This is a genomic window from Cyanobacterium sp. T60_A2020_053, assembly GCA_015272165.1.
In the GTDB taxonomy this organism is placed as follows: domain Bacteria; phylum Cyanobacteriota; class Cyanobacteriia; order Cyanobacteriales; family Cyanobacteriaceae; genus Cyanobacterium.
Map to the genome: position 1 here is coordinate 1 of JACYMF010000088.1, position 57,035 is coordinate 57,035.

Annotated in this window: 62 protein-coding genes, 1 tRNA gene and 2 pseudogenes (1 of these 65 running past the window's edge); 28 read left to right on the plus strand and 37 right to left on the minus strand. The window is 36.1% G+C overall.

The genetic code is table 11. The features are described from left to right. Positions 1–84: 84 nt before the first annotated feature. From IGQ45_12130 to metH, 11 genes are all read right to left on the minus strand, one after another. The gene (locus IGQ45_12130) at positions 85–318 is read right to left on the minus strand and encodes a BrnT family toxin (protein MBF2057933.1); all 234 of its coding nucleotides are present in this window, start codon (positions 316–318) and stop codon (positions 85–87) included. Between the two features lie 3 nt (positions 319–321). Beyond that, complete coding sequence (locus IGQ45_12135; protein MBF2057934.1) at positions 322–546, minus strand: type II toxin-antitoxin system HicB family antitoxin; 225 nt, start codon at positions 544–546, stop codon at positions 322–324. 1 nt (position 547) lies between these two features. Further along, complete coding sequence (locus tag IGQ45_12140; GenBank protein ID MBF2057935.1) at positions 548–784, minus strand: type II toxin-antitoxin system HicA family toxin; 237 nt, start codon at positions 782–784, stop codon at positions 548–550. 182 nt (positions 785–966) lie between these two features. Next, complete coding sequence (locus IGQ45_12145) at positions 967–1,236, minus strand: BrnA antitoxin family protein (protein ID MBF2057936.1); 270 nt, start codon at positions 1,234–1,236, stop codon at positions 967–969. Continuing rightward, entirely contained in the window at positions 1,199–1,474 is a 276-nt protein-coding gene (locus tag IGQ45_12150) for a BrnT family toxin (protein ID MBF2057937.1), read from the minus strand. Before IGQ45_12150 ends, IGQ45_12145 begins: the two co-directional genes overlap by 38 nt. A 92-nt stretch (positions 1,475–1,566) precedes the next feature. Beyond that, positions 1,567–1,755, minus strand: coding sequence for a BrnA antitoxin family protein (locus tag IGQ45_12155; protein ID MBF2057938.1), 189 nt, complete (start codon positions 1,753–1,755; stop codon positions 1,567–1,569). Between the two features lie 2 nt (positions 1,756–1,757). Further along, positions 1,758–2,045 (minus strand): BrnT family toxin, encoded by a 288-nt coding sequence (locus tag IGQ45_12160; GenBank protein MBF2057939.1) that lies wholly within the window; start codon positions 2,043–2,045, stop codon positions 1,758–1,760. Between the two features lie 113 nt (positions 2,046–2,158). Next, positions 2,159–2,344 carry a hypothetical protein gene (locus tag IGQ45_12165; protein ID MBF2057940.1) on the minus strand — a complete coding sequence of 62 codons (186 nt, stop codon included), beginning with the start codon at positions 2,342–2,344 and terminating at the stop codon, positions 2,159–2,161. 18 nt (positions 2,345–2,362) lie between these two features. Beyond that, a complete protein-coding gene (locus IGQ45_12170) occupies positions 2,363–3,862 on the minus strand; it encodes a hypothetical protein (GenBank protein ID MBF2057941.1) in 1,500 nt (499 codons plus the stop codon). Between the two features lie 3 nt (positions 3,863–3,865). Then, positions 3,866–5,983 (minus strand): N-6 DNA methylase, encoded by a 2,118-nt coding sequence (locus IGQ45_12175; GenBank protein MBF2057942.1) that lies wholly within the window; start codon positions 5,981–5,983, stop codon positions 3,866–3,868. Positions 5,984–6,041: 58 nt separating this feature from the next. Beyond that, positions 6,042–9,593, minus strand: coding sequence for a methionine synthase (gene metH, locus IGQ45_12180; GenBank protein MBF2057943.1), 3,552 nt, complete (start codon positions 9,591–9,593; stop codon positions 6,042–6,044). Between the two features lie 126 nt (positions 9,594–9,719). Here metH and IGQ45_12185 point away from each other — a divergent pair, with 126 nt between their 5' ends. The 3 genes from IGQ45_12185 to IGQ45_12195 all read left to right on the plus strand — a co-directional run bounded on the left by IGQ45_12185 (position 9,720) and on the right by IGQ45_12195 (position 11,013). Then, a complete protein-coding gene (locus IGQ45_12185; GenBank protein MBF2057944.1) occupies positions 9,720–10,019 on the plus strand; it encodes a BrnT family toxin in 300 nt (99 codons plus the stop codon). After that, the gene (locus IGQ45_12190) at positions 10,016–10,219 is read left to right on the plus strand and encodes a hypothetical protein (GenBank protein MBF2057945.1); all 204 of its coding nucleotides are present in this window, start codon (positions 10,016–10,018) and stop codon (positions 10,217–10,219) included. Before IGQ45_12185 ends, IGQ45_12190 begins: the two co-directional genes overlap by 4 nt. A 398-nt stretch (positions 10,220–10,617) precedes the next feature. Further along, positions 10,618–11,013, plus strand: a complete 396-nt coding sequence (locus IGQ45_12195; GenBank protein ID MBF2057946.1) for a hypothetical protein — start codon at positions 10,618–10,620, stop codon at positions 11,011–11,013. Positions 11,014–11,148: 135 nt separating this feature from the next. Here IGQ45_12195 and IGQ45_12200 read toward each other — a convergent pair whose 3' ends face one another. Together IGQ45_12200 and IGQ45_12205 are read right to left on the minus strand one after the other, a co-directional pair. After that, the gene (locus tag IGQ45_12200) at positions 11,149–11,370 is read right to left on the minus strand and encodes a type II toxin-antitoxin system HicA family toxin (GenBank protein ID MBF2057947.1); all 222 of its coding nucleotides are present in this window, start codon (positions 11,368–11,370) and stop codon (positions 11,149–11,151) included. Then, positions 11,363–11,593, minus strand: coding sequence for a type II toxin-antitoxin system HicB family antitoxin (locus tag IGQ45_12205; GenBank protein ID MBF2057948.1), 231 nt, complete (start codon positions 11,591–11,593; stop codon positions 11,363–11,365). Before IGQ45_12205 ends, IGQ45_12200 begins: the two co-directional genes overlap by 8 nt. A gap of 148 nt (positions 11,594–11,741) precedes the next feature. On the opposite strand from IGQ45_12205, the gene IGQ45_12210 reads away from it, so the two are divergent. Continuing rightward, positions 11,742–11,972 carry a hypothetical protein gene (locus IGQ45_12210; GenBank protein MBF2057949.1) on the plus strand — a complete coding sequence of 77 codons (231 nt, stop codon included), beginning with the start codon at positions 11,742–11,744 and terminating at the stop codon, positions 11,970–11,972. 153 nt (positions 11,973–12,125) lie between these two features. Here IGQ45_12210 and IGQ45_12215 read toward each other — a convergent pair whose 3' ends face one another. Further along, the gene (locus IGQ45_12215) at positions 12,126–13,343 is read right to left on the minus strand and encodes a PDZ domain-containing protein (protein ID MBF2057950.1); all 1,218 of its coding nucleotides are present in this window, start codon (positions 13,341–13,343) and stop codon (positions 12,126–12,128) included. Between the two features lie 221 nt (positions 13,344–13,564). Next, positions 13,565–15,130: a sodium:proton antiporter gene (locus IGQ45_12220; protein MBF2057951.1), complete on the minus strand. Its 1,566-nt coding sequence runs from the start codon at positions 15,128–15,130 to the stop codon at positions 13,565–13,567. 187 nt (positions 15,131–15,317) lie between these two features. On the opposite strand from IGQ45_12220, the gene chlG reads away from it, so the two are divergent. After that, positions 15,318–16,310, plus strand: a complete 993-nt coding sequence (chlG, locus tag IGQ45_12225) for a chlorophyll synthase ChlG (protein ID MBF2057952.1) — start codon at positions 15,318–15,320, stop codon at positions 16,308–16,310. Positions 16,311–16,713: 403 nt separating this feature from the next. Here the strand turns inward: chlG and IGQ45_12230 are convergent, their stop codons facing one another. From IGQ45_12230 to maf, 3 genes are read right to left on the minus strand one after another with little or no spacing between them, the layout of a single operon-like run. Continuing rightward, entirely contained in the window at positions 16,714–17,655 is a 942-nt protein-coding gene (locus IGQ45_12230) for an ABC transporter ATP-binding protein (protein MBF2057953.1), read from the minus strand. A gap of 28 nt (positions 17,656–17,683) precedes the next feature. Next, positions 17,684–18,010, minus strand: a complete 327-nt coding sequence (locus IGQ45_12235) for a hypothetical protein (protein ID MBF2057954.1) — start codon at positions 18,008–18,010, stop codon at positions 17,684–17,686. 54 nt (positions 18,011–18,064) lie between these two features. Next, positions 18,065–18,649, minus strand: coding sequence for a septum formation inhibitor Maf (gene maf / locus IGQ45_12240; protein ID MBF2057955.1), 585 nt, complete (start codon positions 18,647–18,649; stop codon positions 18,065–18,067). A gap of 91 nt (positions 18,650–18,740) precedes the next feature. On the opposite strand from maf, the gene IGQ45_12245 reads away from it, so the two are divergent. The 6 genes from IGQ45_12245 (at position 18,741) to IGQ45_12270 (ending at position 22,574) form a co-directional block, all read left to right on the plus strand. Further along, complete coding sequence (locus IGQ45_12245) at positions 18,741–19,064, plus strand: thioredoxin (protein MBF2057956.1); 324 nt, start codon at positions 18,741–18,743, stop codon at positions 19,062–19,064. Positions 19,065–19,163: 99 nt separating this feature from the next. Then, entirely contained in the window at positions 19,164–19,955 is a 792-nt protein-coding gene (locus tag IGQ45_12250; GenBank protein MBF2057957.1) for a site-specific DNA-methyltransferase, read from the plus strand. A gap of 12 nt (positions 19,956–19,967) precedes the next feature. Continuing rightward, the gene (locus IGQ45_12255) at positions 19,968–20,549 is read left to right on the plus strand and encodes an HNH endonuclease (GenBank protein ID MBF2057958.1); all 582 of its coding nucleotides are present in this window, start codon (positions 19,968–19,970) and stop codon (positions 20,547–20,549) included. A 128-nt stretch (positions 20,550–20,677) separates the two neighbouring features. Further along, positions 20,678–20,926 carry a DUF433 domain-containing protein gene (locus IGQ45_12260; GenBank protein ID MBF2057959.1) on the plus strand — a complete coding sequence of 83 codons (249 nt, stop codon included), beginning with the start codon at positions 20,678–20,680 and terminating at the stop codon, positions 20,924–20,926. Continuing rightward, a complete protein-coding gene (locus IGQ45_12265; protein MBF2057960.1) occupies positions 20,923–21,291 on the plus strand; it encodes a DUF5615 family PIN-like protein in 369 nt (122 codons plus the stop codon). The genes IGQ45_12260 and IGQ45_12265 overlap by 4 nt, the downstream gene beginning before the upstream one ends. A 110-nt stretch (positions 21,292–21,401) precedes the next feature. Then, complete coding sequence (locus IGQ45_12270) at positions 21,402–22,574, plus strand: LL-diaminopimelate aminotransferase (GenBank protein ID MBF2057961.1); 1,173 nt, start codon at positions 21,402–21,404, stop codon at positions 22,572–22,574. Positions 22,575–22,652: 78 nt separating this feature from the next. On the opposite strand, the gene IGQ45_12275 is transcribed toward IGQ45_12270, so the two are convergent. Further along, positions 22,653–23,123: a hypothetical protein gene (locus tag IGQ45_12275; GenBank protein MBF2057962.1), complete on the minus strand. Its 471-nt coding sequence runs from the start codon at positions 23,121–23,123 to the stop codon at positions 22,653–22,655. 267 nt (positions 23,124–23,390) lie between these two features. Here IGQ45_12275 and IGQ45_12280 point away from each other — a divergent pair, with 267 nt between their 5' ends. The 8 genes from IGQ45_12280 (at position 23,391) to IGQ45_12315 (ending at position 29,085) form a co-directional block, all read left to right on the plus strand. Beyond that, entirely contained in the window at positions 23,391–24,617 is a 1,227-nt protein-coding gene (locus IGQ45_12280) for an NAD(P)/FAD-dependent oxidoreductase (GenBank protein MBF2057963.1), read from the plus strand. A 69-nt stretch (positions 24,618–24,686) separates the two neighbouring features. After that, entirely contained in the window at positions 24,687–24,836 is a 150-nt protein-coding gene (locus tag IGQ45_12285; GenBank protein ID MBF2057964.1) for a hypothetical protein, read from the plus strand. Between the two features lie 372 nt (positions 24,837–25,208). Then, positions 25,209–26,324 (plus strand): glycosyltransferase family 4 protein, encoded by a 1,116-nt coding sequence (locus IGQ45_12290; protein MBF2057965.1) that lies wholly within the window; start codon positions 25,209–25,211, stop codon positions 26,322–26,324. Positions 26,325–26,405: 81 nt separating this feature from the next. Beyond that, a tRNA-Leu gene (locus tag IGQ45_12295) sits at positions 26,406–26,487 on the plus strand. Between the two features lie 529 nt (positions 26,488–27,016). After that, positions 27,017–27,340, plus strand: a complete 324-nt coding sequence (locus IGQ45_12300; GenBank protein ID MBF2057966.1) for a DUF3155 domain-containing protein — start codon at positions 27,017–27,019, stop codon at positions 27,338–27,340. Between the two features lie 134 nt (positions 27,341–27,474). Further along, positions 27,475–27,864 (plus strand): hypothetical protein, encoded by a 390-nt coding sequence (locus IGQ45_12305; protein ID MBF2057967.1) that lies wholly within the window; start codon positions 27,475–27,477, stop codon positions 27,862–27,864. Positions 27,865–27,920: 56 nt separating this feature from the next. Further along, a complete protein-coding gene (locus IGQ45_12310) occupies positions 27,921–28,325 on the plus strand; it encodes a YeeE/YedE family protein (GenBank protein ID MBF2057968.1) in 405 nt (134 codons plus the stop codon). 253 nt (positions 28,326–28,578) lie between these two features. After that, the gene (locus IGQ45_12315; protein ID MBF2057969.1) at positions 28,579–29,085 is read left to right on the plus strand and encodes a hypothetical protein; all 507 of its coding nucleotides are present in this window, start codon (positions 28,579–28,581) and stop codon (positions 29,083–29,085) included. 222 nt (positions 29,086–29,307) lie between these two features. On the opposite strand, the gene IGQ45_12320 is transcribed toward IGQ45_12315, so the two are convergent. Then, on the minus strand, positions 29,308–30,195 hold the full coding sequence (locus IGQ45_12320) for a mechanosensitive ion channel family protein (protein ID MBF2057970.1): 888 nt from the start codon (positions 30,193–30,195) through the stop codon (positions 29,308–29,310). A gap of 545 nt (positions 30,196–30,740) precedes the next feature. Between IGQ45_12320 and ureC (IGQ45_12325) the strand changes: the two are divergent. From ureC (IGQ45_12325) to IGQ45_12335, 3 genes and pseudogenes are all read left to right on the plus strand, one after another. Next, positions 30,741–31,211: pseudogene (gene ureC / locus IGQ45_12325) on the plus strand (urease subunit alpha). A 178-nt stretch (positions 31,212–31,389) separates the two neighbouring features. Beyond that, positions 31,390–32,628: pseudogene (gene ureC / locus IGQ45_12330) on the plus strand (urease subunit alpha). 277 nt (positions 32,629–32,905) lie between these two features. Then, a complete protein-coding gene (locus IGQ45_12335) occupies positions 32,906–34,081 on the plus strand; it encodes a TRC40/GET3/ArsA family transport-energizing ATPase (GenBank protein ID MBF2057971.1) in 1,176 nt (391 codons plus the stop codon). A gap of 156 nt (positions 34,082–34,237) precedes the next feature. Here IGQ45_12335 and IGQ45_12340 read toward each other — a convergent pair whose 3' ends face one another. Next, positions 34,238–34,795, minus strand: a complete 558-nt coding sequence (locus IGQ45_12340) for a thioredoxin family protein (GenBank protein ID MBF2057972.1) — start codon at positions 34,793–34,795, stop codon at positions 34,238–34,240. 51 nt (positions 34,796–34,846) lie between these two features. Between IGQ45_12340 and IGQ45_12345 the strand changes: the two genes are divergently transcribed. Both IGQ45_12345 and IGQ45_12350 read left to right on the plus strand, forming a co-directional pair. Then, complete coding sequence (locus IGQ45_12345; GenBank protein ID MBF2057973.1) at positions 34,847–35,251, plus strand: 4Fe-4S binding protein; 405 nt, start codon at positions 34,847–34,849, stop codon at positions 35,249–35,251. Positions 35,252–35,471: 220 nt separating this feature from the next. Further along, the gene (locus tag IGQ45_12350; protein ID MBF2057974.1) at positions 35,472–35,714 is read left to right on the plus strand and encodes a DUF4327 family protein; all 243 of its coding nucleotides are present in this window, start codon (positions 35,472–35,474) and stop codon (positions 35,712–35,714) included. Positions 35,715–35,789: 75 nt separating this feature from the next. On the opposite strand, the gene IGQ45_12355 is transcribed toward IGQ45_12350, so the two are convergent. From IGQ45_12355 to IGQ45_12375, 5 genes are all read right to left on the minus strand, one after another. Beyond that, a complete protein-coding gene (locus IGQ45_12355) occupies positions 35,790–36,011 on the minus strand; it encodes a hypothetical protein (protein MBF2057975.1) in 222 nt (73 codons plus the stop codon). A gap of 948 nt (positions 36,012–36,959) precedes the next feature. Then, entirely contained in the window at positions 36,960–37,724 is a 765-nt protein-coding gene (locus tag IGQ45_12360) for an alpha/beta hydrolase (protein MBF2057976.1), read from the minus strand. 93 nt (positions 37,725–37,817) lie between these two features. Then, a complete protein-coding gene (locus IGQ45_12365; protein ID MBF2057977.1) occupies positions 37,818–38,951 on the minus strand; it encodes a glycosyltransferase in 1,134 nt (377 codons plus the stop codon). A gap of 35 nt (positions 38,952–38,986) precedes the next feature. Beyond that, positions 38,987–39,688, minus strand: a complete 702-nt coding sequence (mtnC, locus tag IGQ45_12370; protein MBF2057978.1) for an acireductone synthase — start codon at positions 39,686–39,688, stop codon at positions 38,987–38,989. A gap of 290 nt (positions 39,689–39,978) precedes the next feature. Further along, positions 39,979–41,172 (minus strand): FAD-dependent monooxygenase, encoded by a 1,194-nt coding sequence (locus tag IGQ45_12375; GenBank protein MBF2057979.1) that lies wholly within the window; start codon positions 41,170–41,172, stop codon positions 39,979–39,981. 382 nt (positions 41,173–41,554) lie between these two features. Here IGQ45_12375 and IGQ45_12380 point away from each other — a divergent pair, with 382 nt between their 5' ends. From IGQ45_12380 to lptC, 3 genes are all read left to right on the plus strand, one after another. Further along, a complete protein-coding gene (locus IGQ45_12380; GenBank protein MBF2057980.1) occupies positions 41,555–42,376 on the plus strand; it encodes a DUF1350 family protein in 822 nt (273 codons plus the stop codon). A gap of 120 nt (positions 42,377–42,496) precedes the next feature. Next, positions 42,497–42,694, plus strand: coding sequence for a type II toxin-antitoxin system HicB family antitoxin (locus tag IGQ45_12385; protein ID MBF2057981.1), 198 nt, complete (start codon positions 42,497–42,499; stop codon positions 42,692–42,694). A gap of 266 nt (positions 42,695–42,960) precedes the next feature. Continuing rightward, positions 42,961–44,076: an LPS export ABC transporter periplasmic protein LptC gene (gene lptC, locus IGQ45_12390; protein MBF2057982.1), complete on the plus strand. Its 1,116-nt coding sequence runs from the start codon at positions 42,961–42,963 to the stop codon at positions 44,074–44,076. A 17-nt stretch (positions 44,077–44,093) separates the two neighbouring features. Here the strand turns inward: lptC and IGQ45_12395 are convergent, their stop codons facing one another. From IGQ45_12395 to IGQ45_12415, 5 genes are all read right to left on the minus strand, one after another. After that, entirely contained in the window at positions 44,094–44,450 is a 357-nt protein-coding gene (locus IGQ45_12395) for a hypothetical protein (protein MBF2057983.1), read from the minus strand. A gap of 172 nt (positions 44,451–44,622) precedes the next feature. Further along, complete coding sequence (locus IGQ45_12400) at positions 44,623–45,402, minus strand: RNA polymerase sigma factor SigF (protein MBF2057984.1); 780 nt, start codon at positions 45,400–45,402, stop codon at positions 44,623–44,625. Positions 45,403–45,870: 468 nt separating this feature from the next. Next, the gene (locus tag IGQ45_12405; GenBank protein ID MBF2057985.1) at positions 45,871–46,695 is read right to left on the minus strand and encodes a pentapeptide repeat-containing protein; all 825 of its coding nucleotides are present in this window, start codon (positions 46,693–46,695) and stop codon (positions 45,871–45,873) included. A 5-nt stretch (positions 46,696–46,700) separates the two neighbouring features. Further along, the gene (locus tag IGQ45_12410) at positions 46,701–47,924 is read right to left on the minus strand and encodes a hypothetical protein (protein ID MBF2057986.1); all 1,224 of its coding nucleotides are present in this window, start codon (positions 47,922–47,924) and stop codon (positions 46,701–46,703) included. Between the two features lie 655 nt (positions 47,925–48,579). Next, on the minus strand, positions 48,580–49,866 hold the full coding sequence (locus tag IGQ45_12415; protein MBF2057987.1) for an insulinase family protein: 1,287 nt from the start codon (positions 49,864–49,866) through the stop codon (positions 48,580–48,582). A gap of 363 nt (positions 49,867–50,229) precedes the next feature. On the opposite strand from IGQ45_12415, the gene IGQ45_12420 reads away from it, so the two are divergent. Further along, a complete protein-coding gene (locus tag IGQ45_12420) occupies positions 50,230–51,288 on the plus strand; it encodes a WD40 repeat domain-containing protein (GenBank protein ID MBF2057988.1) in 1,059 nt (352 codons plus the stop codon). Positions 51,289–51,400: 112 nt separating this feature from the next. Here the strand turns inward: IGQ45_12420 and rpsJ are convergent, their stop codons facing one another. From rpsJ to IGQ45_12450, 6 genes are all read right to left on the minus strand, one after another. Continuing rightward, positions 51,401–51,718: a 30S ribosomal protein S10 gene (rpsJ, locus tag IGQ45_12425; GenBank protein MBF2057989.1), complete on the minus strand. Its 318-nt coding sequence runs from the start codon at positions 51,716–51,718 to the stop codon at positions 51,401–51,403. Positions 51,719–51,816: 98 nt separating this feature from the next. Then, positions 51,817–53,046, minus strand: coding sequence for an elongation factor Tu (gene tuf / locus IGQ45_12430; protein ID MBF2057990.1), 1,230 nt, complete (start codon positions 53,044–53,046; stop codon positions 51,817–51,819). A 32-nt stretch (positions 53,047–53,078) separates the two neighbouring features. Beyond that, positions 53,079–55,154, minus strand: coding sequence for an elongation factor G (fusA, locus tag IGQ45_12435; protein ID MBF2057991.1), 2,076 nt, complete (start codon positions 55,152–55,154; stop codon positions 53,079–53,081). 97 nt (positions 55,155–55,251) lie between these two features. Further along, the gene (rpsG, locus tag IGQ45_12440) at positions 55,252–55,722 is read right to left on the minus strand and encodes a 30S ribosomal protein S7 (protein MBF2057992.1); all 471 of its coding nucleotides are present in this window, start codon (positions 55,720–55,722) and stop codon (positions 55,252–55,254) included. Positions 55,723–55,754: 32 nt separating this feature from the next. Beyond that, positions 55,755–56,129 carry a 30S ribosomal protein S12 gene (locus IGQ45_12445; GenBank protein MBF2057993.1) on the minus strand — a complete coding sequence of 125 codons (375 nt, stop codon included), beginning with the start codon at positions 56,127–56,129 and terminating at the stop codon, positions 55,755–55,757. A gap of 337 nt (positions 56,130–56,466) precedes the next feature. Further along, a protein-coding gene (locus tag IGQ45_12450; protein MBF2057994.1) for a hypothetical protein crosses the window boundary here: on the minus strand, positions 56,467–57,035 show its 3' portion. The gene runs 37 nt beyond the window's last position; only the last 569 of its 606 coding nucleotides appear in the window; its start codon lies off the right edge, out of view; its stop codon occupies positions 56,467–56,469.

Consider the following 57,035-nt stretch of genomic DNA (forward strand, 5'->3'; position numbering starts at 1 on the left):
CGATTTTTTTGTTGGTTCGTTTACATCCCCCGTTGATTTCAGTGGGTATTTTTTTTGTTGAGAAATTCAACGGGGGTCTTTCACTCACATTTCAAGATAACTTGTATGAGTTTTGCCGATACCAAATGGCCCATTTATCCAAATTATCATAATTTTTTCCAAATTAGTGTGAGTAATAAATCTTTGTTCACCATAATTGAATCGATTATCTTCTATCGTAACCGTGTCATAATCAAATATCCTTTGAGCGTCTATAAAATCTATCCTATGTTTTGCAATATTTATTGAATGTTTATTCTCATCCCAGTGAACGATGATCGATCACTGTTGAAAAGATGAAGCTACAGGAATTGTCTCCCCATGTTTAAGATAACTTTCCTTCACTCCTTGCCACGCAATTTCTAATTCATGGATGGCAATATAGGGAGTATCACCAAAAGCAGAAACATTGGGCATTTCTACAAAATAAGCCACCCAATCGCCCTCCTCATCTTGAAAAAGGGTAATGGTAAAACGATCAAAATCATTTTTTTTTGCTTGTGACATCTTACTTTTCCTCCGATTCTAAATTGAGAAACTGTTTTACTTGATAGGCTTTTGCTTTGCCATTTTTAGCTGGTTGAATAGATAAACGTGCTTTTTTGGTAGAATACCAAATGCGATGACTTCCTGTTTGATGATCAAAGATCCAATCATATAGGCTTAATAAGGTTTCAAATTCATCAAAACTTAACCCTTTAGGATTATTTTTGGCTTTGTCTAATAATTTTTGTTTTCTACTCATAAATAATATCAGGTTCGCTTAAACAGTTACAATTAAATGTTTGCCAAAAACTTTAAATACAAACTTTCTTTTATAAGTGATTATCCGAACTTGATATAATACTAAATTTTTCAGGTCAGCAAAGCGCCCACCACCATCAATTAAGCACTAAAATACTTCGCCACGGGATGATAACAGACGGGTTAATTATTTTTAATATATTCCTTTAATACCTTATTAATTTCAGTTTGATGATCAACTTCATTTTGTTTATACCAATTCACAATTTCAGCATCAAGAAAAAGAGTTAAAGACTGTTTTTTAGAGAATTTTAAACCACGCCTAACGACAGCATTTTTCGCCATTTCTGGGGTAATTTCAGGGCAATCAGAAAAATCAATATCCTCATCAGTCATCGATTCTAGTTTTTTCCAATCAGTCATAGATTTCATTGAAGTAAATTTGTTGCTCATTTTTAGTTGCCTTTCGTGCTGATATAATTCTAATTTTATTACTTATCTCTGTGTAAACAACCACAATGGTTTTACCATTTAATAAGCCAATGGCAATAAATCTTTGTTCACCATAATTAAATCGATCGTCTTCTATTGTAACCGTATCATAATCAAATATTTTTTGAGCATCGATAAAATCTATACCATGTTTACTAATATTTGTTTGACGTTTATTTTCATCCCATTCAAATTTCATCTTCAATTATATTTATTTTTGATGTAGGGTGGGCATTGCCCACCAAAATTCTACGCACTAAAATACTTCGCTAGAGGATGATAACAGAGGCATTAATGATTTTTAATATATTCTCTCAATAAATGATTAATTTCTGTTTGATGATCAACCTCATTTTGTTTGTACCAATTGACAATTTCATCATCAAGACAAAGGGTTAAGGATTGTTTTTTTGATCTTTTTTTAAGACGATCGAAATAAGGATTTTTAACTCCTTGAGAAAAATCATAATTATCTCTCATAATTAATACCTTCTATATTGTTTTTGTTCTAATTTATTGGCTTTTCTAGCAGAAATAATACGAATAATTGTGTCATTTTCACGATAGCAGTGACAGACTATTAAAAGACGGGAATAATCACTAACTCCTAACAAAATAAACCTATCTTCTTGTTGTGAATGATCAGGATCATAAATGACGATCGCACTCTCATCATAAAAAGCTGATTTAGCTTCCTCAAAAGAAACTCCATGTTTTTTGATATTAGTTTGAGCTTTCATCTCATCCCAAGTAAATTCTAACTCATCCATTTTTGTTATCAATAAGTAACTTTACTATAAATTATTGTAGGGTGGGCAATGCCCACCAAAAACGAATCTAAGCACTAAAATATTTAGCTACAGGATGATAACAGACGATCGCACTATCTTTCGTGATCTTTAAGGGTAAAAGAGCAGTTATATAATTTATCTTGAGCGCCATTAAAATAAGGAGGATCGACAAATATTAAATTGATCGATTCATCTTCGATATATTCATTTAATACTGTGATAGCATCTCCTAAAATAATTTTTGTTTTTTCATTTTGAAATGTGGATGTTAAATTCATAATAAATTAACTTTTTTGCTAAAAATTTATTCTGACTTCTTTATCATTAGCAATATCATCTATGGCTTGATTTAAAATATTTTTTAATTGCTTTGCTGTTTTATCTAATTCGTAAATTCCTGCTTCATTATTATAAAAATTATCTTTTTCCAAAAAATTCTCTAAATTAAAATTTTCAGTATCATAATCAATTAAAGAATTATGATAAAGTTTGGTGATTTCTTTTTGTTTTTCTACAGGAAAATTAGGAAATGGTATTATATCCCAATATTTCTGAGCTAAACTACCTCCATTTCCACCAACAGCATATAAATCAATTAGACCTTTATTTCTTAAATAATCTAAAAAGCATTTTATAAATATTCCTTTATTAATATCATGTACTTTTTGTTGAATAGTTATTCCATGAATATTCGTAATAGTCCTCTCTTTTTCTTCAATAATGACGATCGAACGTCCTTTTTCAAATCCTTCAGCACCAAATATTAAATCGCCTTTTTGTAAAGTTTTTAACGAGTTAGGATTTCCTAAATATTCTATTTTTTCTACCGTACCATACTTTGATAAAAATTTTGGCAACATTAATGTATAAAAATTGAAATATTTTTGTGATGAATAGATACTTTCACCAATATTAGAAATCTGTAAATTTTGTCCTCTGGAAAGGGTAAAACCTAAGCTATAAATATTTTGAAAACCATGTTGATAATTTTCAATATTAAAAACTACCGATTTAAAATATTCTCCATATAATTTAGTATCTAATCTACCAACTTTTTGTAATTTTTCAATCGTGAGTAATTCAAACTCAAATATATTAGATTTTTGATTTTCCATTAATTCTTTTTCTATAAATTTTAAAATAGTTTCATGCCTTTTTTTTATCAATTTCTCTTTATTGATAATAGCTTGAACTAATATTTCTATAAATAAAATAGTATTTTCTACATTAGTGTTAGGCAAAGGAATTTTACAATCTAAAAATATTGTTTTAGCATGACGAATTGTTACACCTTTTGGCACTATAAAATCTAATTGTTCTTTAAATATTTTATGTTTTAAAAAAGCAAATAAATAAAACTTATGTTCTTTGATGGGAAGTCTGTAGATAGCACTCGAAATCATAAAGTTTGGATAATCCTCATCTAAAATGACAGTTTCTCCGATATTACTATCTTTAGAAATTAGTAAATCTCCTGCTTTTAAATTCATATTTACAAATACGTTAGGCATTATTGGCAATGCTGTTTCATTATTTATATCAGGAACAAAAGAATTTGCCTGTAAAGCCTTTGTTCTTATGAAATAATGAGTTGATTGACTAATATAATTTAACGAACCAATTTCAAAGCCTAAATCTTTTCTTTGTAATTCTCTACATAAAAAATCTTTAACAAATAAACAGTTTTGATTGGGAATTACTAACTGCATATATTGAGAACAAGATAAGGTATAGTTTTTTTTGACTATATCTTCAAATGATATTGATTCTGGAATTTTTATATAAGTATTATTCATAGTTTATTTTGTTTGTGTAAAAATATCTTGTAAGGTTTTTTCTTGAGTTATACACCATTTCTTAAAATAAGTGATTGTCAAGCTGAAATCTTCATCTAATAAGGCTCTACCATCTTTATCAATTTCTATTTCAAAATTGTCATAATTGACTCTATAAATAGGAGAAAAAAACTTAACTCTCTTACTGGTTTTAACTTCATACCCTACTTTTTCAATACTCTTAAAAAATATTTGGTAGTTTTGTTGTTTAAGTTTGGTTAATTCTTTTTCTGAAGGTTTATAAGCAACAATGACAGTCGTATTTACACCAGTTTCAGCAAAAACATTCGCAGGTAAATCGAAAATAGCAACGATACGCATTTTTTTCATTAACCATTCACGAGCAATTTTATGACTATCAATACTAGCAATAGAATTAGAAAGCACGATTCCTAATCTGCCATTTTCCTTAAGAATACGATAGGCATTTTCCAGAAAAATTACTCCCAAATCAATTTTTCCTTTACCACCATATAAATTCCAGAGTTCATAACATTGGATCATTTCTAAATCTTTATCATCTTTTGGAGTAAAAGCTCGATCGTCTCCAAAAGGAGGATTTGTTAAAACAACATCAAATTTCTTCAGACAATTATCATCTGGTCTTTGTTCCCAATTTCCTTCTTGATTCATGCTAGGAACTAAATCTAATAAATCACCTTTTTGGTCAAATTTAGTAAGTAATGAACCGTAACCTGCTTTTGCTTTGATTTTAGCGTTTCCATCACCGTTTAACAGCATATTAAGAGTAGCTAACATCACCATTTGATCATCAATATCCATTCCAAAAATATTGTTATCATCCAATTTACTATTGGAATTTACATAAGCTACTGACAAAAAATCAGCAATACCAACAGTGGGATCAATAACAGTTTCCCCGTTACGAGGATTAACAATGTTAACAAGAAAATCAATTAAAGGTAAAGGAGTTACAAACTGAGCATTTTGATCTTTTGAAAAAGGAGTTGCAAACTTGTAAAAAACCAATTGATAAAGATCTGTTTTGTGAGAACGAACAAAAGAATAATCTTGAAATTGAGAAACAACTTCGATTAAAACTTTAATATGATTTTCATTTTTAATATTAAGAGGATTTTCTTGTAAAATTCTATAGTATTCTCCTTTGGCATCATCTCTTAAATTAGTTATTCTTTTAATAAATTCTTGTAATTTTTTATCTGCTAAAGAATTAAAATTTTTTTCTTCATCTGTAATATAAAAATCTAAAAAATGGTTGGGATTTTTTTCATTTCGTTTTTCATCATAAATTTTTAAAGAAAGAATTTGAATCAAAATTTCAAAACCTTTTTGATTCACCATACCAACTTTATCCATTGTTCGTAATATGGTTGACATAGTGTTATTGATTTGAATAGAATGTACTCCTGAAATAGTATCTAAATCAATAATTCCTCTTTGAGAACGATCAATTGTTGTTGGTTGTGTCCATTCTAAAACCTCAGCAAAATTAGGAAGATTTATATAAGGATCAGGTAAATGTAACGCTAAATCTTTTGTACCACTTTTTTCCCCTTTACTATTAAATTCCTCACTATACCTTAAAAATTTACTATTATGTTTTCTAAAAAGATATAATCTTTCGGTATCGTATAAAATACCTAAACAAAAATCTCTCTCACTTTCCTTCAAATAGGCTTTTAGCTGTTTATCCCAAACTTCCGCAATATTTTTATTATCTTCTTTTTTAAATTCAATGGTTACAATTAAATGTTTTCTCAACCATTCTAAGCTATCTTTATCGCCCTTCACATGATAATCTTCGTATTTTTCAAACCAAGTCACATCATCAAAAATAGCTGCATCGATTTTTAATGGAGCAGAATTTTTATTCCCTTTTGGAAATTGAATTTCAGTTCCTATAAAATCTTTATTATACAAACCAGAATGAACAAGAGAAAATAAAAATTGCCATTTATAATACTCCTCATTTTTATCTCCATTTTTTTTACGAAAATTCGTTTCCTTGTGATAAGTTAGATGTATAGGTAAGAAACACTTAAAAAGTGTTACGTTACCATATTTTTGATCAAATTCTAGTTTTTTTTCTGTAAAATTCATAGTTATTTTTTATATTAAAGAAGTGGAAAAAGTGAGCAAAAAGCCCACCACCGTCAACCTAAGTGCTAAAATATTTAGCCACAGGATGATAACAAATCAGCGCACTTGTGGACTGTTCGGGGTATATTTGTTCTGATTCATCCATAAACATCCCAATGCGTTTCGTATCCAATAAATCCAACTGCACATATTGATCTAACATATTGGGACAAGCTGGATAACCAAAACTATACCGTGAGCCTTGATAGTGTTGCTTAAACATATCTCTGATATTATCAGGTTCTAAATCTCCAAAACCCAACTCACGGCGAATCCTTCCATGACACCATTCGGCGAGCGCCTCTGCCGTTTGCACTGCCATGCCGTGATAATACAAATAATTGGTATAGTCATCACTAGCAAAGAGTTTTTGGGCGTATTCCGTGGCAATTTCTCCCACTGTTACCGCTTGGAGAGGGAAAACATCGATTATGCCTGACTCTTTAGAGGCGAAAAAGTCGGCAATACATAACCTTTTACCAGACTTTTGGCGCGGAAATTCAAATTTGGCAATTTCTTCTTTTGCTTCGGGATTTTCTGGGTTGTAAATATATAAAGTATTACCTTCCGATTGGCAGGGAAAATAACCATAAATTACGGTAGGATGTAATAAATTTTCTGCTTTAACTTTCGTTTTCCATTGCTCTAAAACAGGATAAACTTTTTCTTGCAAAAATTGATCATATTCTTCCCTTGGTTGCCCTTGTGGTTTACGGAATTGCCATTGCCCTGCAAACAATGCTTGTAAGTCTAAATACCAAAAAATTTCATCTAAATCAAATTGATCTGCATTGATAATTTTTGTTCCCCAAAATGGCGGAGTTGGACGAGCAATATTAGGGTCAACTGCTTCACTTCTTTTGGTATCAATTACTGTAATTTCTGGTTGAGACTTATCCTGTTTTTCTTCTTTTTGAACTTCTCCCGATTCATCAAAATTACGTCCTTTAAATAACTGATTTTCTTCGCTAAATTCTCCTAAAAATCCCTCTAAATTATCCCACTGATGACTATTTTTAGAAGGCATTAATTTATCCATAAAATGCAAATCAGCAAAGGCATCTTTACCATAAACTACTTTCCCTTTATAGGTTTTTTGACAGTCTTCATAAACAAATTTGGGCGTTAAAGCAGCGCCCCCCAAAATAACCGGCACCGTTATGCCTTCTTCATTAAAAGTCTGTAAATTATCTTTCATAAAGGCAGTGGATTTCACTAACAAACCACTCATGGCAATACAATCAGCGTTACATTCTCGGTAGGCTTTAATAATGTTTTCTACGGGTTGTTTAATACCAATATTAACCACTTTATAGCCATTATTAGACAGAATAATATCTACTAAATTTTTACCAATATCGTGAACATCTCCTTTCACCGTAGCGATTAAAAATGTGCCTTTGCCATTACTATTTGTATCTGCTTTATCCATGAATGGTTCAAGAAAAGCAACTGCTGATTTCATAGTTTGAGCAGATTGCAATACAAAGGGTAATTGCATTTGCCCATTGCCAAATAATTCTCCCACAACTTTCATGCCGTCTAGTAAATAAACGTTGATAATATCTAAAGGAGGATATTTTTGTAAAGCCAAATTTAAAGCATCTTCTAAGCCGATTCTTTCCCCTTCGATAATATGTTGTTTCAGTCTTTCTTCAATGGGTAAATCTGCGACATTTTTCTTATTACTTTTGGTGGTTTTACCTTCAAATAAAGTGGTTAATTTTCCTAAAGGATCATAGGTGCAAATATCCCCATCAAATTCTCTTTTATCGTAAATTAAATCAGTACAAATTTTTATGGCTTCTTCATCAATTTTTGCCAATGGTAAAATTTTACTAGCGGAAACGATAGCGCCATCCATCCCAACCTGCATCGCTTCATGGAGAAACACCGAGTTTAACACTTGGCGCGCGGCGGGATTTAAACCAAAGGAAATGTTAGAAACCCCCAACATAAAATGACAGTAGGGCAATTCTTCCCTAATTCTTTTAATAGATTCGATGGTGGCTTTGCCGTTTTCCCTGTCTTCTTCGATACCTGTGGAAATGGGTAAGGCGAGGGTATCAAAAAAGATTTCGGGCGCTGGAATACCAAATTTAATGGCATCTTTGTAGGCGCGTAAAGCAATTTCGACTTTTTTATCGGCGGTGCGCGCCATGCCTTCTTCATCGATTGTACCAATTACTACCCCAGCGCCGTATTGTTTCGCTAATTCCAATACTTTGAAAAATCTTTCTTCCCCGTCTTCGTAGTTGGTGGAGTTGAGGATACATTTACCCCCAGCGACTTTTAACCCGGCTTCCATTTTTTGCCATTCGGTGGAGTCTAACATCAAGGGTAAGGTAGTGTTATTGACTAAACGGGAAGCCAATTCGTGCATATCTTTTTCGCCGTCGCGCCCGACATAATCCACGTTAACATCGAGAATGTGGGCGCCCTCCTTCACTTGCTCTTTTGCTAAGGAGATTAAACCATCCCAGTCTTCAGCATTCAGCAGATCACGGCATTTTTTCGAGCCACTGGCATTTAATCTTTCTCCAACAATTAGGAATGAATTATCTTGTTGATAGGGTTGGGTGGTGTAAATAGAAGCGGCGCAAGGTTCATAATGATATTGTCTTTCTTTTGGTTGTAATGTACTAGCAATTTCTGCAAGAGCTTTGATGTGATCGTAACGGGTTCCACAACACCCGCCGATAATTTGTACTCCTAAGTCTTCGATAAAGTGCATTAATGCCATGCGCAATTCAATGGGTGTTAGGCGGTAGTGCGCTTGTCCACCTACGTTTTCGGGTAGTCCTGCGTTGGGAATACAGGAAACTACAAAGGGGGAGTTTTCGCTCAAATATTTGATGTGGGGTTTCATCAAATCTGGTCCAGTGGCGCAGTTTAAGCCCATAATATCGATAGGGTAGCGCTCTAGGATGGCAAGGGCAGCGTTAATTTCTGTGCCCACTAACATTGTTCCCATGGTCTCCATGGTAATTGATACCATAAGGGGAAGTCGATCTCCTTTTTCGGTGAATACTTCTTCAATGGCGTTTAAAACGGCTTTGATTTGCAAAACGTCTTGACAGGTTTCTACTAAGAGTAAGTCAACGCCACCATCGTATAAGCCTTGTATTTGGGTGATGTAGGCGTTTTTTAGGCTATCATAATCAATATGTCCTAATGTTGGTAATTTTGTACCCGGTCCTATACTTCCTGCGACAAAACGGGGTTTTTCGGGAGTAGAATATTCGTCTGCTAATCTTTTCGCCAGTTGGGCGGCGGTTTTGTTGAGGTAATAGGATTGCTCGGCGAGGTCATATTCTGCTAAAACTAGGGGAGTGCCTCCAAAAGTGTCGGTTTCGATAACATCTGCCCCTGCTTCTAAAAAGCCTCTGTGTACTGTTTCTACGGCTTCTGGTTTTGTATGTACTAAATATTCGTTACATCCTTCGTATTCTGCACCGCCAAAGTCGTCTGCGGTTAAATTCTGTACTTGCAAGTTTGTACCCATAGCACCATCAAATACTAGCACGGGGCGGAGGGCGCTGTGGAGTCTTTCTAAAAATCGGCTTTTCATAGATAATTGAGATTATGAGAAGTTCTATAAGTTATGTATATTAACTACTTTAGCTTATTTGAGAGCGATGATAGGTTAAAATGACTATTTGTTATCCCTTTAATTTTTAAATACTTTGACAAAAAATTGAAATATAATTTCGACTGGAATCCCGATAAAGAAAAACAAAATATACGCAAACACGGTATGAATTTTCGTAAAGCCTCCAGTATTTTTCAAGATTCTTCCCAATTATCAATTTATGATGAAGAACATAGCGATTATGAAGATCGATGGATTACCATAGGATTAGATGATAGTGGTGTTTTACGAGTCGTAGTTCATACTTTTGAACAGGTGGACAAGTTAAACTGTAATATTCGGATTATTTCAGCTCGAAAAGCAACAAATCACGAAAGAAAACAATATCAAAATAGGATTTTATGAAACAAGAATATGATTTTTCTAATGCAGAACAAGGTAAATTTTATCACTCTAATAGTAAGTTTAATTTACCCATTTATTTAGATTCTGATGTGGAAGAATTTATCACTAATTTAGCTGATAAAAAAAATCTGGATATTTCTGTGTTAGTCAATGAATGGTTAAGAAATAATATCAGCTTTGTCAAAACCATTGATATTTGAAAGTTTATAAATGTCTTTGATCAACAACATTTATTTTACTACTAGTTTTTTACTTAAAACTTCACAGAACTTAACATGAATTATAAAATAAATAATTTGCTAATTTCTCAGGAGGAGTTATCTTATTCATCTGGAATACAAACAGAAGATATTTACTTAATCATAAAAAGATTATCTCCCCTCAAAGTAATAATATCCAATAAAACTGTAAAAAATTTTGAAAAAAAATATTAATCATAAAAGTTATTTTTCCATTATTCTGGATAGCTTTGTTGTTTATTTTTGTTCCGATATTATTGCAAGAATATTCTCATCCACTTGTTTGGCTAATAGGCTGCATTTTTTTATTATTATTATTTCCAGTTAGTACTGTTTATATTTATGGTAGTAAAAGTCTTTTGGATAATTTAAAAATTACAATAAAAACAATATCTAAATATCAACACTTTTATAAACTCTATATTCAAGTACAAAATTTTAATACTTTAGTTGACACCATTAATGCTATCAATATATCTGAGGATTCAGGAGGTTCTAACAAATTACAAGATAAAGATAAAGTTTATTCAATCTTAAAAACTCTCAGGGCAGATTTAATCCTAGCCTTAAATATTGAAAGGAACTTTAGTAATAATCCGCATTTCAGTTTCAATGAGTTTGAAATAAACAACCTTGAAACATCTTTATTTAATATACAAGAAGAATGTAATAAGTATGGAAAAACATTGAGTCAAGCCATACAAATATCTATCAATGTTGCTGAGGAAATGCAAAAATTAAATAGCTACAAGTAATAATTAAAAGTAAGTTATGATCAAAGTAAATATTTAAGGAAGGATAAATTTATGCTCCCAATTAATTTTTGTCCTGTCAGTAAATACTAGCACGGGGCAGAGGGCGCCCTCCACCGTTTTTTATATACTAAAAAATTATGACTCAAACTCTTTTCTTGGTATCTGAGATTGACGAATAATAGATTGAAGTGTGCCTATTTTAATGGTGTCATGATTGGGTATTGGTACGGTAATAGTACCATTTTCTATCATTTTCTGCATAATAATATGACTGCCTTTCTGACGTATTTGCTGAAATTCATGTTTTGCTAAAATTTGACAAACTTCCTTCCTTGAAAGTATCCGCAATTTACCCAACAGCAACCTCCAAACTGGTTATATACACTTCATTATGTCGTCTTTTTTCTATTTCTTGAGCCGATGCAGTTTCAAAGAATAATTCCAGCGCTTCTTTTAGATTATTTCTGGCTTCTTCAATAGTATCACCTTGACTAGCAATATCCAATTCAGGGCAAAGGGAGACATATCCATCCCCCTCTTTTTCGATAATTGCTGTTAGTTGTTGATATTTTATTGTCATTTCAGTAATCGGATATTTTTATTAAATACTAGCACGGGGCGGAGGGCGCCCTCCACCGTTTTTGATAGTTAGCGTTAATTAATGGTTGCCATAGCTGATAAAAGATTTCTCATTTACAATTAGATTGGGGTTACATAGTAGATGAAAAATGAACGCAACTCAAATTCGTGGTAAATTAAAAGAATATATAGATAAATTATCTCCAGAAAAATTAACAATAGTAGCGGATTTTTTCCAAAATTTAGATAGTCAAGAAGCTGTTGATGCCACTGAAGAATTAATAAATATTCCCGACTTTAAATCTACTTTTGAAAAGGCAAATCAAGAAATAAAAGAGGGTAAAGTTAAAAATTGGTGTCATATTAGGAATGATGTATAAGGTTCAATTATCTTTCACTGCTGAAAAGTTTTATGTAAATTAAATGAGTCTTAGCTTAGAATGAATTGCCCCAATGTTTGGCAGTCGATTTATAATCTTAGACATCAAAATTGGTTCTGGTTTTTGGGGAAGCTATTGAAATAACTATATCCATTATCCATTGTTATGAAGTAAATCCAGCGCCCTCCGGTATTGCAAATCATCATCGGTGGCAATCTGAAAAAAGGTGAGGGGCGCTGAAGGGGATACCACAACATCAGGAGTAATACCCAATTTATTAATATCTTTGTGGTTAGGAGTTTCATATTTAGCCACTGTTACCGCCAATCCAGCGCCGTCAGGGAGTTTAAACAGAGATTGAATTAAACCCTTACCGTAGGTTTTTTCTCCTACCAATAAAGCGCGCCCATTATCTTGCAAAGCGCCCGCCAAAATTTCACTAGCGCTAGCTGTGCCACCATTAACTAAAACAACCAAAGGCTTATCTGTTAAAGGCTGTCCGAAGGCATCGTAACTACCCATTGTGCCTTGACGATTGACAGTATATACAATGGTACTAGGTTTTAACCACAACCGAGCGATTTCTACCCCTGCTTGTAGTAATCCTCCCGGATTGTTACGCAAATCTAAAATATAACCCTTTACCCCGTCTCTTTCCATCAAGGCGATACTATGCGCAATATCTTGGGTAGCATTACCGCTAAATTGATTTAAACGGAGATAACCTACCAAAAAATTAGGGTCTGTGTTATCTAATTTAGCAATTACTGAACTTAATGACAAACGATCTCTTTTTAAACGATATTCTTTAATCTTTTGCTCATTTTGGGGCTTAATTATTAATAATACTTCTGTACCAATTTCTCCTCGAATTAAATTAGCGGCTTCATCTAAACTTAAACCATCGGTTTGAATGCCATCGATACTGACTACCTCATCACGGGGGGCAATTCCGGCGGTTTCGGCGGGGGAATTGGGTAGAGGGGTGACGACTTGGATATGTTTAGTTTCAGGATTGATACTAATTTGTAAACCTACCCCTGATAATTCCCCAGATGTGGTAATTTGTAGATCATGATAGCGATCTGGTGGTAATAAACGGGTATAAGGATCATCTAAAGTTGCTAACATTTCCCTGATAGCTGTGTAGGTTTCTTCTCGATTGTGTAATGGTTGCCGTAAAAATTTTTGTCTTAAATTCCACCAATTTTGACCATTAAAAGTGCTATCTACATAAGATTCATTAACTAAGCGCCAACATTGCAAAATTAATTTTTCTTCTTCGCTAAAGGCATAAGCGCCCTCCACCCCTAGCCATCCCCACGATAGGATATAGATAATTAAAATTAGGCTGGTAATAATTTTTTTCATAATTATGATTCAATAGTCTTTGATTGAACGAGCAAAAATTTATCGGTGTTGACTTTTTTAGCATATCGCAATTATTGACTCTCTTACTTTGAGTATGATAAATTGTTGGTTGAGATAGGGAAAAGGGAAGAGGGAAGAAAGGGAGGCAGAGGAGGAAAAGGAAGCAGAGGGAGAAAGGGAAGCAGAGGGAGAAGGGGCGAAAATTAATTATTCATTATTCATTATTCATCTCGTAGGGAAAGTAATTTTTCATCAAGTTGTTGTAAATAGTCGAGGGCGCTATCTTCTGTTAATATCCCCTTGCGTAAAGCATCGGTAATAGCACTTTTTTCCGCTATGTATAAACGGCGCAATAAACCGTCTAAATATAAATTTTCTAGGGTGCTATTCTGGTGTGACGGGCGCTGGTTATAATATTCTCTTAATTTATTTTCCGCATCGGCAATTTTTACTTGATAACCAGAAAAAATTTCTTCATAAAGAGATTTAGATAAGCTACCCGAATCTAGTAAATTTTTCAATTCTTTTTGGGCAGATTTGGCAGTAATTAAGTTTAGTTGTAGTTGTTCTATTTTTTGTTTAATTATGGAAGGAGTAGATATTTTTAACTTTTTCACAAACCAAGATAAACTTAGACCTTGACCAAGTAACGATAATAAAACAGTGCTAAAAACAATAGTAACTAATTCATTTTTTAGGGGTAATGTAGAGGGAAGACTGATGGCTAATGCCATTGATAATGAGCCTTTCACGTTACCCCAAATTAGTATATGTTGCCACTTTAAGGGTAAGGGGCGGTCAAAAAATTTGAGTAAATAACTAAGAGGATAAATAGCAAAAACTCTACCTATTTGATAAGCAATAATTGCTAAAATTGCGAGAGGAAAAGTTTGAATTACTGTACTTAAATCAATACTGATTCCTAATACTAAAAAAAGAAAAGTATTAACCCCAAATCCTGCATATTCCCAAAAATTTAACAGAGTTACTCTAGTACCAGCGGAAGTTTTACTAAAACCCAAATTACCCACCACTAAACCAGTAATCACTACAGAAATAGCGCCCGACACCTCTAATAATTGCCCGATTTGAAATGAACCCAAAGAGACGGCAACGGTTAATAATATGCTACTGAGGGCATCATCTAACTGCTGAAATAAACCCACACAAAGATACCCTAACCCTAAACCCAGCGCCCCTCCCCCCACAAATGCCACGAAGGTTTGCATCAGCGCCCCTCCCCACGAAAATGAACCTTCTAGTAATATGGTTGTAATAATATTGATTAAAACAAGGGCAACACCATCATTAAATAAACTCTCATTTTCCACGATATTAGCCAAGGGAGAAGGCACTACCACGCTTTTAAAAGCGGCAATTACTGACACGGTATCGGTAATGCTTAAAATTACACTAATAGCCGCCGCCGTTAACCAAGGAAAATCAAAAAAATTCCGTAAGAGTAGAGTGGTGATGAGGGCGCTGATTAATACTCCGGGCCCAGCTAATAAAGCGATGGGTTTAACGGTATCGCGCAAACGACTAATTTCGGTGTTGATAGCTGCTTCAAAAATCAGAATTGGCAAAAACAGATTGAGAATGACATCAGCATTGAGAGAAATGGAACGAGGTAAGGTTTCAGGGGTGATGAATAACCCAGCTACTACTAAGCCGATGACATAGGGAATTTTTAATTTGCGAGTAACTAAAGCGACAACGGTTGCCACCAATAGCAATAATATTAGACTGCTGACAAGGTTTGTAAAGTTATCACTATTCACGGCAATTAATTTGAAAAGGGCAAAGTTAAAAGGGCAAAGGGCAAAGGTTTTAAAAGGGCAGAGGGAGAAAGGGAGACAGGAAGAAAAGTTAGAATTTAGAATTTAGAAAACAAATACTTCTACATTGTTCATTATTAATTATTCATTAATTAATGGCTAAACTAGATGATTAAGAAATAATATAAATAAAATTATGACTGATTCTGAATCAAAAGATTATTCTCAAGTTAATTTGGATCGAGATGATAAAGGCGCAAAAGCTAGACAAATGCTGGGGATGAAGGGCGCTGGAAAGGCTAGTAATATTTGGCAAATTCGTCTTCAGTTGATGAAACCCATTACTTGGATTCCCTTGATTTGGGGCGTGGTATGTGGCGCTGCTTCTTCTGGGGGATACGTCTGGGGAGTGGAAGATTTCCTCATGGCGTTAACCTGTATGTTGATGTCTGGTCCTCTTTTAGCTGGTTATACTCAAACCATTAATGATTTTTATGATCGAGACATTGACGCTATTAATGAGCCTTATCGCCCTATTCCTTCGGGCGCTATTACTATTCCCCAAGTTGTTACCCAAATTCTGGTGCTATTACTTTTAGGAATTGGTGTTGCCTACGGTTTGGATGTGTGGGCTGGTCATGATTTCCCTATTTTAACTTGTTTGGCTCTGGGTGGTTCATTTGTATCATACATTTATTCAGCGCCCCCCCTCAAGTTGAAAAAAAATGGTTGGTTAGGCAATTACGCTCTTGGTTCTAGTTATATCGCATTACCTTGGTGGGCTGGTCATGCTTTATTTGGGGAGTTAAATTGGACTATCGTAGTCTTAACCCTCATTTACAGTATGGCTGGATTAGGTATCGCTGTGGTTAATGACTTCAAAAGTGTGGAAGGAGATGCAAAATTAGGTTTAAATTCCTTACCTGTTATGTTTGGGGTGACGGGCGCTGCTTGGATTTGTGTCATCATGATTGATGTCTTTCAAGCCGGAATGGGTTTATATTTGGTTAGCATCCATAAAAATCTTTACGCTACCATTTTATTCCTCTTGATTATCCCTCAAATTACTTTCCAAGATATGTATTTTTTGCGCAATCCCCTTGAGAATGATGTTAAATATCAAGCCAGTGCGCAACCTTTCCTTGTGTTAGGAATGTTAGTTTTGGGTTTAGCCATCGGTAATTCTTAACCTCGAAAAAAGGGAAAAGGGCAAGGGGCAAAGGTTTAAAGGTGAGTAGGTTTCAGGCTTCAGGTTGCAGGTTTCAGGTGTAATTTTCAAACAGCTTCTAATCAGTAGGTAAGCAAAATTAATTGTGATTTTTATTTTTCTCAAAGCTGATAACAAGAGGTTTAAACCCCTTGCCTATATACAATTAATTTTGCATGAGAACTTACCCGATACCTGACACCTCCCTTAACGTAACATTTGAATCAGTGCGTAACGTCAGTTATTGAACGTGATTCCGTTGGTTCCGTGTAATTCATTACACGGTGGGTAAATTACGAAGATATAATCTTGCATAACAGATTACCCGAACATGATATTACTCCCCTCTCCTGTGGGCGAGGGGTTGGGGTGAGGGCAAACCAGCTTATTCTTCATTAGTAGTCAGTTGTAAAAATACATCCTCTAAAGAAGGTTTGAGGCGCTTCATTTCGTATATCTCTAAACCTTCATTCACCAACAAACGGGCAATATCCTTAGCGCTATCGTCATTATGGGTAAGTTGTATGGTCAATAATTGACGGTTTTCTTGATTCGTCAAGGGTTGCACATTGTGAGATTGAATATCTTTAATTTGGTCTAGTTGCGGTAAAAGATGGTTGATTTCTCCCACTAATTCGATTTCATAATGGCATTCACCCTGCAAATGTTGCAAAAGTTTTTCGGGGGTATCTGTGGCGACGATTTTCCCTTGATTAATAATAGTTACTAAGTCACAAGTCATACTAACTTCAGGCAAAATATGACTAGACAGAATAATGGTTCTTTCTCCTGCTAAACTTCTAATTAAACGGCGCACTTCAATGATTTGACGAGGGTCTAAACCTACCGTAGGTTCATCTAAGATAATAACAGGTGGATCATGGACAATGGCTTGGGCAATTCCTACCCTTTGACGATAACCTTTGGATAGCTTACGGATGATAACTTGGGCTTTATCCTCTATTTGGCAACACTCTAGGGCTTTTTGTACCTGTGACGGGCGCTGTTTTTTGGCTACTCCTTTGATTTTAGCTACAAACAACAAAAAATCTTTTACCGTCATTTCAGGGTAAAGGGGAGGATTTTCGGGTAGATAACCAATATTTTTTCTCACCGCCATGGGTTGACTATGCACTTCATAACCGGCGATGGTGGCTTTTCCTGCGGTGGCAGGAAGATAACCGCTTAAAATTCTCATGGTAGTGGTTTTTCCAGCACCGTTAGGTCCTAAAAACCCTAAAATTGTTCCTTTTTCCACTCGAAAAGAAACATCTTTAATGGCTTGATTTGTGCCGTAATTTTTACTTAATCCTTCGACTTCAATCATGGTTAATATTACTGACTATATCAGGTTTTTATATTTCTTGAATTAAAGAAAAAATTTGTTGTAAACTTTGTAAATTTTGTAAAATGGTGTCGTGCGCTTTTTCTACTTCTTGAAAGTGAAGATTGTTAATTTCTTGATGATGACGATGGTTAAGAATATTTTGGTCTAATTCATGTTCAATCTCATTATTAAGTAAATCAATTACACTTCTAATTTGAGGATCAGAATTAGAATTATCACCATCAGTAATACTGGTAATAATTTCTATTTTCAGCGCCCCTCCCAAAACCAGCGCCCGTGCCTGTTCAATTTCACCGGCGGTAATTAATGCTTTAACCTCGTCAATTTTGCTCATAGAAATTTTAAAAAATTATATCCTCAAATAGCTTAACTCAAAGACAGGAAAAAATTACCAAAAATCCGTGACCCGATAATTTAATTCTCCTAACATAGTGCGTAATAGGGGTAAACTCAAACCGATAACGTTGCTATGACAACCGATAATTTTATCTATTAAAAATCCTCCCCTTCCTTCTAAGGCGAAACTTCCAGCACACTTCAACGGCTCACCAGTGGCTACATAAGCCTTAATTGTCTCATCGTCCACATTGGCAAAATATACTTCAGTAATACCACAACGAGTAATTATTTGATTAGACTTAACCTCAATTAAAGCATGACCCGTATAAAGTTTGCCCACCTGAGAACTCATTTGGCGCCAACGCTGGATGGCATCGGCAGGAGTTTCTGGTTTGCCATAAATTTCGCCGTTTACCGCTAACACGGAATCACACCCTAAGATTAATCCTTCTCGATGATTTTTGGCAACGGTTTGGGCTTTATTTTGGGCTAAAGTATTAACCAAATTTTGCGGATTCAATAAATTAACCAGAGATTCATCATAGTTACTTACTTCCACGAGGGGATTAATCCCAATCATTTGTAATAGTTTGAGGCGCGCTGGGGATGCTGAAGCTAAAATAAATTTGGTCATATTGAAAACTGTATTTTCCTTTACACTCAAGCCATAACGGCTTAAACTAAGTAATAAATGGTTTATTTTTATGGTAATTATTAATTAGTTTATGAGTAAAGTTATCGAATTGCAAGATGCACAATTTACCACTGAGGTAATGGAATATCAGGATACAGTTCTAGCATACTTTTGGGCTTCTTGGTGTGGTCCATGTCGTTTAGTTTCCCCTTCCATTACTTGGATAGCTGACAACTATCAAGATCGTCTCAAAGTGGTAAAGTTAGAAATTGATGCTAGTCCTGAAAGTGTTGCAAATTGTCAGGTTGAGGGAGTTCCAGCTTTAAGAGTATTTCGCAACGGAGAAATTATTGCTAGTTTGGAGGGCGCTGTCGGCAAACAAAAATTACAAGAATTTGTCGAAGCGGTTATTTAAAATTGTATTCATAATGAGTAATTGGGGGTAAGAAATCAAACCCAAAAATTTCACTCTAATTCCCCCAATTATGCTAAAAATTAAGTGCTGACCAAACTAATGAATATCACAACTGCAGAAACAAAAGTTTGTTTTACCCATAAAAATATATCCTTAATTCAAGGTAGTAGTCTTGACGAAAATTTATTTTCTGAAGAATTTATCGATTTAATCGTTACTTCCCCTCCCTATAACGTTGGCATCGAATACAATTCCAACAATGATGAATTATCCTATCAAGATTACTTAGAATTTTCTGAAAAATGGATGTCGAATTGCTATCGATGGAGTCATCCAGAAGCAAGATTTTTGCTTAATATACCACTAGACAAAAATAAAGGCGGACATCGTAGTGTTGGTGCAGACTTAACGACTATAGCTCAAAAAGTGGGTTGGTTATACCACTCTACTATTATTTGGAATGAAGGAAATATATCACGAAGAACCGCTTGGGGATCGTGGCAATCGGCCTCCGCACCTTATGTAATAGCACCTGTTGAATTAATTGTAGTTTTATATAAAAATAAATGGAAAAAAACAAAAGGTACAAAAAAAAGTGATATTAGCAAAGAAGAATTTATGCAATGGACTAATGGATTATGGGTTTTCAATGGCGAAAGTAAAAAAAGGATTGGACATCCAGCGCCCTTCCCCAAACAATTACCCTATCGTGCCATAAAATTATTTAGTTATCAAGATGATCTAGTTTTTGACCCTTTTACCGGTAGTGGCACAACGTTAATTGTTGCAGAAAATACCAAAAGGAAAAGCGTTGGAGTAGAAATAGATACTCATTACTATGAGTTAGCCAAAGAAAGAATTTTAAGAGAAGTCGGTTCATTGCCAATATAACAATATTAAATTATGTCCAAAGATACACAAGCTGATATTGTCATGGAATATTTTACCAATCATCCTCAAAAAGATATTCCTCATCCCGAAGTGGTTGATTGGGCAGTTCAACAATACGAAAAAAGAACCGGCAAAAAATTTAGAGACCCAGATCGCCAAATCAGAAAATTTCATCAAGAAGGGTTATTAATCAAGGTCAAAAAAGGTGTTTATCGTTATGATCCTGATCTCGTCAAAATAAGAGAATTAGAAGATTTTAGCGAATCGCAAAAACAGGCAATTTTGCAGAGAGACAATTATCGCTGTGTCATTTGTGGTAAAGGTAAAAATGAAGGAATAGAGTTGCACGTTGATCATATTAAACCAAAAGATAACGGCGGAAGAGCTACCATCGAAAATGGTCAAACTTTGTGTTCAGTACATAACTTTAGAAAGAAAAATTATCAGCAAACAGAAACAGGGAAAAAAATGTTTATACGATTATACGATCTTGCTCAATCTATTGAAGACAGAGAAACCATGAATTTTTGTGAGGAAATTCTCGAAGTCTTTGAGAAAAATAATATTAATGGTCATATAGAATGGAAGAAATGATAAAATTTTTAAGTAAATAATACTAATTTCCAGTTTTTGCATAAATCAATGCAAAAATTAAGATTGTATAAGTTATTGACTTTAAAAATTTCTGTTGCCTTTTCGCTTTTTCAACACTAAAATGAATTATGAAACATCAAGAGTTATTTAAAAGAATATCCATAAATCCTCAATTTTGTTTTGGAAAACCGTGCATTAAAGGACATCGTATTTGGGTTTCTTTGATTTTAGATTTTTTAGCAACCGGGATGACTGTTAATGACATATTGCTGGAATATCCCCAATTAGAATTAGAGGATATAATGGCTTGTTTGGCTTATGGTGCAGAAATGGCGAGAGAAAGATATGTAGAAATTGAATTTGATTCTGTGGCATGAAATTTAAATTAGATGAAAATATCGGCACAAGAGGGCGACAGTTATTTATCAGGGCTGGTTTAGATGTGGCTACAGTAGTAGAACAAAATTTAGCTGGTAGTGATGATGATACTTTAATTGATATTTGTCGTCAGGAAGAAAGATGTATTGTAACTTTGGATTTAGATTTTAGTAATCCGATTCGTTATCAACCTTCAAAATATTGTGGAATAGCAGTTTTGAGACTGCCAAAACAAACAAGTCATCAAGATTTATTAGATGCCATTTCAACTTTGATTCAAGCCTTAAATAACAATGTTATTATTGGTAAATTATGGATTATTCAAAAAGGTAAATTGCGTATCTATCAAGAAGATGATTATTGACTTCTTCAAGAAATAATATTCTGTTACAATATTTCGGGCTTTTAGCTCGATTTTTAGAGAGAAGGTCTAATTAACATAATTTTAAAATACTATAAAATTAACTACAATTAATGCAATTATCAAACCGTATTAAACCTTTACAAAGTAATGTTTTTGCTGATATGGATCGCGCTAAAAGTGAAGGGATTAAGCAAGGAAAAACCTTAATTGACTTGTCATTAGGTTCGGCAGATTTACCTACGCCCCCTCATATTCTTAAAACCATAGCAGAAAGTTTAGAAAACAGCGCCCTCCACGGCTACTTATTACATCGGGGTACAAAAGAATTTCGAGAAACCGTAGCGCAATGGTATGAGCAAAGATTTGCCATCCCCGTGGATGCAGAAACGGAGGTTTTACCCCTCATTGGCTCACAAGAAGGCACGGCGCACCTCCCCCTAGCAGTATTGAATCAAGGAGATTACGCGCTGGTTTTAGACCCCGGTTATCCTTCCCACATTGGGGGAGTGTATCTAGCAGGAGGGCAAATTTACCCTATGGCATTGAGAGAAGAAAATAATTTTTTACCACAGTTTGAGGAGATTCCTAAATCTATCTTAACTCAGGCAAAAATGATGATTCTTAGCTATCCTCACAATCCAACCAGCGCCCTCGCTCCTCAACATTTCTGGGAAAAAGCAGTTAAATTTTGTATTGATAATAATTTAATCTTGGTTCATGATTTTCCTTATATGGATATTGTTTTTAAAGATAATAAACCATTTTCTGTATTTCAATTTGATAAAGAAAAACAAATTTCTATAGAATTTTATACTTTTTCTAAATCTTATAATATGGGAGGATTTAGATTAGGTTTTGCCATAGGGAATCAAGAATTAATTCAAGCATTAAAGCAAGTTAAATCAGTGATTGATTTTAACCAATATAAAGGAATTTTACAAGCGGGAATGGTAGCTTTAACCTCATCTCAAGAATGTGTAAAAAATACAGTAAATATTTATCAAGAAAGACGAGATTTTATGGTTAATGCGTTAAATAACATTGGTTGGCAAGTCAATTCACCCCAAGCTACCCTTTATTTATGGTTAAAATTACCGCCCCATGGTCAACAAAATTCTATGCAATTTTGCGTTGATTTGGTACAACAGACGGGAGTGGCATTGTCGCCGGGCGCTGGTTTTGGCACACAAGGGGAAGGTTATGTACGCCTTGCCTTGGTGCAAGATTTAGCCACTTTGCAAGAAGCTGTTAATCGCATTCAAGGTTTTATTAGCAAGGTGTAAAAGGGCAAATTGATAATTGACAATGGATAATGGATAATTAATTCTTCACCCAGCTATTAATTCATAATTCATAATTTATTAAAAAGTATTGCCGTATTCTTCTAAAAAAGCAATAACGTTAATTAACTCTTGTCGGTTGGCTTCATTGGGTTCGAGTTGATAGCGGATTTGCGCAAGACGGCATCTAGTTTCAATTCTAATTCGGCGAGACGCACGTTCTCGGCTTTCAAGCTCTCGATTTCTGTCTGCTGCCTCTTGAGCCACTCTTCGTGACTCTTCTTCAACTCTTCGTTGCTTTTCCTCAACTCGGCGTTGTACTTCTTGAGCCAAGCGATTTGTTTCTCGGTTTCTACGGTACCACTCAACGCCGAAATTAGCCATTGTAGCCACGATGGCTGCCACAGTGAATCGGTTGCTCCAGATTCTTGGTTCTGTGATAATGCCGAGGATTTGGAAGTCGGTTTGGTCATAAAATCTTAAAAATGCGATGGTTATTAGTAAAACTGTTACCAATGTCGATGGTAACAATGATAAAAAATTAATCCACATTCACAAAGGTATATTTTCCTTGATTATAGCAATTTTGCACTGAGTGGAGGGCGCTGTCAATTTTGGTTACAAATAAGGGAGAGTCAGATTTTAACCATGATTTTCAAAATGTTCTAATTCTTGCCTTTTTTTCTTTGCCATAAAGAAATATTAAGGACTATAGAAAGGTTAAATTTGTTTTGATTACACTAAATTGTACACAGTAAAAATATTATCTTAACCGTGGAATGATTAATTTCATCTCAAAACAGAAAAAGAGTAATTATTATGAGTAAAAATAAATCTTGGCAAGTGTTAATAATTGGGGGGGGCGCTGCTGGTATTACCGTAGCATCTCAACTTAAAAATAAATATGATAACCTCAATATAGGAATTATTGAACCATCAGAAAACCATTACTATCAACCAGCATGGTCATTAGTTGGTGGTGGTGAGTATCAATTTGAAGATACCGTAAAACATGAACAAAATTTGATCCCTCGTGGTGTTACTTGGATCAAGGATTTTGCTACAAATATTGATCCCGAACAAAATCAAGTTACCGTTAAAAGTGGTACAGTGCATCAATATGATTATTTGGTAGTATGCCCCGGCATTATCATTGATTGGGATAAAATTACAGGATTTAAAGAAGCCATCGGCAAAAATGACGTTACCTCCAACTACGTTAAAGAATTTGTCTCTTATACATGGGAAAGTCTGCAAAACTTCAAAGGTGGTACGGCTATATTTACATTTCCTGCTGGAGCGATTAAATGTCCCGGCGCCCCCCAAAAAATCATGTACATGGCTGATGAGTATTTTCGTAAACAGGGCATTAGGGAAAAAACCACCATTATTTATGCCAATGCTGGAGCGAAAATGTTTGGTGTGCCTACCTATTGCAAACCCTTAGAAGAAATTGTCGAGCGTAAAGGTATTGACGTAAAATACGGTTATAATTTGATCGAATTGAAACCTGACACCAAAGAAGCGGTGTTTGCAGTCAATGGTGGAGAAAATGTTACCATCAAATATGACATGATTCATGTGTCACCCGGCATGAAACCCTTTGATTTTATCAAAGATAGTCCTATCAGTAATGAGCAAGGTTGGGTAAATGTCGATCAATACACTTGCCAACATCCCCACTATAAAAACGTTTTTGGTTTAGGTGATGCTTCTTCTTTACCCACATCAAAAACTGCAGCCGCCATTCGCAAAGAAGCGCCCACCGTCGTCGCCAATATAGGGGCGCTGATGGCTCAACAGCAACCCCAAGAGAGATATAATGGTTATGCTTGTTGTCCATTGATTACGGGTTATGGCAAGGTAATTATGGCAGAATTTGACTATGATAAGCAACCCATGCCCAGTTTTCCTCTTGATCCTACCAAAGAAAGGGCTAGTATGTGGTTTGTGAAAAAGTATGTATTACCTTGGCTATATTGGAATCGGATGTTAAAAGGGAAGCCTTTAGAAGCCGATAGTTGGCGCTTTTTGTTACCAAGATAAAAAAAGTCTTGTAAATGAAGCGCCCTTCACCTCAGTAATACCTTTACTGAATTAGCTGAAAATAGTTAAATGGGTGATGGTATGAAAGTTCCTGATATTATCATCCTTGACGATGCTTTAGGAGATAATAGTTTAACGGTGATGGGCTCTGGATTGAAAATTAATAAAAAATTAAGTCTAATAATTCATTCTAATCAAGTAGAGGTTTCCCACTCATAGCTTTAAAAACCAATACAGGATAGAATTAGGTGACAATTTTATTGAACTTTTAGGGGTTGCTGACTTTGAGTATGATTCATATTTAGAGTTTGCTGAATAACTCAGAAACCTAATTAAACAAATACTTTAAGCATAATTTACTTTAAAAAAAGTGCAAAAAATAACGTTTTTTCTTCAAAAATACTGTATTTCTTAGTTATGAATCAAAAATAATTGATACAAATGAGCAGTTTATGAAAAATAAATTATTAACAACCCTAGCGCCCACCCCCTTATGCAGGGCTTTTAATATCTCCCCATTAAGTTACTTCTCCATCAAAGCCGAATAGTATTGTAAACTGTTGAGTGTTAATTATTGATGACTGAATCTGGATGCACATTGCTTGGCTTGGGAAAAAATCACCTTTTTGCGGTAACGTCACCTATAGCAGGGAAATTACCAGCGCTTTGTTAGCAAGAGGTTATAAGGTTAGTTTTCTCCATTTTAGTCAAGAAGGGGAAGATTCTTCTTTTGATGTTTATAATGCTGAGGTAAATTTACCTTTTATTTATAAATCACAAATCTATACTATCCCAGCGCCCAACTCCTCACAAATACTCTTAAAATCTTTACAAGAGTTAAAACCTGATTTGGTTCATGCTTCTTTGACATTATCACCTCTTGATTTTAAATTACCCGAAATTTGCCAGCAGTTAAACCTTCCTTTAGTCGCTACATTTCATCCTCCTTTTGACAGTCATTGGCGCAATTTTAAATCTAGCACTCAATATTTAACCTATCAACTCTATGCGCCCTCCCTCGCTCGTTATGATTGTACGATTATTTTTTCCCAACTACAACGGGATTTATTATTAAAATTGGGAGTGCCAAAAGAAAAATTAGCAATCATCCCCAACGGAGTTGATACGGAAAAATATCAACCGGGTAAGTCATATTTCAAACAAAATTTTTCCCATCATCGTTTATTTATTTATCAAGGGCGGGTGGCAGTAGAAAAAAATTTAGAATCTTTGTTAAAAGCCTGGAAATATTTAGCCATGAAAAGGCACTCTCGTTTACTAATTGTTGGTGATGGACATTTAACCCCTACTCTTAAACCTAATTATGGGGAGGAAGATGGGATTATTTGGTTAGGGGTGATAAGTGATGAAGCTAAACGAATTGATATTTTGAGGGGCGCTGATGTGTTTATTTTACCTTCTTTAGTAGAAGGGCTATCTCTTTCTTTATTAGAAGGAATGGCTTGTGGTTTAGCTTGTGTGGCTACGGATGCGGGCGCTGATGGTGAAGCACTCACAGAAGCAGGGATTATTCTTTCTACTCAAGGAGTCACTACTCAATTAAAAACCATTTTACCTTTATTTCAACATCACCCCGAATTAGTACAATTACTAGGGAAAAAAGCCAGAGAAAAAGTTTTAGCCAAATATACTCTTAGTGATAATGTCACTAAATTAGAAAAATTATATAAAACTTTTTTTACATAAAAAGTACTTAAATTCTCACTAATATAAATTTAAACTTGCTAGATAACATAAAATTCGCTACAATATATCGTGTTTACCCAAGGGCGGATGGCGAAATTGGTAGACGCACCACACTCAAAATGTGGCGGCTTCGGTCGTGCGAGTTCGAGTCTCGCTCTGCCCATTGTCTAGTTTTTCTAACTATTTTTAGCTTCTTCGGCTCTGTTGCCCCACACTGTATTTTTCAACAAAAACACCCACAAAATCAGTGTGGGATGAATTGCCGTCCAGATTTATGATATAATTCTATTAATCGGTGCTAGAGAGATGTAGCCGTAGTCGGCGAACTCCCCGTTGTAGAAAGGCTAGAGACTACCTATCAATTAATTAATTGATAGCCCCAATGCTTCACTGTTCCTCTTGTAAGCAATAAGCGTAAATGAACAAAGGCGGGTGAAAAACTAAAAAATTAAAAGACCTTCGGAACGAGGGATAAAGCCTACCGCCTGAAAGTAAGACTCGTTACTTCTCGGAGTAAAAAGCATTTCTTTGGGTAGGAAGCCTACACCATAATCTTTGATTTGGTGTATGGTAGTTCACCTCAATTGTCATAAATAGGGTATTGACAGAATAAGAAAAAGATCATATAATCGCAATCAAAGATTAATGTAGCGGATATAACATTTTAACCGTACAGCAAGGAGGAAGTCAGCTTGGCCAGAAAAAGAAAACGCAAAAGTCGTCGCCGCTTAGAGGGAAGAAAAATTTTAGAATTAGTACCTCATCACTACATCGAAAGTGGCGATGATAAACCCGTGACTGCAGCACGGAAACATATTCGAGCTGAAGGTATTACCCCCCCAGCAGTTTTAGTAGTAAAGCGCAATGAGCATACCACAGATCGCTATTTTTGGGCGGAAAAAGGTTTGTTTGGTGCTCAATATGTGGAAGAAAACCATTTTCTTTTCCCCAGTTTAAAAACTATTAAGCCTCAAGTCAAAGCGCCCTCCGGCACTCCAGCCTTATCCTCTCACTAGGCTAAAATAGTCTTTGCGGATAATCTGGGTAAAATTACCCAGGTTGTGGCGATTAAATAGGGTAATTTACCCCTATCCATTGTTCCCTTTAATCTGTAAATATAAAGAAAAGGTTAAGAAAAGGGGATAAGGAGATGGAATACATTTATGTGGTGGATAGTGCCAGTTTGGTGCTAAAGATGATTAATTATTGTGTAGTCAATCCCCACGTCAAAGACACAGAAATTACGGTAATTCACCAAATAAATGGTTGGATTATTCGCTTAAAGTCACCATATTTACTTACCGCCCAACAATATGGAGATGCCAAGGCTTTCTTCTCTGAATTAGGGTTTACTTATCGTCCCAATGTGCAAATCAATTTGGTTTTTTGTAGTTTGGATATGGGAGAGTCAGTAGTTACAGTGATGGAAGATTATAACGTAGCTATTATTTCTCATGGTAGTGCAGACATCACAGAAATGGAGGCTTTTCGCCTACAATTTTCTCGAGGCTTAGGCTATCGTCCTGAAACTCTCGCTTAATTAGCTTATATACTATATAATCAAGTAGTAATAAGCTGATAACGAGATCAAAAGTAATGGTGGAGTTTAATTGGATTACGAGTTTAAGTGGTGGTATTCTTATTGGGATTAGTGCATCGTTACTCTTACTGTTCAATGGGCGCATTGCTGGGATTAGTGGTATGATTAATGGAGCGCTAGATTGGCAAAATAGAGAATACTGGCGCTGGTATTTTTTAGTAGGGATGATAATAGGGGGTATTATTTACGAATACCTATCTCCTTTCCCTCCAACACCTGCTGCTAATTTTGACTTCCTTACCATGATAATTGGTGGCTTGTGTGTGGGTTGGGGAACTCCCATGGGGAATGGATGTACCAGTGGTCATGGAGTGTGCGGTTTAGGGCGTTTTTCTGGGCGTTCACTGGTAGCGGTAATTACTTTCATGGTTACTGCGATGATAACCGTTTTTATTTTTTGATGTTTGACTGGATTCGAGTTAGAAGTCCGAAATGCCTGAAGAAAGGTTATTTTTTGGGCGATTTATAAGCTAAGTTACATTTAACTTAAGGCTGTGATAAAGTCTTAAAAATTACTCAAACGTTTAACTGTTAACTTTTGCAGACCTTCCCTGAAAGACTTAAATGCACACTACCTTATTGCATTTCCAATAGCTTTAGATCGAACTCAGGTACAATGTAGTTTAGACTCTAACCTCATCATTAGTTTAAACTATGAATTATTTAATCGCTGTATTATCCGACCGTATTCAAGCTGAAGAAGCCTACACAGCATTAGAAAAAGCCAATATTCCCCTTCAACAAATTTCCATATTAGGTAGGGGTTATAAAAATGCTGATGAGTTTGGCTTTATTAATCCCAATGACGTAGGTAAAAAAAATGCTATTAGAATGGCTTATTGGTTGATTCCTTTTGGTTTTTTTGGGGGCTATACTTTTGATGCTATTACTGGTTTAGATACTTTTGCTTGGGCTGGTGAGCCTTTTAATCACATTATTGGTGGTTTTTTGGGTGCTATTGGTGGGGCGATGGGTAGTTTTTTTGTGGGGGGGGGCGCTGGTTTGGTAGAAGGTAGTGGCGATGCTTTACCCTATCGTAATCGTCTTAATGCTGGAAAATATCTGGTTATTGTACAGGGTAATGATGGCACAAAACAATTAGCTACTAAAATTTTACAAGGTTTTAATCCCGAAAATTTACAAGGATATGTTATTGAATAAAATTATAAAGTGCTGTCGAGATGGCAAATTGACAATTGACAATGGATAATTGACAATTATGAGGTTTTACGATCTTCGTGTGGTATTATATTTAATTTGCTGTATTTTTTGATGCTTCTAGTCTGTCTTAACCCTTATTAATCAGCATTTCTGAGTTATTCAGAAGAGTCTAATTAATTCATAATTCATAATTCATAATTCATAATTCATAATTTATTATCCTCACGATTCCACTTTTTCATCAACACTCATTTGATATTCATTAAACTTCTCTTGGTCATAAAAATAGACACTCCGAATAGGATAAGGAATACTAATCCCCGCCTCGTCAAACACATTTTTGATCGCCATAATTGCTGTAGTTTGTACTTTTCTAACAATTTTTTGTTGCGGTAAAGTCCAATAGCGCACGACAAAATCAATGGAACTATCACCGAAGTTAACAAGGTCAATTTCGGGCGCTGGTTGTACTAAAACACCATCAACACCCGTGACAATTTTGAGTAAAAGTTCTTTAGTTTGAGGTAATGGGGTATTGTAATCCACACCCACAGCTAAATCGGTTCTACGTTTATCATATCCCGTTCTGACCTGAACAGAATTAGTAAAAATAGTGGCGTTTGGAATTAAGACTTTTTCTCCTTGATAAGTGCGAATAATTGTAGTTCTAATATCAATATGTTCTATCAAACCTTGATAACCTTCCACAATAATTTCATCACCAATTCTAAAAGGTTCTTGTAAGAGAATTAAGATACCAGCGAGAAAATTTTTAAATATATCTTGAAAAGCAAAACCAATGGCAATGGAACTTAAACCCAGCGCCCCAAAAATTGTGCCTAAATTCAAGCCGGGAAAAGCCAAAACACAGGCTAAGAAGAAACCAACTACCCAAATACCAACACTTATCCCTTGAATAAATAATATTTCTAAGGATTTATTTTTGATTACTTTTTGAGCCATTGAAAGGGAAAAGTTTTTGCCCCAATTAGCAAAATATCTAGTTAGAAAAAGAATGATTACACCAGAAATTATGCCGGGTAAAATTTTGATAAAATCTCCCACCAATTCCATAAGGCTTTCGCTAATTGTATTGAGTAATTTTTGCATCATATTTGTAATTAAATAATTTTAATTACAACTTAACATCATCAGCAAGGTTTTTGCAAAGTCTGCCTCAAAATGCTTTGCCCTCACCCCCAACCCCTCTCCCATAGCAGGGCGTTTTCAAAGTCAGGATCAAAATTGATTTGTTTTTGACAAGAAGACAGGTTGACAGGGAGACAGGAGGATTTTTTACTATTAATTGATTTATTGGTAGTTAAAAACCTCTGAATTTCAGATTATTGGCTAGTTTGAGAAACTAACATTTTTGAGAATGAAAACGCCCTGCTCCCATAGGAGAGGGGAGAAATATTTGATAATAATTGATTAGTTATTAGTTAAAAACTTCTAAGTTTCAGACTATTGGATAGTTTGAGAAGCTGAGATTTTTGAGAATGAAAAAGCCATGATTTCATCTGAATTTTTTATAACTACTGTAAAAGAGCCACAAAAATTTGTCAACCAATAACATTTCAAGGTAGTTTTTTTTGGACAATCTAGGTAAGGTTAAACTAAAGTTAAGTAAAATATCGAGTTAAAGGAAAAATATTATGCCTTACTTTATGCATAAGCGCGCCTACGCTGACACTTTTGGACCAACTACGGGGGATAAAATTCGCCTCGCTGATACGGAGTTAATTATTGAAGTTGAAAGGGATTATACGGTTTACGGTGATGAGGTAAAATTTGGTGGCGGTAAGGTGATTCGGGATGGTATGGGGCAATCGGGCTTTTCTAGGGCGGAGGGCGCTGTGGATACTGTCATAACTAATGCGTTAATCCTCGATTGGTGAGGTATTGTTAAGGCAGATATTGGTATTAAAGACGGCAAAATTTTTAAAATTGGTAAGGCAGGAAACCCTGAGATACAGCCTAATGTGGATATAATTATCGGACCTAGTACGGAAGCCATTGCTGGAGAAGGAATGATTTTAACGGCTGGAGGCATTGATAGTCATATCCATTTTATTTGCCCTCAACAGATTAAAACTGCCCTTGCTTCGGGCATAACCACTATGCTAGCAGGGCGTTTTCATTCTCAAAAATGTTAGTTTCTCAAACTAGCCAATAATCTGAAATTCAGAGGTTTTTAACTACTAATAAATCAATTAATAGTAAAAAATCCTCCTGTCTCCCTGTCAACCTGTCTTCTTGTCAAAAACAAATCAATTTTGATCCTGACTTTGAAAACACCCTGCTATGCTAGGGGGGGGTACAGGTCCAGCCACTGGTACTAATGCGACTACTTGCACCCCCGGAGAGTGGCACATGGCGCGAATGTTGGAATCGGCTGATGCTTTCCCGATGAATTTGGGTTTTTTAGGTAAGGGTAATAGTAGTCAACCGGAGGGATTGGTTGAACAGGTTGAGGCGGGCGCTATGGGTTTAAAACTCCATGAGGATTGGGGGACAAATCCTTGGACTATTGACACTTGTTTAAATGTGGCGGATCAATATGATGTACAGGTGGCGATTCATACTGATACTCTTAATGAGGCTGGTTTTGTGGAAGAAACTATTAATGCTTTTCAAAATCGAGTCATACATACTTATCATACGGAGGGCGCTGGAGGGGGACACGCGCCGGATATTATTCGGGTGTGTGGAGAAATGAATGTGTTGCCGTCTTCGACTAATCCCACCAGACCTTATACTGTTAATACTTTGGATGAGCATTTGGATATGTTGATGGTGTGCCATCATTTAGATAAAAATATTCCTGAAGATGTGGCTTTTGCTGAGTCACGCATTCGCCGAGAAACCATTGCTGCTGAGGATATTTTGCATGATTTGGGCGCTTTTAGTATGATTGCTTCTGATTCTCAGGCAATGGGAAGGGTAGGGGAAACTATTTTGCGCACTTGGCAGACTGCGCACAAAATGAAGGTACAAAGGGGAGTTTTAGGGGAAGGTAAGGCGGATAATTTTCGGGCAAAAAGATATATTGCTAAATATACGATTAATCCTGCCATTACTCACGGTATTAGTGATTATGTGGGATCGATTGAAGAGGGTAAGTTGGCTGATTTGGTGTTGTGGAAACCAGCTTTTTTTGGGGTTAAGCCTGAGTTGGTATTGAAGGGGGGCGCTATTGCTTTGGCACAAATGGGAGATGCTAATGCGAGTATTCCTACTCCTCAACCGATTTTACCTCGTGGGATGTTTGCTAGTTTTGGAGGGGCGCTGGCTTCTACTTCTTTGACTTTTGTATCGGGGAGGGCGCTGGATTTAGATATTAAGGGTAAGTTGGGTTTGAAAAAAGCCACTGTAGCGGTTAGTAATACTCGTAATTTGAGTAAAAGGGATATGAAGTTAAATGATTATACTCCTACTATGGAAGTTGATCCAGAAACCTATGAGGTGCGCGCTGATGGCGTATTATTAACCTGTGAACCAGCAACGGTTTTACCTATGGCGCAACGATATTTCTTGTTTTAAAAAAACAGGCTCTTCCACGTTAGTATGATAAATTATGTCTAAAAAAAGGTGTCAGGTATTAGGTGTCAGGTGAAATGCAAACCATAAATTTATAAAAATCTCTAGTTATGCTAAAGTCTTTGATTTATAAGCATTGAAACCTTTGCCCCTTGCCCTTTGCCCTTTGCCCGTCACCTCACGATTGTACTTTTTCAGCAACTCCTATATATAAGGAAAACGTTACAAAACGTTATACTAAACAAGGAATAGCAATAATTTTATCTTTGGTTATTTAACAATGCGTGTAATTTTAATGACAGGAAAAGGGGGAGTTGGGAAAACTTCCGTGGCGGCGGCTACCGGGTTGAGGTGCGCTGAGTTGGGATATAAAACCCTTGTCCTCAGTACCGATCCCGCCCATTCCCTCGCTGATAGTTTTGATATAGAATTGGGTCATGAACCGAAAAAGGTGAAGGAAAATCTCTGGGGTGCTGAATTAGATGCCCTCATGGAATTGGAAGGTAACTGGGGCGCTGTTAAAAAATATATTACTGAAGTATTACAAGCTAGGGGACTAGATGGTGTACAAGCTGAAGAGTTAGCCATTTTACCCGGGATGGATGAAATTTTTGGTTTAGTGAGGATGAAACGTCACTATGACGAAAAAGATTATGATGTTTTAATCATTGATTCAGCGCCCACCGGCACAGCTTTAAGATTATTGAGTCTTCCTGAAGTGGGGGGATGGTATATGCGCCGTTTTTATAAGCCTTTACAAACCATGTCGGCGGCGCTACGCCCGTTAGTTCAACCATTTTTTAAACCCATCGCTGGTTTTTCTTTACCTAGTAATGAGGTAATGGATGCACCCTATGAATTTTATCAACAAATTGAAGCATTGGAAAAAGTTTTAACGGATAATAACCAAACTTCCGTGCGCTTGGTGACGAATCCTGAAAAAATGGTTATTAAAGAGTCTTTGCGAGCCCATGCCTACCTCAGTCTTTATAATGTGGCAACGGATTTAGTCATCGCTAACCGTATTATCCCTGATCAAGTGGATGATCCTTTTTTCCAACGGTGGAAAGAAAATCAAGCGGTTTATAAGCAGGAAATTCATGATAATTTCCATCCCTTACCCGTCAAAGAAGTTCCCCTATTTTCTGAGGAAATGTGTGGGTTGAGGGCGCTGGAGCGTCTTAAAGATACATTATACAAGGATGAAGACCCTAGCCAAGTATATTACGCAGAGAATACGATTAGAATTATTCAAGAAGAAAATAACTATAGCTTGGAATTATACCTCCCCGGCATTGCCAAAGATCAAATTCAGCTTAATAAAACAGGAGACGAGTTAAACGTGCGTATCGGTAATCATCGCCGTAATTTAGTGTTGCCTCAAGCCCTAGCTGCCTTAAAACCGGCGGGCGCTAAAATGGAAGACGATTATCTAAAAATCAAATTTGCCAGTTAAAAACTGTAGGTTGGGTTAGCGGTAGCGTAACCCAACAAAACATAACTAATTTACCGAACTTAATATGAATCATCACTTCACCAAAATAGTAGATACTGCGGTGAGATAATAAACCTCATAATTATCAATTGTCCATTATCCATTGTCAATTGTCCATTATCCATGATCTCTTGGTTGGTCATCATTACCAGAAGGAGTTAAAATAGCCCCATTCAGTTGAGAAGTCATCCCCTGAGAATTAGCGAAAGGTAAAGTTTGATGATTAATTAAAGCCTGTAAATTACCTTGAAAAATAGAAAGAGGTTGCTCACCAATAGTTGAACCCAGCGCCCTTCCCCCCTCATCTAAAAAGATAAAATGGGGAATACCATCCACCTCATAACGTAAAACTTCAGGAAGCCACTTAGTATTATCCACATTAAGCATCACAAAATTAACCTCATTGCCATAAATTCCCTTCAGTTGTGCCAAATCCCCAGCCATTGCCTGACAACTGGTACACCAATTAGCATAAAATTCTACCAAACTAGGCTTACCGTTGACGAGCGCTATCTCTAACGGGGTAGAATTTTGAGCTTGAGCTTCCAGCGATTCCGAATTAGCTGTATTTTGTAAACTAAAAACTAACGTAACACTAAGGATAATTGCCACTAAAGCAATGACCACATTGCGCCACTTGTTAATATTTGAAGTATTAGGCATATTTGCAGACATAGTGATAACTTCTACGATAAAATTGCTGTTAACTCACATCGTACCCTAAATATGAAGAAAAGATTAACTCTCACCTTCCCCCGCACCGTAGTACAAATGCCCGTTACCTACAGACTGGCAAAAGAATTTAACATCGCCGCCAACATCATACGAGCCCAAGTAACACCCAATCAAGTGGGAAAATTAGTCGTAGAATTGTCAGGGGATATTGATCAATTAGAAGCCTCCATTGACTGGATGAAATCTCAAGACATTCAAGTCTCTCTCACCACTGCTGAAATCATTATTGATGAGGATACTTGTGTACATTGTGGCTTATGCACAGGAGTTTGTCCCACAGAATCACTAACCCTAAATCCTACCACTTATAAATTACAGTTTCGTCAGCAAACCTGCATCGTTTGTGAACAGTGTATCCCCACTTGTCCCGTACAAGCTATCTCCACTAACTTATAATAAGTTGTCGTACAAAATCTATTGTATATGGGTATGAGTAAGGGAGTTTACAAGAGAAGACAAGGGGATGTGCGCCCCTTGTTGTCATATTATATTTTTGGTTCAATTTTTATTTATAATTCTTGGTTTGTTGCAACTTCTTAATAAAAAAGTATAGAATTTAACTGAAAGTTTTTTTATTTTGTGAATATCAAAACATCTAGCAATCATTTGATTTATTATGAATACCCAAATCTATTCCAGTGCCTCACCTTACCGTTATAGCTTCGATTTTATCAAAGACGAAATAAGAGCATTAGTAGAAAGAGGTATTATTAGTCGTCATCAACCTATTTACAGTGTTGCACAATTTATTCCGGCTCGGGAATGGTTGGGAGTAGAAAAAAATCTCGAAGCGAGAGATTTTCTGTTACGAGATCGTATTTGTGATTTATTAGGGTCTGAACAATGGGATAATGATTAAATAAAAATCAACTTAATTAAATTCGTAACCAATGCAAAACTTAATTTTGTTGGGTTTTGTCACCTTAACCAACTTCTAATGGTCATTAATTTTAAACGAGATAATTTCTAATACTTTACCAATCATGGCTAAAGTCATTATATCTTCTCTAATTTTTCCTTCCACCTCTACGGATAAATTTTCATGGCGTAAATCCGCAGGAGGTTGATATAACTCATATACTTTTCCGTCGTCAGCGCCCAGTACCCATGTCCCTATGCCAATACTTTTGTACTGAATTTTTCCACTAATTTTCATAATAAATATTTAAAACACAAAATAACAGTAGCCCTAGATCGACTCGCTCAATCAATTCCTATTCTAGTTGAGACTACTTGAAGTTGCACTATTGTTAGTAGTTCCCTTTCTTCCTGCATGACTACATTTTAGGAAATCAGAGCTTGAGTACCAGCTACTGTTATTTTCTTGTTGAACCGTGAAAATGTAAGCTACCGTAAACAGTGTATTTAACCTCCTTTAATTGATTTGCTTTCTTATTCTGACTATTCCCTACCACTGGAGTTTGATTTCTTAGAGTTATACTGACAAACAGTTTCTTGACTCTCTTTTATATCAGTTTAGGAAACTTGAAACAGAAAACAACTGCTTCGGTAATCGAAAGACGGATAAAACGTATCTTATTCAGCTAATTTACCTCCGTTTATTCAAAACATCGTTTAAATTTTGCTCATCTAACGGGGAAAGGTTTTCTTGATTTGTTTAGGTTGTATTTACTTTCCATATATATATAATAGCTATTCTTTTTTGTAAAAGGGTAGCAAACTTTACAAATGTTAATATTTTACTTATGTTTTAAACTGAGTATTTTTACTCGATTAATTAGGGTTTGATAAAAAAGTATTTTGATGAGGATAGGTATCAGGCATCAGGTTAAAGAATGAAAAATCAAGGTTTTGAAGGGTTATATTTTTAACAAAAACACAAGTATATTGTGAATAATTAGATTTGAAATGCTCAGTTTTTAAGTAAAAATTGCTAAAAATGTGCACTTTTTGTAAATATAGTGTGTCTAAACCTTTGATTTTAATAGCTTTCTGATTTATTCAGCACACGCTAATTAGTTATTAAAAGATTGTATCTTCGCAATTTCCCCACCGTGTAATGAATTATACGGAACCAATGGTATCTCGTTCAATAAATTGAACTAAGATTATTTTTAAATAGCTGTTTTACGGTGCAAAAATTCTAACTGTTGGAGAAATTTAATAAAAATTGCTTAAAAGTTTCTAGTAAATTAACCTGTTTTTCCACTAAGCAACAATGCCCACTATTATTAAAAATACTTAAAAAACTATTAGGAAAAATCTCTTTTAAACGATAACCTTCTTCTACGGAAGGTAATAAATTATCTTGAGCAGAAGCGATTATTAACACAGGTGCAGAAAATTTACTAATTTTATCTATATCTAATGAAAATTCATTTAATAAATTAATACGATTAGCCACAGTTTGCGGTGCAATAGTTTGTAAAATATCAACAATAAAAAATCGCTGGGATAATTCAATTACATCTAAGTTAACTAAAAAAGGCAACAACAAATAAGTAGCGCCCGAATAAATTAATTGAGGCATAATTTTAGCTACATAACTACCGATATTTAACCAGTTACGACGATAGAAACTGGAAGCAGAGTTGATGAGAATAACTGTATCAAATAAATCAGGATATTCTGCTATTAATTTTAGGGCTAAACAACCACCAAATGATTCGGCTAAGAGATAAATCTTTTGATATTTTTCTCTTTTAATAGTTTGTTTAAAAATCTCAATAAATTGAGTAATTAAACTCTCCCAATCTTTAATAATTTCATTCCCTACATAAAAAGTGCGTATCTCGAAATATTCTTTTAGATTATCTTGATATTGCAAAAATGCTCCACTGCCATCCATGCCGGGTAGGTAAATCAATAAGTTGTCATGGTGAAGGGCGCTGTAGGAGAGAAATTTCATGTTTTAGAAAAAAAGAGAGGCAGAGGAAGCCGGGGAGAAAGGGAAGCAGAGGAGAAAGGGAAGCCGGGGAGATAATTAATTGTCCATTATTCTCTAAGCGACAAAAGGTAAAGATTGAGGGGATACCACCCCTTGATAAAAGTTGCGTAATTGAGCGGTAGCAGCGCCCCAGCCCCATTTTTCAGCCTCTAAACGAGCATTTTGTCTTAATTGTTCTCTTTCTTCTGTCATGGATAATAAATGTTGGGTAGCGTTAATCGCTCCACTGGCATCACTAGGATCAAACATATAACCATTAACGCCATCGGTGACAATATCAGGAATACCACCCCGGCGCGCGGCTATCACTGGGCAACCGGCTGCCATCGCTTCTAACAATACTAAACCAAGGGTTTCGGTAGAAGAAGGGAAAATAAACGCATCGGCGGAGGCATAAGCCGCACCTAATTCTTCCCCGTGCAAATAGCCGACAAAATTGGTATTTGTATCGGCGAACAGTTGTTCTAATTCGCTTCGGGCAGGTCCATTACCCACGATGGCGAGGCGCGCGCCGGGGATGCTTTCTAACACTGGTTTAATTTTATCAATTTCTTTTTCTGCTGATACTCGACCGACATATAATAATAGCGGATCATCTGGATTACCTTGAGATAATTTTTCACGCACGGCACGGGAAGCCAAACTGGGGTGAAATTTGTCGGTATCAACTCCTTTTTGCCATAAATCCACCCTTTCGATACCGTGATTTTCCAATTCATTCACCATAGCAGTGGAAGTGCAGAGGTTTAATGAAGCCTGATTGTGAGCGAGTTTTAGCAATTCCCAGATTAAACCTTCCAGCGCCCCTAAGTTGTAATGATGCAAATATTGAGGTAAATGGGTATGGTAGGAAGCCACGAGGGGAATGTTTAATTTTTTGGCGTAATATATGCCTCCAACTCCCAACACAGCGGGGTTAACCACATGGATTAAGTCGGGTTTGAATCTTTGTAGGGCAAAACGAATGGAAGGGTTAGGAATGGCTAGTTTTAACTCTGGGTATAGGGGCAGGGGAATGCCTTTGATACCGTTAATTTTTGCGCCTTTATACTCTTTCATTCCGCCTTCAGGACAAAATATTAATACTTCGTCTCCTTGTTTTTGTAGTTGTTCTACTGTATGTTTCAATCGGGTGACAATACCATCTACTTTGGGCAAAAATGTTTCGGTAAAAAGGGCAATACGCATAAAAAGTAATTTCTTCCTCGTGGGTAAATTCAACTTTAAACTATATCACTGTTGCTGATTTTTAGGTCAATTTCGGTAAAACTTTTTACTATGGGGTGGTGATGGCTATTTTTAATTTGATTTTCTCTATCTACTAATATTGTCTTCATGCCTATTTCTTGTGCTGAGTTTAATTCTGCTTCTATATCTGATAAAAATATGATGGAGGGCGCTGGAATAGCAATTTTTTCTATTATTTTTTGATAAGATTGAGATTCTTTTTTATTCCCTATTTTTGTATCAAAAAAATCTCTAAAAAAATGTAAAATATTTCCGTAGTTAGTATGGGCAAAAAAGAGTTTTTGTGCATAAACAGAGCCAGAAGAATACACATAAAGAGGGATGTTTTTTTGATGCCAATATAATAGTTTTTCGTAAGCATCTTCGTAAATATGAGCAGTAAAATCACCATTGCTATAACCATTTTCCCAAATTAGACCTTGTAAATCTTTGAGGGGCGCTATTTTACGATCTTCGTTAATCCATTGTCTTAATGTGCTAATAATTAATTCTATATTATTGGGGTTGATGTGAGCTTCTTCCGCTACTTGAATGATAATATTTTTTACTATTTTATTCTCAATATTTACTTTAATAAAATCTGCCATTTTTTCATAAGCATAGGGAAATAAGGTATCTTTAACAAAAGAAATAGAACTGGTTGTGCCTTCAATATCTGTAATTATTGCTTTAATCATTTGTTTACGAATAATTAATTGTAGTCTTATTTGTTTAAAGAAGTAAGTATAACAATCCTAAGAACCTGTTTGAAAAGTCTCGATGTAGAATATTCGGGGAGACAAAACAAGAAAAAATAATGACAAAGCCATCATAGGATACATAACTTACCGATGTCCAGTGGGAATATTTAGAACCATTAATAATAATTCAAACCAGTAGAAGAAATCGGACTTTACAGATGGGAAATGTACTAAACGTTATTTTTTAGTTTCTTGCCAATGGTATCAAGTGGAGGGCAATACCTCAGCTATCTTAAAATCTTAGTAATATCATAATCATAAATCCAAGCTGTTTTCAGATTAATTAAACTAGGATTAATCTTACTAACAGTGTTTAATGCTAAATTACGAGCCATCGCTTTTAAGCCCGAAGCGTGAAATATCTCAGCATTTTTTCTCGAAGTTTGTTGAACTTTTGTTGCTCTTTCTTGTCTTAATTGTTGATATTTACAAAACGCAATTTCTATATTTTTTTCCTCACTGATAAAATGAGCTAAACAGTAAGCATCTTCTATAGCCATTCCAGCGCCCTGCGCCTGAAACGGTAACATCGGATGAGAAGCGTCACCCAATAGAGTTATTTTACCTTTTGACCAAAATGGCAACGGTTGATGGGTAAATAAACCCCATTTGTAGCATTTTTCGGAAGTATTGAGCAAATCCGTCAGAATGTCATCTAATAAAGCCGATTTATTGCCAAAACGGGCGATTATCTCCTGCTTATCAGCTTCCAGCGCCCATCCCTCCTCTTGCCATCTTTCCTCTTTCACCACCAACACCAAATTTAACCAACATTGCCCCAACTGCTGATTATCATTAGGATATGCCACCACATGATGATTTTCTCCCATCCATACCGTAGCTTTGCCCCATAAAGAGCGATATTTCTCGGTAAATGGCAAAATTGACCTAAATGCAAAATAACCAGCATAGATGGGCTTATAATCAGGGAATAGAGACATTCTTAGGGTGGAGTGCGCTCCATCCGCACCGATGAGAGCCTGAGCCGGATATTTTTCAGGATTATTAGCAAGAGAAAAAGATAAATTTTCTCCCTTTTGCTCATATTCTGCTAATTTTTGGGAGAAATGAATACGACTTTTATCTTCAATGGAATTAAACAATAACTCATGTAAATCAGCGCGGCGACATTGATAATAAGGAGTATCTTGATTTAACTGCCAAGATGCGATATTGTTATCCCCAGAAAAAGAACGTAATTGAAATCCAAAACAACGGTGAGATATAGCTTTTAACTGTTTTTCTAAATCCAACTGTTGCAAAACTCTGACCACATTAGGGCTAACCTGTATCCCATAACCCAGCGCTTCAAAAGAATTAGCTTGTTCATAAATTTGAAAACCAATTCCTTTTGATTGTAAGGCGCGCGCCAAAGTCAAACCGGCAATTCCTGCCCCGATAATAATAATTTCCTTAGTCATAAATATTGTAAAATCGCAATATTTCCATGTTAGTCAATTATTAGAAAAGATTACTCCCCTCTCCTGTGGGAGCAGGGCGTTTTCATTCTCAAAAATGTTAGTTTCTCAAACTAGCCAATAATCTGAAATTCAGAGGTTTTTAACTACTAATAAATCAATTAATAGTAAAAAATCCTCCTGTCTCCCTGAATCTCCCCCCTTTTTAAGGGGGGTTGGGGGGGATCATCCTTATATTGTCTTCTTGTCAAAAACAAATCAATTTTGATCCTGACTTTGAAAACACCCTGCTGTGGGAGAGGGGGTGGGGGTGAGGGCAATGCCTATAGCCATAGCGCTATACTGACAATAAATAACGCAATGATAAAAAACTCAGAATATCCCCATGGAATGGCAAGAAAAAAACGGTAACTGGTTGTTAATCCCCACCCAACCAATAGGAATCATCCACTTTTTAGGCGGTGCATTTGTTGCTACAGCGCCCCAACTCACCTATCGATGGTTACTGGAAAAACTCGCATCTCAGGGTTATGTTATTATTGCCACTCCATTTATTAATACCTTAGATCATAAATCTATTGCCCTGAGTGTATTAAACAAATTTGAAAATATCATGCAAACCTTAGGGGGAAACACTGGCATAGATGTCAATTACTTACCAATCTATGGTATCGGTCATAGTATGGGATGTAAACTTCACCTACTTATTAATAGCCTATTTGGACTAGAACGAGCCGGAAATATTTTGATTTCTTTTAATAACTATCCCCTACAAAAAGCAATTCCTTTCATGGATCAAATTTTGCCATCATTAACGAATAATTTAAAAAATAATTGGCAAATCGATCCTAACTTACAATTTGAATTTACCCCTTCTCCCGAAGAAACCACCACCCTAGTTAAAGAAAATTATTCAACTCGGCGCAATTTGCTAGTTAAATTTGATAACGATAACATTGACCAAACTTTGATATTAGAACCAATATTACAACAACTTTCTCCCAATTTAACTACCATATTAAAGCTAAAGGGAAATCATCTTACCCCTTTAGGTCAAGATATAGATTGGCAAGTAGGGGAAGTTTTTACTCCCTTCGATGCAGTCGGGCAATGGGTAAAACAAAATTTATCGAAAGATTTATATACTTTAGAAAAGGAAATTTCTCGTTGGTTAAATCCGGTTGCTTCGTTTAACACTTACTCTTGATTTACGAAAAATAATATTTTGTTACAGTGTATTGAACTAAAACCCTAGAATATGATAATAACAAGGGGTTTAAACCCCTTACCTACAAATAATTAATTTCCTACGAAAACTTATTATTTTATGAAATACAAATACACAGCAAAATATACCAAAATTCCGTCAGGATATATGGCACAAATTATGGAATGGCAAGAAGTCATCACGGAGGGCAAAAGTCTTACTGAATGTCGTTTTTTACTTGAAGATGCCTTGAAGGAAATGATTTTAGCTTATCAACAACTAGGGAAACCCATTCCTTTAAGTGACACAGTATTTTAGGCTTCTAGCCCGATTTTTGGAGAAGTCTAATCAATAATATTAAGTAATTTTCCCACCGTGTAATGAATTACACGGCTAACGAGTTATCGTTCAATAAATTGAACTAAGATTATTTTTAATTGATTTATCTGTGATTAAACGAACTTGATATAAAGTATTAGCTTTTAAATGCCATGACTCATTATCCATTGTCAATTGTCCATTATCAATTGTCCATTATCAATTACCCTCACGAGTTTACTTTTTCATCAAGCCTTAATTAGTATATGTATAAAAAAATATTTTTTTTAGTATTTCTTGTTTTAATAACAGCTTGTCAAAACAATTCTTCCCCTCCTATCACGCAACCAGAAAATAATAATCAAGAAGTATCCCAAGGAATTTCCCTCGATAATGCTACCCTTGAACAATCTAATAACGATGGTGCAAATTTTTGGCGTTTGAGAGTAGGAAAAGTTACTTATTCTGAAGATAATAAAATTGCTAATATTGAAAATATTACAGGTAATTTATTTCAAGATGGAGAAATTATTTTAAAGTTTCAAGCTAATGAAGGTAGTGTAATTAATGACGGCGAGAAAATCATTTTAAATGGTGATATTTTAGCTATTGATACCCGTAATCAAATAGAAATAACAGGAGATAATTTAACATGGCAACCTAATGAAAAATTTTTTGTTTTAGATCAAAATGTTGAGATTAATCGTCAGGATATTAGACTAAAATCACAACAGGTCAAATATTACACGGAAGTAGAAATAATAGAAGTTAATCAAGATATAATTGCCCAATATTCAGAGCCAAAATTAACTTTAAAAACGGAAAATTTAATTTGGCAAATTAAAGAAGAAATAGTTAATATAACTACTTTTTTAACATTAAATAGACTGGAAAAGGATAACGTTATTGAATATTTAACAGCTGAGGAAGGTAAGATTAATTTACAGGATAAACAAGTATTTTTAATTGATAATGTAGCTTATAAATCTATTGTTCCGCCTTTAGAGGCTTCATCTCCAGCTATGACTTGGGATTATGGGCAAAGAATTATTAGCACTGATCAAAAAATTAGATTAGTTGACACAGAAAGGAAAATTATCGCCATGGGAAATCAAGGTAAAGTTAATCTCACTGATAACGAAGTATTTTTAACTAATAATGTTTATGGTGAGTCTGATGAAAACCAAGCCAAAATCTATGCTGATAATTTGACTTGGAATATCGATAATGGCAAAATAGTTGCCGATGGCAATGTGATTTATGAACAACTTAACCCAGAATTGACATTTAGGGGGGCGCGCGCCGAAGGTTCACTGTCTGATAAAAATATAGTAGTTATCAGCGAATCTAATCAAAAAGTAGTTACTACTATTGTGCCATAGATTAAAGTATCACTATTTTATTTGTCTTTAAAGAAAATAGGACGTAAATTGGGATCAACTTTATAAGTATTTTGTTTCATAACTTTTTGGCTTAATTGTGGATCAAAGGTAGCTCCAAAACTTTCTTCTAAACGCTCTACTCTAGGTCTAATTTTGGCTATTTCACCATCAATTTCCGCTAGTTTTGCCTGTTGAACACTATGATATGGTAATAATTCTTTAACTGAAAAAATTGCTAATGCTGAAATACTGATATTAACAGTTAATCTTAAAGTTGTCTCTACCGTCTGTTGAAAAATCTTTTTTTTAACTTTCTTTTGTTGTCTTTTTTCAGCCCTACTATTTAAAACACTTCTAATATGTTCTTGCTCAATATTTTCTTGTACAAATGAAGTTTTAGAAAATGGTTTAATATTATTCACAGTTTCATTCCCTGTCTGGTGTTTGTAACAAATTATAACAACTATTTTTTATTCTCTTAACATATCTTTTTTGATATATCAAAAGCATATCAGAGCAAGTATTTGAAAATGTATCAAAAACGACTTATTCAAATTCACTCGGTTCGATCATACTTCTCATTTTACTAATGCCTTTCTTGATGCGACGGGAAACAGTGATAACACTAACCCCCAAAAGTTCGGCGGTTTGCTTTTGAGTTAAATCTTGTAAAAAAACAAACTCTAGCACTTTACGGGTAGTCTCTTCTAATTGTCCTAAAGCACCTTGTAACCTAATTTTGTCTTCTTCCGCTAATTGAAAACTACGATATTGGTTGTCGGGGAGAGTATCTAAAAGCGCACTCCGCTCGTCTTCTTCTTGATTGGTTTTAGCATCTAAGCTCAAAGGTTCTCGATTACGGTGGGCTAATTTTACTTCTTGCCATTCCCCAAGAGAAACACCTAATTTCCTGGCAATCTCATAATCAGTGGGTTGACGATTTAACTCACTACGCAATTCTCTAACTACTCGATTGGCTTGGGTTTTTAGCTCTAAACAACGACGAGGGATGCGGATGGTATAGCCTTTATCCCTCAGATAGTGTTGTATTTCACCTCTCACATAGGGAATAGCAAAGGAACTAAAAGCATAGCCTTTTTCTAAATCATATCTTTCAATAGCTCTAATTAAACCTAAACAACCTACTTGTAACAAATCATCGTAATTTTCTTGACATTGTCTTGACCAGTGAGATGCCTCTTTTTTTGCCAAGCCAATATTCAATTCAAGAATATGATTACGAATTCCCAAGTTTTGGTTAGATTTGTACTGCGCGAATAGATGCTCATTACTGGCTTTATACTCGGTGATGGATTTGCTAGGCATAACTTCTCACTACCAATTCACTACTTGATTACAAAACGTTTATATATAACTGTTTTACAATCAGATTGATTATGGTTCAATGTTAGAAATTAATTGAGATTTTGACAACAGGAGATTTACGGTATTTTTAGCTAGATAGTACAAATTTTCTCCATAATTATACTGAGGGTATAGGGAAATTATGAATTATGAAATAATAATTTCGCTTCTTCTACAATAGTTAAGAGTTGCTGAAAAAGTATTTTGCTGAGGGGAGGAGGAAAAGTAAGAAGTAACTCAAGTTCGGATAATTAGTTACAAATAGATTATCTCTTCGCACTTTACCCACCGTGTAATGAATTACACGGCTAATAATATCTCGTTCAATAAATTGAACTAAGATTATTTTGAATTAGGATTTGCTGAATAAATCAATATTTAGCTAAAGTCTTTAATTTATAAGCATTAAAACCTTTTGACTTTGCCCTTTTAATTTTGATTCATGGTGACTTGATCGAGGGTAGCGTCTTCAAAATTAGTATTATTAATTTGGGCATCGGTAAGGTCAGCGCCCGTCAAATTAGCCCTAGTAAAATTAGACCAAGACAGTTTAGCTCCGTTAAAATTACTGTGGGAAAAGTCAGCACTACGCATACTAACCCACGTTACCATGGAGTCACTTAAATTAGCATGGTTGAAAAAACCACTGGCAAAATTGCCTCCGCTTAAACTGGCATTACTAAAATTAGCATAACGGGCATTGACACCCACGGCGTTAACGCTGTTAAGTTGGGCTAGAGATAGATTAGCGCCCTCCAAATTAGTATTGAGTAGAAGGGCATTAGTAAGGTTAGAGCCTTGTAGATTAGCGCCCGTCAAATCTGCACCACTGAGATTGGCACGACTTAACAAACAGTTGACCATGTGCGCATTGGTTAGGTTCGCTTCTTTGAGGATAGTATCATGGAGGAGGGAGCAGACTAATTTGGCATAACTGAGGTTACATTCCGTCAGATTAGCAGAGCGCAAACTGGCATCGGTGAGATTACTGTAGGAAAGGTTAGCTTTAATCAATGTGGCTCTAATGAGGTTAACCCCTGCTAAATCGCCCTTGATATTACTTTCAGTGAGATCAGCACCTTTGAGGTTAGTTTCAATCATGGCACAATCCACTAAACTAACACCAGCAAGGTTAGCTTCTTTGAGGTTAGCTCGACTGAGGTTAATATTGCCTAAAACTTGACCATGAAGATCAATTTTCTCAAAGTTGGTTTCTCCTTGGTCGTATCTTTCTAGCAATTCCTGAATATCCATATCAATTAGTCTCTTAATAGTGTCTGGGTAAGATGGTGGGCTATTTTTAATGATGCCCCAGATTTGCCCATTCTTCGGCGCCCGTCGTCGGCAATTTCTTGCTCTTGGGGAGAGTTTTGTGTTATTTGTTGTAACTTAATAGTAATATCGTTAGGGGCTTCTAATAATTGTACTGATTTTCCGAGCAGTTTAGTTTGATTTTCAGCAAATTGGCGATTATATTGTGGTCCTTCGCCAATTATACCCAGCGCCCGTCGCCCTAAACCGACAAATTGTTCTGTAGCTGTTCCTGCCATGGCAATAGCTACCTGACTATAATGTAAACAATCAGCGTAAGCGTTTTGACTCAAAATTAATTGATGATTACCGTTACCATAGCTTTGTAATCCTTGATCTCGCAGGGGCAGATTAACCGTTGACGGTTGCCATGAGGACGATAAAACTTGGCTAAATTCTGTCACGGGTAAACTGGGGGCAAGGGCGCTGATAAAAACATAAGATTGGGCATTTTCTTGGATTAAATAATCCACAGCTTGAAGTATTTTTTGCCAGTTACTCAAGGCTTCTGGCATTCTTGACCCCGGAAGTAGTAAAATTTTGAGATGATGGGGAAATTGATCTTGAAATGGTGGTAAAACGTGATCGGCAATGCCGTCCATCATTGGGTTTGCTCCGATAGCATAAATTTGATACTTTGTCAAGGTATTGACCGTAATTTGATCACGGACAAAAACGGCTCGACAGCGCCCGTCACCCATTAACCAACGCTCCCAAGGGTAGTAATAAGAACCAAAAAAACGGTCAAGGGCGCTGGTATTTTCTAGCCAACCTTGCTCATTGCGGAGGTAATATTCTGATTTAGCAGTACCCACAAAGGCATATTCAGCGCCCGTCACCCAAGCCAAGAACAGGGGTAATATGTCACCTACCGCTAAAATTTTGCCTCCTTCCCTTGCCCATTGGCGCACTTCTCCATATTGTTTCATGGTTAAATCGATTAATCCAGCTTGGACATCTTGCCACCATCCCTGTTTGATAAAACCACCCGATGGCATGGCACGGTGAGGGGCGCTGAGGAGAATTTGAGCCTGTGTAAAAGCAAAACCTTTTCCCACCATAGGCAGAGCCACAATGACTCTTGAAGGCTCAATTAACTGCAATTCTTTAATGATTTTAACGGCGATGGTATCCTCTCCATGACCATTACTAATTACCATTAATTTATTCATAATTGGAGTGCGCTGAAAATGTATTTTAGTGAGGAGTCAGGAGTTAGGAGAAATACTTATAAATTAAAGAGTTTAATTTATTAAACGGCGTCACGGTAGCCGTGAAATTTATTGCACGGCGGTGAAGAGCGTTAATCTTACGATTATAAGAAGCTAAGACGCATTTAAATTGCCGTTTTGATTAACAAGGTAAGATTATAAACTAAATTAGTTTGTATCTAATACTATGTCTGGGAATCTGTTATGATCTCAGTTCGATGCAAGAATGCCTAATAAGGGTAGGTTTCAGGTTGCAGGTTTCAGGTGTAATTTTCAGACGATGATATAATTCGAGCAAAAAATTGAACGGAAACAATCAATTAAGATATGTTTTTTATCAATTATTTCACCTAATACCTAACACCTGATACCCGACACCTTTACACCACCGAAAATTTTATCTCGAACTCAGGTTGTTATGAAAGATCATATCTTCGTAATTAACCCACCGTGTAATGAATTACACGGAACCAACGTGATTACGTTCAATAAATTGAACTAAGATTATTTTGAATTAGGGTTTGTTGAATAAATCAATATTTAGCTAAAGTCTTAAATTTATAAGCATTGAAACCTGTGCATCGTTGCCCTTTTCCCTTCATCTCACCATCAAGCGCTAATTAACGCCATGGACTTCACAAATAGCATAATATTCGGGGGATAGATAACGACAGGCATAATTTTTAATATCTTCCCTCGTTAAACCCAATACCAATTCAGGATAATCCAGCGCCCATCGCGCATCAACTAAAAGTTGGTAATAGCCATATAAACTGGCTAATTGTTCTGGTGTTTCGGTAGAGAAAATGTAATCATGAAGTAGTGAACGCTGATAAGTTTGTAATTCTGTTTCAGTGATAAGCTGATGTTGTAAAGTATAGATTTCCTGTTGAATTTGATTTTCTATGGCGCAGAGGGAGGGCGCTGGAAAACAAGCGGAGATAGTTAATAAGCTAGAATGTTTTTGCAGAGAAAAATCACATTGAATCGATTGCACTAACTGTCTTTCTTCCCTTAAATTACGCACCAAACGAGAATTACGACTTCCAGCCAAAATCAAGGAAATAATATCTAAGGCAATAGCGCCCCTAAAATCTTCTATACTAGGACCTAACCACCCCATAATTAAGCGAGATTGTTCCAAACGGGGTAGAAACAACTGTTGACGATGAGTGGCAACCATGGGCGCTATACTATCGTAATCTACCGCAGGACATTCCGAGCGCACTTCAAAACCAGCGAAACACTCACTACTGAGTGATAAAGCCTGATCTAAATTGATATTTCCCACCATTACCACCGACATTCTTTCTGGTTGATAATGGGTTTTGTGAAAACAGCGCATTTGATTCGCCGTAGTAGCCAATAAAAGGGATTCTTTCCCTAAAATTTCACGACCATAGGGATGATTTTGATACATTAATTGACAAAGTTGCTGATAGGCTATGTAATCATGATCATCCAAAGCGCACCTCATCTCCTCTAACACCACATCTCTTTCTAAATAAAACTCCTCCTCTTCAATTTCCGCATGAAGTAACATCTCACTTAGATAAGGCAAGGTAGAAGCAAAATACTCTTCAGCCGTGGCAATGAAAAAATGGGCATAATCATGACTGGTGGCCGCATTACTATAACCGCCATGATTTTCCACCATATAATCAAATTCACCGGGTAAAACATTTTTGGTGCCTTTAAAGATCATGTGTTCTAAAAAATGAGCCATTCCAGACCAAGAATGAGGCTCACAAGTTACCCCAGCATCAATCCACACATCCCCTATAATCACGGGGCTAGTTTTTATTTCTCGATGGACTAAAGTGACACCACTAGGAAGTTTAATAATATTTAGTTCTGTCTTTTTTAATGCAGAAGTAACCAGTTTTTTAGTTGATAAGACCATGAAAACAGTTTGTTTTACCTTTTCTTAATCTTACCTTCTTTGTCAGTTCTTGAGAAAAAATATTTTGCTTTTGTTATTTAGGGTTTGCTGAATAAATTAAAACCCTTTTAAACAAAGGTTTTAAGCATAATCAAACTCTAAAAAAGTGCTAAAAATAATCTTTTTCGCCAAAAAATCTGTATTTCTGCTCCACTAATCAAAAATAATTGAGACAAATGAGCAATTTATGAAAAATAACTATTAGATATTTTATTATTTCTATATGGCTTAAGTGATTACACGCCCTAAATTGGTTAAGTTAATTTATATATAAAAAAGCGCCCTCCGCCATTGCTAAAATCAATCAGTTATATCCATAAAATTATGAATAAATCCAACATTAGAGAATATTTTTTAGCGGAATTTTGGCGGGGACAATTAGAAGAATATATCAGCACCCTTCACTGGTCAAAACAAGGCTCATTAGTAGCTACCAGTGCAGAAGGAATGGTTATTTACTATGAAATGGGAAAACAGCCCAAAATTTTATTAACACCGCCAGAGACGAATTATCAAGGAATACAGAGTGCTGATTTTTCTGTGGATGGAGATTATTTAGCCGTGGGTGCGCAGGATGGCAAAGTAAGAATTTGGCAATTAAAGCCTGAAATAGAATTAATTACCACCCTAGAATATCCCAAAAAGTGGATTGAGCATTTAGCATGGCATCCCCAGCAACCTTTACTAGCTTTTAGTTTTGGCTATTATGTGCAGGTGTGGGATTTGCTTACAAAAGCAGTGATGACAACTTTAAGCCTTGGAGATGCTTCCGTGTTGAGTTTACAATGGCATCCCATTGGGGCATATTTGGCGGTGGGCGCTAATGGTGGTATTTGTATTTGGCAGAGCGATGATTGGGATGAAGACCCTTTTTGGGCAGAAGTGGCGGGCGCTTGTCAGCAAATTGCTTGGTCTCCTGATGGATTATATTTAGCAGGAAATAGTCTTGATAATAGTGTTTGGATTTGGAATTGGGAAAACCTCGAAACATGGCATTTAAGCGGTTTTAGCTCAAAAATTCGGGATTTAAGTTGGTCCACTTTACAAGGAGATTTTGCTCCTCTTCTTATCATCTGTTGTCTTGATACTATTATCATGTGGCATAAAGCCCCCTCCGATGATGATGGTTGGTATTCGTTGCCCCTTCAAGAACATGATGATATAGTTAATACATTAGCTTTTCATCCCCAAAACTTTTCTTTTGTTTCCCTAGATGAGCAAGGAATGTTGATTTTTTGGTCCCAAAATCATCAGGTTCTGGAAAAATTGACTATCTTTCAGGAAGGGGGAGGGGCGCTGGTAGCATGGCACCCTACGGGAGAATATCTCGCCGTTGGTAGTAAAACGGGAGAAGTTGCCGTTATTGGTTGGGTTAAAAAATGAAAAAGGGAAGATAGCTAAAACAAGCACATCCCCATGTTAAAATTCATACCAAAATCAGTCAACACAAAAAATAATCCTTCTCCCGATGAAGGAGAAGGAACAGAAAGAATATTTATAACTTCACTTCAATGTCAACCCCTGCTGGTAAATCCAACTTCATTAACGCATCGATAGTTTTAGAAGAAGGCTGATAAATGTCAATCACTCGGCGATGGGTACGAGTTTCAAAATGTTCACGGGAATCCTTATCAACGTGAGGAGAACGAAGCACACAATAGATTTTACGCTTAGTTGGTAAAGGTATTGGTCCCACTGGTTTAGCATTGGTACGATTAGCCGTTTCCACAATCTTAGTACAAGATGTATCTAATAAACGACGATCAAAAGCTTTTAGACGAATCCGAATTTTTTGTTGTTGTAAAGTTGCCATAATTGTTAATTAATTTTCAAGGTTCAGTTAATATCGACAAAATTAGGGCGTACAAAGAAAGTAATTTCTCATACGCCCCAACTATTATTTAATTCTTCCTACTTCAAAATTTTCGCTACAGCACCCGCACCAATGGTACGACCACCTTCACGAATTGCAAAGCGCATACCTTGCTCAATAGCAATAGGGTTAATTAATTCTACTGTCATTTTGATACGATCGCCCGGCATAACCATTTCAGCTGCACTACCATCATCCGCCGTAAAATCGCTGATACTTCCAGTTACGTCAGTGGTACGCACATAGAACTGAGGACGATAACCGGGGAAGAAAGGAGTATGACGACCACCTTCTTCTTTTTTCAATACATAAACCTCAGCCTCAAAAGTAGTATGAGGAGTGATAGAACCGGGTTTGGATAACACCATACCACGCTCGATGTCTTCTTTTTGAACACCACGAAGTAATAAACCGACGTTATCACCAGCCATACCTTCGTCTAAAGTTTTTTGGAACATTTCCACACCAGTTACGGTGGTGGAGCGAGTATCACGAATACCGACTAACTCAACAGTTTCACCGACCTTAACTTTACCACGTTCGATACGACCGGTAGCTACAGTACCACGACCAGTGATGGAGAATACATCTTCTACCGCCATTAAGAAAGGCTTGTCGATGTCACGCTCAGGGGTAGGGATATAACTGTCAACTTCAGTCATCAAAGCGTGAATTTTATCAGTCCACTCATTTTCACCGGGCTGAGTTTTAGGATTAGCTGTCATTTGTTCTACAGCTTTTAATGCAGAACCAGCCACGATGGGAATATTATCTCCATCAAAATCATAGCTAGAAAGTAATTCACGAACTTCTAACTCAACCAATTCTAATAACTCTTCGTCATCTACTTGGTCTTCCTTATTCAAGAATACAACCAAGTTAGGTACACCAACCTGTTTAGCTAAAAGAATATGCTCACGAGTTTGAGGCATAGGACCATCAGCCGCAGATACTACTAAGATTGCTCCGTCCATTTGAGCCGCACCAGTGATCATGTTTTTAACATAGTCAGCGTGACCAGGACAGTCAACGTGAGCATAGTGACGATCTGGGGTTTCGTATTCAACGTGAGCAGTGTTGATGGTGATACCACGAGCTTTTTCTTCAGGAGCCGCATCAATATCTTCATACTTACGACCTTTTGCTTGTCCTAAAGCTGATAAAGTTAAGGTAATTGCCGCCGTTAAAGTGGTTTTGCCATGGTCAACGTGACCGATAGTACCAATGTTAACGTGGGGTTTATTTCTTTCAAATTTTTCCCGTGCCATTTTTTGTTCTTTTTCCTATTTAATTAATAAATTTATCCGATTCCTGTATTTTTGGTAATAATACCTTGAGCTACATTATTAGGAACTTCAGCGTAATTACTAAATTCCATGCTAAATATACCACGTCCTTGGGTTTTAGAGCGAATATCGGTGGCATAACCGAACATCGATTCCAGAGGAACTTTTGCGTTCACCTTTGCCAAAGAGTTTTCTGCATTCATTCCCTCAATGATACCTCGACGGGAGTTGAGATCACCGATAATATCTCCGACATAGTTATCAGGTACTTCTACCTCTACTTTCATCAGTGGTTCTAATAGAACTGGATTTGCTTTTTTGACAGCGTCTCTGATAGCTATAGAACCAGCAATCTTGAACGCCATTTCAGAAGAATCCACATCGTGATAAGAACCGTCAATGAGAGCGACTTTAACATCGATTAAAGGATAACCGGCAATAATTCCTGACTCACAGGCTTCTTTAATGCCTTGTTCCACCGAAGAAATATACTCTTTGGGAATAGCTCCTCCGGTAATTTTGGAGACAAAATTAAAACCGCTTCCTTCTTCTCCCGGCTCAACCTCAATGACGACATGACCGTATTGACCTTTTCCCCCACTTTGACGAATAAATTTTCCTTCCATTTCTACAGCTTTGCGGATGGTTTCTCGATAGGCAACTTGAGGTTGTCCTACGTTTGCCCCCACTTTGAACTCCCTTAACATCCGATCTACTAAGATTTCGAGGTGCAATTCTCCCATCCCAGCGATGACGGTTTGATTGGTTTCAGGGTTGATGCTTACTTTGAAGGTTGGGTCTTCGTCTGATAAAGATTGCAGGGCTTTGGATAATTTTTCCATATCCTGCTGGGTTTTCGGTTCTACAGCCACCGAAATAACTGGTTCGGGTACATAAAGGGATTCGAGTATTATGGGGTCACTATCATCACATAGTGTATCACCTGTGGTGGTATTTTTCAAGCCTATGGTAGCGCCCAAGTCCCCTGCTCTCAATTCTTCTACTTCAATCCTTTCGTTAGATTTTAGGATGATTAACCGTGAGATTCTTTCCTTAATGTTTTTGGTGGAATTATAGACATAGCTACCTTTTTTCAATACCCCTGAGTAAATCCTCAAGAAGGTTAATCTACCAAAAGGGTCTGAGGCTATTTTAAAGGCAAGGGCGCTGAATGGTTCTTCATCCCCTGAATGTCTTTCTCCTTCTTCTCCGTTGGGTAAAATTCCTTTAATTGCTGGAACTTCCACGGGCGCTGGTAGATAATCTACCACTGCATCTAAAAGAAGTTGAATACCTTTATTTTTGAAGGCTGAACCGCACAGCATAGGCATTAATGTGCCTTTTACTGTACCTTCTCGAATGGCTTTCTTTATTTCAGCTTCGCTGATTTCCTCTTCTGCTAGATATTTCTCTAAGAGACTTTCATCGGATTCTGCCACGGCTTCTAAAAGATAACCACGATATTCTTGGGCTAACTCTGCCACATCTTCAGGGATGGGGATTTCTTTAACATTTTGTCCTAAGTCATCCTCATAAATTCTGGCAGTCATTTTTACTAAGTCAACAATGCCGACAAAGTTTTCTTCACTACCGATGGGAATTTGGATGGGGATGGCGGGCGCTTGTAAACGCTCCTTAACTTGTTCATAAACCTTAAAAAAGTTAGCTCCTGTGCGATCCATTTTATTAACAAAGGCAATGCGAGGCACATGATAACGATTTGCTTGGCGCCAGACAGTTTCTGATTGGGGTTGTACTCCACCTACAGAACAAAATACCGCTATTACTCCATCTAAAACACGCATGGATCTTTCTACTTCGATGGTAAAATCAACGTGTCCGGGGGTATCAATAATATTGATGCGGTGATCTCGCCAACTGGTACTGATGGCGGCAGCAGTGATGGTAATGCCTCTTTCTCGCTCCTGTTCCATCCAGTCTGTTACTGCATTACCATCATGAACTTCTCCGATCTTATGAACAAGACCAGAGTAGAATAATATTCTTTCGGTAGTGGTAGTTTTTCCTGCGTCAATATGGGCAGCGATGCCGATATTACGCACTTTTTCGAGGGGAATGGAACGAGTCACGATTACCTCCTAATCTGGAAATCTGCGATTTGTTACTTGATATTTTACAATTTTACACTGTTTGTTAACAAAACTTATTGTTTTCAAAAACAAAAGATTAGTAACGATAGTGGGCAAAGGCTTTGTTGGCTTCTGCCATTTTGTGGGTTTCTTCTCTTTTTTTGATAGCGCCCCCCGTCTCATTAGCTGCATCCATGATTTCATTGGCAAGTTTCATGGACATGGTGCGTCCACTTCTTTTGCGAGAAAATTGGATTAACCAACGTAGGGCTAAACTACTGCCACGGGAAGGGCGCACTTCCATGGGTACTTGATAGGTAGCGCCCCCCACCCTTCTAGCTTTCACTTCCACGAGGGGAGTTAAGTTTTTGATAGCTTTCTCAAAAGTTTCCATGGGTTCAGCACCAGTGCGCTCAGCGATAATGGCTAAGGCATCATAGAGAAGACGAGACGCTAAGGATTTTTTACCATCCTTCATGATACGTCTAATGGTCATACTTACTAAACGACTGTTATAGACTGCATCGGGTGGAACTTCCACCACTTTAGCTTTACTTCTACGAGACATGATTTGATCTTAAAAATAGCGTTTACAGTTAATTATGCTTTGGGTCTTTTCGCTCCATATTTAGAGCGCCCTTGTTTTCTATCTTTCACTCCAGTAGCATCAAGAGTGCCACGCACGATGTGGTATCTGACTCCGGGTAAATCTTTTACCCTGCCACCTCTGATTAACACTACGGAATGTTCTTGTAGATTGTGACCTACACCGGGTATATAAGCAGTTACTTCAAAACCAGATGTCAAACGCACCCTAGCTACTTTTCTAAGGGCGGAGTTAGGTTTTTTCGGAGTAGTAGTATATACTCTTGTACAAACTCCACGACGCTGAGGACATTCCTTCAACGCTGGGGATTTGGTCTTTTTCTGAATTGATGATCTTTCGGCTCGAATTAATTGTTGAATAGTTGGCATGAGATCTGCTTTTTATACACCATTTTCTGTATATATAAATATAGTTATCCCTAGTTTAATTTCTAGTGACAATCTCTAATCATACCCTATTTTTGAGGTGCTTGTCAATTAACCGAAAAGATTAGGATAAAGCATTTTCGCTAAACCGCCCAGTAACACTATGATAATTCGGATGGGTGCACTCCTAATAATAGAATCTTTTTATGTTCTTTTCAAGAATAAACAACTTCAGTTAAAATTTGTTTACCAATATGAAGTTTTCAGCCTTTTGGAATGAAATACTATTGGTTTCCTGTAATTCATTATATGGCAGGTAAATTATTTTCTTTACTAATTCCTAACAAAGATAAATAGAATAAATATCGACAGGTAAATAATTAATAATTTGGTGATGGGCACCCTCATAACAGTGCATTATATCATCATGATTAATAAATTGATTTTTACCTTGAAAATAACTAATAATTTGCTTATCTTCCCAATCAAATTTATCTTTTAATACTATAATTAAACGTTGTTTGTCATCTAGTAAAGATAACGCTTTTTCTGTATAAAAATATAAGGGAAAAAATCTTAAATCAAGATTACCTGAATTACCCACAGAAATAGTTAATTCTCCTGTACTTAGAGTATCAATGGTATAATCTAATAACCAAACATGAAGAGAATTAACCTCTTTGGCAAGATTAGTTATTTCAAAATTGAATAGTAAATGAGCAATTTTTTCCCAAAGTTGAAGAGCAATAATAATTATATCTTCTTGACTATAAAAATCCGTCAATAAATCAATGATTTTATGATGATAACGACAAAAAATAGTTACCAAATATTTACCCTTTTGCGGTTGACTTTGTAACAATTCCACTAAGGTAGAGTCATCTAGTTGTAAAAGAGGTTGAATGAAAG

What these genes read in the sequence shown, in the direction of transcription:
- IGQ45_12345 (MBF2057973.1), top strand. Translation starts at nt 34,847, where the DNA reads ATGAAGAAAAGATTAACTCTCACCTTCCCCCGCACCGTAGTACAAATG.
- maf (MBF2057955.1), bottom strand. Translation starts at nt 18,649, where the DNA reads ATGACCAAATTTATTTTAGCTTCAGCATCCCCAGCGCGCCTCAAACTA.
- IGQ45_12135 (MBF2057934.1), bottom strand. Translation starts at nt 546, where the DNA reads ATGTCACAAGCAAAAAAAAATGATTTTGATCGTTTTACCATTACCCTT.
- IGQ45_12230 (MBF2057953.1), bottom strand. Translation starts at nt 17,655, where the DNA reads ATGATTGAAGTCGAAGGATTAAGTAAAAATTACGGCACAAATCAAGCC.
- tuf (MBF2057990.1), bottom strand. Translation starts at nt 53,046, where the DNA reads ATGGCACGGGAAAAATTTGAAAGAAATAAACCCCACGTTAACATTGGT.
- IGQ45_12420 (MBF2057988.1), top strand. Translation starts at nt 50,230, where the DNA reads ATGAATAAATCCAACATTAGAGAATATTTTTTAGCGGAATTTTGGCGG.
- IGQ45_12320 (MBF2057970.1), bottom strand. Translation starts at nt 30,195, where the DNA reads ATGCAAAAATTACTCAATACAATTAGCGAAAGCCTTATGGAATTGGTG.
- IGQ45_12190 (MBF2057945.1), top strand. Translation starts at nt 10,016, where the DNA reads ATGAAACAAGAATATGATTTTTCTAATGCAGAACAAGGTAAATTTTAT.
- IGQ45_12415 (MBF2057987.1), bottom strand. Translation starts at nt 49,866, where the DNA reads ATGGTCTTATCAACTAAAAAACTGGTTACTTCTGCATTAAAAAAGACA.
- IGQ45_12410 (MBF2057986.1), bottom strand. Translation starts at nt 47,924, where the DNA reads ATGAATAAATTAATGGTAATTAGTAATGGTCATGGAGAGGATACCATC.
- lptC (MBF2057982.1), top strand. Translation starts at nt 42,961, where the DNA reads ATGTATAAAAAAATATTTTTTTTAGTATTTCTTGTTTTAATAACAGCT.
- IGQ45_12250 (MBF2057957.1), top strand. Translation starts at nt 19,164, where the DNA reads ATGAATATCACAACTGCAGAAACAAAAGTTTGTTTTACCCATAAAAAT.
- IGQ45_12445 (MBF2057993.1), bottom strand. Translation starts at nt 56,129, where the DNA reads ATGCCAACTATTCAACAATTAATTCGAGCCGAAAGATCATCAATTCAG.
- IGQ45_12350 (MBF2057974.1), top strand. Translation starts at nt 35,472, where the DNA reads ATGAATACCCAAATCTATTCCAGTGCCTCACCTTACCGTTATAGCTTC.
- IGQ45_12275 (MBF2057962.1), bottom strand. Translation starts at nt 23,123, where the DNA reads ATGTGGATTAATTTTTTATCATTGTTACCATCGACATTGGTAACAGTT.
- IGQ45_12245 (MBF2057956.1), top strand. Translation starts at nt 18,741, where the DNA reads ATGAGTAAAGTTATCGAATTGCAAGATGCACAATTTACCACTGAGGTA.
- IGQ45_12355 (MBF2057975.1), bottom strand. Translation starts at nt 36,011, where the DNA reads ATGAAAATTAGTGGAAAAATTCAGTACAAAAGTATTGGCATAGGGACA.
- IGQ45_12160 (MBF2057939.1), bottom strand. Translation starts at nt 2,045, where the DNA reads ATGGATGAGTTAGAATTTACTTGGGATGAGATGAAAGCTCAAACTAAT.
- IGQ45_12335 (MBF2057971.1), top strand. Translation starts at nt 32,906, where the DNA reads ATGCGTGTAATTTTAATGACAGGAAAAGGGGGAGTTGGGAAAACTTCC.
- IGQ45_12140 (MBF2057935.1), bottom strand. Translation starts at nt 784, where the DNA reads ATGAGTAGAAAACAAAAATTATTAGACAAAGCCAAAAATAATCCTAAA.
- IGQ45_12405 (MBF2057985.1), bottom strand. Translation starts at nt 46,695, where the DNA reads ATGGATATTCAGGAATTGCTAGAAAGATACGACCAAGGAGAAACCAAC.
- IGQ45_12310 (MBF2057968.1), top strand. Translation starts at nt 27,921, where the DNA reads ATGGTGGAGTTTAATTGGATTACGAGTTTAAGTGGTGGTATTCTTATT.
- IGQ45_12215 (MBF2057950.1), bottom strand. Translation starts at nt 13,343, where the DNA reads ATGAAAAAAATTATTACCAGCCTAATTTTAATTATCTATATCCTATCG.
- IGQ45_12155 (MBF2057938.1), bottom strand. Translation starts at nt 1,755, where the DNA reads ATGAGAGATAATTATGATTTTTCTCAAGGAGTTAAAAATCCTTATTTC.
- chlG (MBF2057952.1), top strand. Translation starts at nt 15,318, where the DNA reads ATGACTGATTCTGAATCAAAAGATTATTCTCAAGTTAATTTGGATCGA.
- IGQ45_12175 (MBF2057942.1), bottom strand. Translation starts at nt 5,983, where the DNA reads ATGAATTTTACAGAAAAAAAACTAGAATTTGATCAAAAATATGGTAAC.
- IGQ45_12380 (MBF2057980.1), top strand. Translation starts at nt 41,555, where the DNA reads ATGGAATGGCAAGAAAAAAACGGTAACTGGTTGTTAATCCCCACCCAA.
- IGQ45_12305 (MBF2057967.1), top strand. Translation starts at nt 27,475, where the DNA reads ATGGAATACATTTATGTGGTGGATAGTGCCAGTTTGGTGCTAAAGATG.
- rpsJ (MBF2057989.1), bottom strand. Translation starts at nt 51,718, where the DNA reads ATGGCAACTTTACAACAACAAAAAATTCGGATTCGTCTAAAAGCTTTT.
- rpsG (MBF2057992.1), bottom strand. Translation starts at nt 55,722, where the DNA reads ATGTCTCGTAGAAGTAAAGCTAAAGTGGTGGAAGTTCCACCCGATGCA.
- IGQ45_12265 (MBF2057960.1), top strand. Translation starts at nt 20,923, where the DNA reads ATGAAATTTAAATTAGATGAAAATATCGGCACAAGAGGGCGACAGTTA.
- metH (MBF2057943.1), bottom strand. Translation starts at nt 9,593, where the DNA reads ATGAAAAGCCGATTTTTAGAAAGACTCCACAGCGCCCTCCGCCCCGTG.
- IGQ45_12340 (MBF2057972.1), bottom strand. Translation starts at nt 34,795, where the DNA reads ATGTCTGCAAATATGCCTAATACTTCAAATATTAACAAGTGGCGCAAT.
- IGQ45_12170 (MBF2057941.1), bottom strand. Translation starts at nt 3,862, where the DNA reads ATGAATAATACTTATATAAAAATTCCAGAATCAATATCATTTGAAGAT.
- IGQ45_12235 (MBF2057954.1), bottom strand. Translation starts at nt 18,010, where the DNA reads ATGAGCAAAATTGACGAGGTTAAAGCATTAATTACCGCCGGTGAAATT.
- IGQ45_12260 (MBF2057959.1), top strand. Translation starts at nt 20,678, where the DNA reads ATGAAACATCAAGAGTTATTTAAAAGAATATCCATAAATCCTCAATTT.
- IGQ45_12210 (MBF2057949.1), top strand. Translation starts at nt 11,742, where the DNA reads ATGAACGCAACTCAAATTCGTGGTAAATTAAAAGAATATATAGATAAA.
- IGQ45_12315 (MBF2057969.1), top strand. Translation starts at nt 28,579, where the DNA reads ATGAATTATTTAATCGCTGTATTATCCGACCGTATTCAAGCTGAAGAA.
- IGQ45_12285 (MBF2057964.1), top strand. Translation starts at nt 24,687, where the DNA reads ATGGGTGATGGTATGAAAGTTCCTGATATTATCATCCTTGACGATGCT.
- IGQ45_12145 (MBF2057936.1), bottom strand. Translation starts at nt 1,236, where the DNA reads ATGAGCAACAAATTTACTTCAATGAAATCTATGACTGATTGGAAAAAA.
- mtnC (MBF2057978.1), bottom strand. Translation starts at nt 39,688, where the DNA reads ATGATTAAAGCAATAATTACAGATATTGAAGGCACAACCAGTTCTATT.
- IGQ45_12360 (MBF2057976.1), bottom strand. Translation starts at nt 37,724, where the DNA reads ATGAAATTTCTCTCCTACAGCGCCCTTCACCATGACAACTTATTGATT.
- IGQ45_12255 (MBF2057958.1), top strand. Translation starts at nt 19,968, where the DNA reads ATGTCCAAAGATACACAAGCTGATATTGTCATGGAATATTTTACCAAT.
- IGQ45_12280 (MBF2057963.1), top strand. Translation starts at nt 23,391, where the DNA reads ATGAGTAAAAATAAATCTTGGCAAGTGTTAATAATTGGGGGGGGCGCT.
- IGQ45_12150 (MBF2057937.1), bottom strand. Translation starts at nt 1,474, where the DNA reads ATGAAATTTGAATGGGATGAAAATAAACGTCAAACAAATATTAGTAAA.
- IGQ45_12165 (MBF2057940.1), bottom strand. Translation starts at nt 2,344, where the DNA reads ATGAATTTAACATCCACATTTCAAAATGAAAAAACAAAAATTATTTTA.
- IGQ45_12290 (MBF2057965.1), top strand. Translation starts at nt 25,209, where the DNA reads ATGCACATTGCTTGGCTTGGGAAAAAATCACCTTTTTGCGGTAACGTC.
- IGQ45_12205 (MBF2057948.1), bottom strand. Translation starts at nt 11,593, where the DNA reads ATGACAATAAAATATCAACAACTAACAGCAATTATCGAAAAAGAGGGG.
- IGQ45_12385 (MBF2057981.1), top strand. Translation starts at nt 42,497, where the DNA reads ATGAAATACAAATACACAGCAAAATATACCAAAATTCCGTCAGGATAT.
- IGQ45_12400 (MBF2057984.1), bottom strand. Translation starts at nt 45,402, where the DNA reads ATGCCTAGCAAATCCATCACCGAGTATAAAGCCAGTAATGAGCATCTA.
- IGQ45_12270 (MBF2057961.1), top strand. Translation starts at nt 21,402, where the DNA reads ATGCAATTATCAAACCGTATTAAACCTTTACAAAGTAATGTTTTTGCT.
- IGQ45_12375 (MBF2057979.1), bottom strand. Translation starts at nt 41,172, where the DNA reads ATGACTAAGGAAATTATTATTATCGGGGCAGGAATTGCCGGTTTGACT.
- IGQ45_12365 (MBF2057977.1), bottom strand. Translation starts at nt 38,951, where the DNA reads ATGCGTATTGCCCTTTTTACCGAAACATTTTTGCCCAAAGTAGATGGT.